The following is a 57,671-nucleotide window of genomic DNA, read 5'->3' on the forward strand; positions in this document are numbered from 1 at the left end:
GCCCTGCACTCCCTCTACACCCTGGGCCAGCGCGGGCACGCCATGGCCGACGCGGAGGCCGGGGTCCTCGGGCAGGCGCGGGCGCTGCTGTGCGGGGAGCACGGCAGGACCCTGAGCGTGGACCAGGCGACGCAGCTCGTCACCGACGCGGGGCTCACCCCGCACGACCCGGCGGGCGCGGCGGCCGCTCAGGCGCCCGCGCTGGCCGCCGCCCACGCCCTGCCGTCCTCCGGCGCGATGATCCTCGGCCACCTGCTGGCCGCGCTGGCCGCGGGCTGGCTGCTGCGCCGGGGCGAGGCCGCGCTGTGGCGGCTGATCAGGCTCTCCTCCCGCTGGTCGGCGCGCGGCGCCGCCTCGCTCGCGCCGTTGCGCAGCGCCCTGCGGCTGCTGCGGCTGCTCGGCGCCGGCGCGACCCCCTCCGGCGCGCCCACCGTGCGCCCCCCGCGCACCGGCCATCTCCCGCGCCGCGCCCTGCGCGCCGCGGCGCTCGCGCACGCCGTGATCCGGCGCGGCCCGCCCGTCTCGGCCCGGCCCGGCGTTCTTCTCGCGGCCTGACACACCTCCTCACAGCGCCAGGGGCGCACGAAAGGGGCGGGTGTGCCCTCGCCGCACGCCCGGCCCTCCCCTTTCGCACCCCCTTCACGACCGGTTCGCGAGCCGCTCGCGAGCCGTTCGCGATCCATCGGCGTTCCTTCACACCACATCGGAGTGTGTCCGCATGAACCGCATGCACCGCGCCCGCCTGGCCGCCTGCGCGACCGTGGCCGCCGCCACCGGCGCTCTCGTGCTCGCCACCGCCCCGACGGCCCTCGCGCACGTCACCATCGACCCGGACGAGGCCGAGCAGGGCGGCTACACCGTCATCAACGTCAAGGTCCCCAACGAGCGCGACAACGCCTCGACGATCAGCCTCGAACTGCACCTCGACCTCGACCACCCGCTGTCCTCCGTCATGCCGCAGCCGGTGCCCGGCTGGGACGTCGAGGTGGAGACCGCCCACCTCGACCAGCCCGTCGAGGTGCACGGCAGCGAGGTCTCCGAGGTGCCGAGCGTGATCACCTGGACCGGCGGCGAGATCTCCCCCGGCCAGTTCCAGCAGTTCCCGCTGTCCATCGGCCCGCTGCCCGAGGACGTCGACCACCTGGTGTTCAAGGCGATCCAGACCTACGACAACGACGAGGTCGTCCGCTGGATCGAGGAGCCGGCCGAGGGCGGCGAGGAGCCGGAGAACCCGGCGCCCGTGCTCCAGCTCGCCCCCGCGGCCGAGGAGTCGGAGGCCGCGAGCGGCGCCGGCGCGTCCGCGCCGGACTCCGCGGCCGCGGACGGCGAGGACACCGGGAGCGGCGAGGCGGCCGAGGCCGCGGACGACGAGGGTGGCAGCGACACCACCGCCCGCGTGCTCGGCGTGGCCGGAATCGTGGTCGGCGCCGCCGGCGTCGCCTTCGGCGTGCTGGCCGGGCGCCGCCGTTCCGGCGCCGGCGCGGCGGACGGCGGCGCCGCGAGCTGACCCGCACCCCCAGCACCGGAGACCGAACTGCCCGGCGGGGCGGGCGCGCACCTCGCCCGCCCGCCCCGCCTCCTCACCATCGGGAACACCTCATGCACTTGCGCAAGATCACCCTCACCGCCCTCGCCCTGGTCACCGCGGCCGCGCTCGCGGGCTGCGGCGGGGACGGCGAGGACACCGCGGACGCGGGCCAGTCCCCCGCCGCCCAGGTCGAGGGCGGCACGGCGCCCGACGAGGGGACGGTGCTCGACACCCCCTTCGACAAGCCGGACCTCGTGCTCACCGACACCAACGGCGAGTCCTACGACTTCGCCGAGCAGACCGCGGGGCACGCCACCCTGCTCTACTTCGGCTACACCAACTGCCCCGACGTCTGCCCGCTCACCATGAGCAACATCGCCACCGCCGCCCGGAGCCTCACCGCCGAGCAGCGCGCCGACCTGCGGGTCGTCTTCGTCACCACCGACCCGGAACGCGACACCCCGGAGTCCCTCGGCGCCTGGCTGCGCGCCCAGGGCCCCGACTTCACCGGCCTCACCGGGGACTTCGACACCATCCAGGCCGCCGCCCGTTCGCTCGGCGTCTACATCGAGCCCTCGTACACGGACGACAACGGCGACATCGTCTCCACCCACGGGACGCAGGTCCTCGCCTTCCTGCCCACCGACGACAAGGCACACGTCGTCTACACCGAGGGCGTCACCCAGGAGACCTTCGCCCGGGATCTGCCCAGGCTCCTGGAAGGAGAGCTCCCGTGACCCGGGCCAGGGCGGCGCTCGGCCTGGCCGCCGCGCTCCTGCTCGGCCCGGCCCTGGCCGGCTGCGCCTCCGACGCGGACGCCGCGGGCGGCGGCACCCCGGAGCTGACCGCCGAGGGGGCGTACATCCCGCGGCCGCCCACCGCCGAGCTGGCCGGGGGCTTCCTGACCATCGAGAACACGGGCGACGCCGACGACGCCCTCACCTCGGTCACCAGCGAGGCCGCGGACAGCGTCGAGATCCACACGACCGAGGGCGGCACCATGCACCAGGCCGACGCGCTGCTCGTGCCCGCGGGCGGCGAACTGCGCCTCGCACACGGCGGCAGCCACCTGATGATCATGGGCCTCGACAGCCGCCCGGCAGAGGGCGACACCGTGCCCATCCAGCTGCACTTCGAGAAGTCCCCCGCGATCAGCCTCGAGGTGCCCGTCCGACCCGCCACCTACACCGGGGAGTGACATCGCCATGACCACCCTTCGCCGTTCTCTGGCCGCGCTGCTCCTGGGGGCCGTGGCCGCGCTCGCCGCGCTGCTCGTGACGGCCGCCCCGGCCGCCGCCCACGCCACGCTCGCCGGCAGCACGCCAGGGGACGGCGAGGTGGTCGCCACCGCTCCGGAGCAGGTGACGCTCACCTTCTCCGAGCACGTCTCCGTGGCCGAGGGCGGCATACGCGTCCTCGGCCCCGAGGGCGAGGCCGCCGACACCGGGGAACTCGGCGGCGAGGGCGCCGAGCGCTCCGTGGCGCTGCGCCCCGGCCTGCCCGAGGGCACCTACACCGTCGCCTGGCAGGTGGTCTCCGCCGACAGCCACCCGATCTCGGGGGCGTTCACCTTCTCCATCGGCGCGCCCTCCGCCACCACGGTCGACGCCTCGTCCGTCGCGGCAAGCGGCGACGACGGGGCCGTCGGCCTCCTCTACGACATCGCCAGGTACGCCGCCTACGCCGGGTTCGTGCTGCTGGCCGGGCCCTGCGTCTTCGTCCTCTGCTGCTGGCCCGGGGCCGCCGGGCGGCAGGCGGTGCAGCGGGTGACCCTGACCGGCTGGACGGCGGCCACCGCCGCCACCCTGGCGCTGCTCCTGCTGCGCACGCCCTACACCGGCTCAGGCGACCTGGCGGACGCCTTCGACCTGGACGGGCTGCGGGACGTCGTCGGCACCAAGGAGGGCACCGCACTCGTCACGCGGCTGCTGATCCTGGCCGCCTCGGGGGCGTTCCTCGCGCTGCTGCACGGCAGCTGGGCCCGGCTGCGGACGCGGGTGGCGGCGCACGGGGCGGGGCGCGCGACCAGGGACCGCGCCGGGGCGGACGACGCACGGGACGAGGTACGGGACGAGGTACGGGGCGGGGAGCCGGACGACGCACGGGACGAGGAGCGGGGCGGGGAGCCGGGCACGGGATCGGACGACGCGCCGGACGACGTGCCGGCCGAGGCGGACGGCGAGGAGCCGGACGACGAGGCGGACGCCGACCGGCTGCGCGACTACACCTTCGGCCTCGCGCTCGGCGGCACCGTCCTGGCCGTGGGCATCGCCGCGACCTGGGCCATGGCGGAACACGCCTCCACCGGGCGGCAGACGGCGCTCGCCATCCCGGCCGACATCGTGCACCTGCTCTCCGTCGCCACCTGGCTCGGCGGGCTGGTCACCCTGCTCTCCCTGCTCCACGGCGCCCCGGCGACCCCGCCCGCCGCCGCGGTGCGCCGGTTCTCCGGGCTCGCCCTGGGCAGCGTCGCGGCCCTCGCGGCCACCGGGCTCTACCAGTCCTGGCGGCAGGTCGGCCTCTCCTGGTCGGCCCTCACCGGCACCTCCTACGGCAAGCTGCTGATCCTCAAGGTGGCACTGGTCGCCGGGGTGCTCGCCGTGGCCTTCTTCTCCCGCCGCCTGACCGCCCGCCTCGCCGACCCCGCGGCCACCACCGGGACCGGCGAGGCCGGCACGCCCGAGGCAGGCACGCCCGAGGCAGAACACGCGCCCGGGCGGCGGCCCGAGCCGGCCGCCGTCGCCGCGGCCGAGCGGGACCCGGGCGCGGGGCAGGGGCCGCGGCCGGTGGACGCGCAACGGGCCAGGCAGCTCGCCCGCCAGCGCGACGCCGCCCTGCGGGCCCGCCGCCAGAAGGCGCGGAACGCCGAGCCGGCCCGGGCCGCGCTGCGCCGTTCCGTCCTCGCCGAGGCGGCGGTGGCCGCGGTCGTCCTCGCCGTCACCACCGGCCTCACCAACACCACCCCCGCGCACACCGCGGCCGCGGCCGAGAACGCCGGCCCGTCCGGCTCGCACCGGGGAGCGCACGGCGAGGGGCACGAGGCGGGCCAGGAGCCTCCCACGCTGGAGATCCCGTACGACACCGGCGGCCCCGGCGGCCAGGGCACCGCGCACGTGGAGTTCTCCTCCGCGGGCACCGGGGAGAACACCCTCCACGTCTCGCTGACCGACCCCGCGGGACAGGTCACCGAGGTGGCCGAGATCCGGGTCGCCCTCTCCCTTCCCGCCGAGGACCTCGGCCCGCTGCGTTACCAGGCCCAGCGGGTGGACGCGGGCCACTGGGCCGTCACCGGCGTGCAGTTGCCGCGCCCCGGGGAGTGGGAGCTGGACCTGACCGTGCGGAGCTCGGACATCGACGAGGTGACCGAGACGGCGGAGTTCACGCTGGAGTGAACGCGCGCAGGCCAGGCCCACCCGACCCACCGACCCGCCCCACCGATCCCACGCACCGACCCGCCCCACCGATCCCACGCACCGACCCGCCCCACCGACCCGCCCCACCGATCCGACCACCGAACGAGCAAAGCGCGAAGTGATCCACGATGACTGAGCTCTCCCGCCGCCGCCTCCTCACCACCGCGGGCGCGACCGGCGCCGGCGGCCTCGCCCTCGGCACGACCGGCGGCGCCCTCGCCCACGCGGCCACCACCAGGGACCGTGGCCCCGGCCTGTCCACCGTCGGCTCCACCTCCGTGCCCTTCCACGGCACGCACCAGCCCGGCATCACCACCCCGATCCAGGCGCACGGGCACCTCGCCGCGTTCGACCTGGTGCCGGGGGCGGGACGGCGGCAGGCCGCCGGGCTGCTGCGCCGCTGGTCCACGCTCGCCGCCGACCTGATGGCGGGCGGCACCGCGGAGACCGACACCGGGGTGGCCAGGGACGCGGGACCCGCCTCCCTGACCGTCACCTTCGGCTTCGGCCGGGGCTTCTTCGACGCCACGGACCTCGCCCACGCCCGCCCGGCGGCGCTCGACCCGCTGCCGCAGTTCTCCAGCGACCACCTCGATCCCGAGCGTTCCGACGGCGATCTGTGGGTGCAGATCGGCGCCGACGACGGACTGGTCGCGTTCCAGGCGCTGCGCGTGCTCCAGCGTGCGGCCATCGAGTCGGGGGCGGCCCGGGTCCGCTGGCAGATGTCCGGCTTCAGTCGCAGCCCGGGCGCCACGGCCCGGCCGATGACCACCCGCAACCTGATGGGCCAGGTGGACGGCACCAACAACCCGCAGCCCTCGGACCCCGACTTCGACCGGCGGATCTTCGTGCCGGCCGGCGGCGAACCCGGCTGGATGGCGCACGGCTCCTACGCGGTGGTGCGCCGCATCCGGATGCTCCTCGACGACTGGGAGGCGCAGTCGCGCGCGGAGCAGGAGCGCGTGATAGGGCGCAGGAAGTCCGACGGAGCGCCGCTGACCGGGGAGGAGGAGACCAGCCCGGTGGACCTGGACGCGGTCGACGAGGCGGGGGACCCGGTGATTCCCGCCAACGCCCACATCCGGGTGACCTCGCCCGACACCAACGGCGGGGCGGCGATGCTGCGCAGGTCCTTCTCCTTCCACGACGGCTTCCGCGCGGACGGGGCGCCGGACGCCGGGCTGCTCTTCGTGTGCTGGCAGGCCGATCCGCTGAACGGCTTCGTGCCGGTGCAGCGGAAGCTGGACCGGGGCGACGCGCTGTCGGCGTACATCAGGCACGAGGCCAGCGCGCTGTTCGCGGTGCCGGGCGGCGCGGCCGAGGGCGAGTACGTGGGGCAGGCGCTGCTTGAGGGGTGAGGGGCGTGGGGCGGCGGCGCCGGGGGCGGGCCGCCCGGGGGCCGAGGCGAGAGGCGGCGGGGGCGCGCCGCGGGCTACCGTTGGCCGCATGACAGCTGCCAGCCGCTATGCGTACCTGGGCCCCGAGGGCACCTTCACCGAAGCCGCGCTCCGCTCCCTCCCGGAGGCGGCGACCCGCGAGCTGGTGCCGATGATCTCGGTGCCGGCCGCCCTCGACGCCGTCAGGTCGGGCTCGGCCGCGGGCGCGCTCGTGCCCATCGAGAACTCGGTCGAGGGCGGGGTCTCGGCCACCGTGGACGAGCTGGCCTCGGGCGAGCCGCTGATGATCTACCGCGAGGTGCTGCTGCCGATCGCCTTCGCGCTGCTGGTGCGTCCCGGCACGAAGATCGACGACGTGAAGACGGTGACGGGGCACCCGGTGGCGCAGCCGCAGGTGCGCGGCTGGCTGGAGCGTTTCCTGCCGGAGGCCCAGTGGGAGTCGGCGGCCTCGAACGCGGATGGGGCGCGGCTGGTGCAGGAGGGGCGGTACGACGCGGCCTTCGCGGGCGAGTTCGCCGCCCCGATCTACGGGCTTGAGCCGCTGGTCACCGACATCCACGACGCGCAGAACGCCACCACCCGCTTCGTGCTGACCGGGCGTCCGGCCAGGCCGGCGGCCCCGACCGGCGCGGACAAGACCTCGGTGGTGCTGTGGCTGCGGCTGGACCACCCGGGCGCGCTGCTCGAACTGCTGCAGGAGTTCGCGACCTGCGGCGTCAACCTCATGCGGATCGAGTCCCGGCCGACCGGCAAGGGCCTGGGGCAGTACTGCTTCTCCGTGGACTGCGAGGGCCACATCGCGGACCGGCGGGTGGGCGAGGCGCTGATGGGGCTGAAGCGGCTGTGCGCCGACGTGCGTTTCCTCGGCTCGTACCCGCGGGCGGACCAGGTGGCGCCCACGGTGCGGACTGGCACCGCGGACGAGGACTTCCTGACGGCCGCGGACTGGCTGACGCGGTGCCTGGACGGGCGGCTCGGGCCCAGCGAACGCTGAGGGCGGGGCCGGCCGAACGCCGAACGGGCCGGCCGCATGCTGAAGGGGGCCGCGGAACGCCGGGGGCCGGTCCCGGCGAACGCCGCGGGGCGGGGCCGCGGGGGCGTTGCGGAGGGGCCCGGACGCCTGCCGGGGGAGGGCGGCGCCCCGGCCTGTGGATTGTCCGCAGAGTTATCCACAGGCGGCCCTCCGTGCCTGGGGATAAGTCGACACGCCCGCCGGGGAATCTTCCGGGCAATGTCGACCTATCCCCAGGGTGGGCGCGAAGGGCCGCACAGCGGAGCGAATCGGAAGTCGTCACCCGAATCGCGGCCGATAACTCTCCGGAGTGAGGTAATTCTCTTCGGATTCGCTCATAAGAGAGTGTGAGCCGACGCCTGAGGGGGAACTGTACGGCCTTCACCGAACGGCCGGAATCTACCCCCGACGGATATCCACAGGCCGAGCGAAGCGCCTGTGGATAACCCGGTGGACAGTCCCGCTGACCTGTGGATTCCCTCCTCAGACCTATGTCGCAAAAGGGGCAAAAAGCCTCCCTTGCCCATGCGCTGCCTCCCGCCCCGAAGGCGCCGGTAGCCTGGTGCCGTGATTGACCTCCGGCTGCTTCGCGAAGACCCCGACCGAGTACGCGCCTCGCAGCGCGCCCGCGGAGAGGACGTCGGCCTCGTCGACGCGCTGCTCTCCGCGGACGAGCGGCGCCGGGCCTCCGGCCTCAGGTTCGACGAGCTGCGCGCCGAGCAGAAGCAGCTGGGCAAGCGCATCCCGCGGGCCGCGGGCGAGGAGAAGGCCGCCCTGCTGGCCCGCGCCGGGGAGCTCGCCACCGCGGTCAAGGCGGCGGACGCCGAGCGGGACGCGGCCGCCGCGCAGGCCCAGGAGCTGCTGCTGCGGCTGGGCAACCTGGTCCACCCCAAGGCGCCGGTCGGCGGCGAGGAGGACTTCGCCGTCCGGGAGACGCTCGGCACCCCCCGGGACTTCGCCGCCGAGGGCTTCGAGCCCAGGGACCACCTCGAACTCGGCCGGCTCCTGGGCGCGATCGACACCGAGCGCGGCGCCAAGGTCTCGGGATCGCGCTTCTACTACCTGACGGGCGTCGGCGCCCTCCTCGAACTCGCCCTGGTCAACGCGGCCGTCGCCCAGGCCACCGCGGCCGGGTTCACCCCGATGCTCACCCCGGCCCTGGTCAAGCCGCGCGCCATGGAGGGCACCGGCTTCCTCGGCCAGGCCGAGCAGGACGTCTACCACCTGGAGAAGGACGACTTCTACCTGGTGGGCACCTCCGAGGTGCCGCTCGCCGGCTACCACATGGACGAGATCCTGGACGCGGACCGGCTGCCGCTGCGGTACGCGGGCTTCTCGCCCTGCTTCCGGCGCGAGGCCGGCTCGTACGGGAAGGACACCAGGGGCATCTTCCGGGTCCACCAGTTCGACAAGGTGGAGATGTTCTCCTACGTCGCCCCCGAGGAGGCGGAGGCCGAGCACGAGCGGCTGCTCGCCTGGGAGAAGGAGTGGCTGACCTCGCTCGAACTGCCCTTCAGGGTCGTCGAGTTGGCCAGCGGCGACCTGGGGGCCTCGGCGGCGAGGAAGTTCGACTGCGAGGCGTGGATTCCCACCCAGGGCAAGTACCGCGAGCTGACCTCCACCTCGAACTGCACCGAGTTCCAGTCCAGGCGCCTGCAGATCAGGATGCGCGGCAAGGACGGCACCGTCCGCCCGGTGGCCACGCTGAACGGCACGCTGTGCGCCGTCACGCGCGCCATCGTCGCCCTGCTGGAGAACCACCAGCGGCCCGACGGCTCCGTGCACGTCCCCGAGGTGCTGCGCCCCTACCTGGGCGGGCGCGCGCTGCTGGAACCGGTGACGAAGTGACCCGGGGCGACGTGGCCGGGGGCGACGTGACCTGGGCCGACGTGGGCGGCGCCGCGGCGGCCCGGCGGTGAGCGGGCCCAGCCTCCCGCACCGCTTCCCCTACCGGCTGGTCGCCACCGATCTCGACGGCACGCTGCTGCGCAGCGACCACACCATCTCGCAGCGCACCAGGGACGCGCTCGCCGCCGCGCAGGCGGCGGGCGCCGAGCACATCGTGGTCACCGGCCGCAGCGTGGTGTGGACCCGGCACATCCTGGACCAGCTCGGCTACGTGGGCCTCGCGGTCTGCGCCCAGGGGGCGGAGCTGTACCACGCGGGCGAACACCGCCTGCTGACCTCGGTCACCCTGGACCGCGCGCTCGCCGGGTCGGCCGTCGCCACCCTGGAGTCGGCGATCGGCCCGCTGTACCTGGCCGTCAACCGCGACGGCCTCGACGGGGACGTCGTGATGGAGCCGGAGTTCCACGCGGTGGCCGGCGGCACCTACGGCGCCGGGGAGGCCGGCGCCCCGCGCCCGGTGCGGGCGCGGGGGCGTGCGGAGCTCTTCGCCGAGCCGATCAGCAAGGTGTACCTGCTCCACCCCGGCCTCACCACCGACGAACTCGCCACCGCCGCCAGGGCCAGGATCGGGGACCGCGTCGGCATCGTCGTCTCGGGCGAGCACCTGGTCGAGATGCTGCCCCTCGGCCTGACGAAGGCGACCGGCCTCTCGCTGGCCGCCCGGCGCCTCGGGGTGCGCGGCTCCCAGGCCGTCGCCTTCGGCGACATGCCCAACGACATCCCGATGCTGACCTGGGCGGCGCACGGCGTGGCGATGGCCGGCGCGCACCCCGAACTGCGCGCGGTGGCCGACGAGGTCACCACGAGCAACGACGCGGACGGCATCGCGGAGGTCCTGGAACGGCTGCTGCGCCCCGTCCTGGACTGAGCAGGACCGGGCCGGGCGCACCCCGGGGCGGCCCTGTCCGCAGGCGGTGCACATCCGCCCGCCCCGCGGCCGCCGCCCCGCAGCCGCCGCCCGGCGCGCGCCGCCAACCGGCCCCGCCGTGGCCACCTTTCCGGCACCCGCGGCCGGCCCGCTGCTCACCCGCCCGGCCCCCGGCCGTCGTTGCCCGGCCGTGCCCGCGTCACCGGCCTCCTCCAGGGTGCTCCCGAGCCGTGGACTACGTCTACGGCAGCAGCGCCCCGGGCACCGGCTGGTGCTACCTGCATCCGGGGCCCGCGGACTCCTGGGCCGGGCGGCGCGCCCACACCTTCACGCTGCGCTTCCTGCCGGACGAGGCGCCCGCGGCCGACCTGGGCTTCGCGCCGTGGCTGACCGACACGCACGCGCCCCTGCCCGGCACCGCCGACCTGGCGCTCAACGGCACCCTCGTGGAGACGCTCGCCTTCGCCGGGGGCGCGACCAAGGGCTCCCTGGCGGGGTACCCCACCGCGCCGGGCAGCCCGCTGAAGCCCTCCTTCCACGAACTCCCGCTGCCCGCCGCGGCGTTCATCGCGAGCGAGAACGTGCTGACGCCGGCCGAGACGCGGGGCTCCCGGCACGCCCACGACGCGATCGGGGTGTTCGCGCCGGCCGGGTAGGCTGCGCCGGGCACCGGGCCCGGCGGTTTCCCGAGGTGGGGAACCGCCGGGCCCTTTCGTGTAACGGAACGGGCGGCGCCGGACATTGCCAGGCATGGAAGCACAACAGGCCGAGGAGTTCGACCGGCTCTTCCGGTCGACCTTTCGCCGGGTGTTGGCCTACTGCCTGCGCCGGACCGGCGAGCCCGCCGCGCACGACGCGGCGGCCGAGGTGTACGCGGTGGCCTGGCGCCGCCGCAGGCACCTGCCGCGGGACGAGCACGACGCGGCCCTGTGGCTGCTGGGCGTCGCCAGGAAGGTGCTGGCCAACCAGGCCCGCGGCCAGCGGCGCTGGACGCGGCTCCTGCTGCGGGCCGCGGAGCGGGCCGAGGCGCCCGAGCCCGGCGGGGCCGCGCCCGGCGCGCCCGACCTGACCGCGGCGCTGGCCGGACTGTCCGCCACCGACCAGGAGTTGCTGCGGCTGGCCTACTGGGACGACCTGCCGAACGCCGACATCGCCACCGTGCTCGGCATTTCGGCCGGAGCCGTCGCCACCCGGCTGCACCGGGCCAGGGAACGCCTGCGCCCGCTGCTGACCACGCCCCGCCACGACACGAAGGATCTGGAACATGCCGAATGACGAGGGGAACGACCGGCTCGCCGCCCTGCTGCGGGCGCACGACCCGGTGCGGGAGGACGAACTGCCAAGCGCCGGGGACCCGGTGGGACTGCGAGTGCTGGACCGGGCCCGCAGGCGCTCGCGGCGGGCGCGGACCCGGCGCCTGGTGCTGGTGCCCGCGGCGACCCTGGCCATGACGGGCGCCACCGCCGGGGCCTACGCCTGGGTCTCGGCGCCCGGGCAGCCCACCAACTCGGCGCAGCTGACCTGCGTGACGCCGACCTCCCAGGTGGGCGTCGAGTTCTACGCCTCGGAGGGGACGCCGGCGGACCTGTGCCGCGACATGTGGCAGTACTACGCGGACGGGCCGGCGCCCGAGTCGCTGACCGCCTGCGTCGAGGCGGACAGGTGGAACTCGATCTACGTGTACGAGGGAGACGCGGCGGAGTGCGCAAGGCACGGCCAGGAGCCGTACACGGGTGTGTCCGACGAGCAGTACCGGTTCTCCGCGTTCCGCGCGGAGCTGGAGGAGGCCGACGCCGGTTGCGTGTCGGCCGAGGAACTGCGGGCGAAGGCCGAGGAGTTGCTGGCCGAACACGGCCTCGGCGGCTGGACGGTGGAGACGGAGCCCGTCGGCGCGTCGCCGCTCTCGGGGCCCTGCGAGATGGTCACCGGCTTCGACGAGGAGACACGGACCGTCTCCCTGGCCCCGTGGGGGGACCCTCTTTCGCCCGGCGACGAGGCGTCGGCCGACGTGACGGTGCCGGCCGAGAACGGCGCGCTGCGGCCGGCGAACTGAACTCCGGCAGGGTGGAGTTATCCACAGGTGTGGGGGAACGAGGGCGTCTCCGATAGCTGCCGGGGCGTCACAAGGGCGGCTCGGGCGGCCTTTTCCTCCCCGCCTGTGGATAACTCTGCCTCTGGCATGCGACTTTGACGGGGCATAAAGAAGCAGGTCAAGCGTCCCGAGTCCGCCCGCGGGACGCCGGAAGGGAACCTCCGCGGCGCCCAGCCGTCACCCGCTTCCGCCCCTGTGGACAACTCGCCTGTGGATAACCGCATTCCTGTGGATAACCAGGCCCGCACCTGGAACGGCCGCAGCGGGCGGTGCGGTCCGGCCGACGCGCGGGACACCCGGCCCGGCCCGGCTCGGCTCGGCTCGGTGACAACCTGGGGCGGGGAACGGCGCTCCCCGGTGCCGCGGCGAGCCATCGCCCTGGGGCGCGACTCCTCGCCTGGGGCCCGGGTTTACTGGGGGGAACCGAGCGAAGCGAGGGCACATGGACATCGAGGCACTGCGACGGGACACTCCGGGCTGCGCGCACCGGGTACACCTCAACAACGCCGGCGCCGGACTCCTCTCTGGGCAGACGCTGCGGGCGATGACCGCGCACCTGGAACTGGAGGCGGCCATCGGCGGCTACGAGGCGGCCGAGCAGGAACGGGGCCGCATCGAGGCGGCCTACGAGGCCGTCGCCGAACTCGTGGGCGGGCGCCGCCGCGACATCGCCCTCTTCGACAACTCGACGCACGCCTGGAACGCCGCCTTCTACTCCCTTCCGTTCCGGCCGGGCGACCGCATCCTGACCGGCCGCGCCGAGTACGGCAGCAGCGTCCTCGCCTACCTCCAGATCGCCAGGCGCACCGGCGCCGAGGTGGCGGTGGTCCCCAACGACGAGTCGGGGCAGCTGGACACCGCCGCGCTGGCCGAGATGATCGACGAACGCACCCGGCTCGTCGGCATCGCGCACGTGCCCACCGGCGGCGGCCTGGTCAACCCGGCCACCGAGATCGGCCGCATCACGCGGGCCGCGGGGGTGCCCTTCCTGCTGGACGCCACGCAGTCGGTCGGGCAGTTCCCCGTGAACGTCGCCGAACTCGGCTGCGACCTGCTGACCGGCACCGGCCGCAAGTTCCTCCGGGGGCCGCGCGGCATCGGCTTCCTGTGGGTGAACCCGGAGATCCTCGGCTTCCTCGACCCGGCCGTTGCCGAGATCGAGGCCGCGGTCTGGGACGGGGGCAGCGGGTACGTCTGGCGGGAGGGCGCGCGGCGCTTCGAGACCTGGGAGAAGAACTACGCCACGGTCCTCGGCCTGGGGGCCGCGGTCCGGCAGGCGCTCGACCTGGGTCTCGACGCCATCGGCGCACGCGCCCTGGCGCTCGGCGCGCGGCTGCGGGAGCGGCTGTCCGAACTCCCCGGCGTGACCACCCACGACCTCGGCCGGGAACGCTGCGCCATCGTCACCGCGGCGGTGGCCGGGCTGCCGGCGGAGGAGGTCGCGGCCGCGCTGCGCCGCCAGGGCATCAACGTGACGACCACGACCCCCGAGTACAACCAGTTCGACCAGGCCGACCGCGGCGTCCACCCGCTGGTCCGCCTCTCCCCGCACTACTACACGACGGAGGAGGAGCTGGACCGGGCCGTCGCGGCCGTGGCCGCCCTCGCCACCGCCGCGCGCTGACCCGCCGGCCGGCCCTGCCGGACCCGGGCCGCCCGCCCGGCCCCGGCTGGGCCGGCCGGCCTCGGCCGCCCCGGCCCGCCGCTCAGTCGTCGTGGGCGACGGTGAGCACCGTGAGGCGGCGTATCGCGTACCAGGTGCCGAGTCCCGTCGCGGCCACCAGGAGGATCACCGCGGCGGGCAGGGCCACGTCGGAGGTGATGTCCGCCCCGGAGCCCGCCGTGCTCTCCGCCAGGGCGAGCGCCCACTGCTGGATGCTGAGGGTGCGCGCCCCCGGGACGAGGTTGCCGAACAGGGACTCCCAGATCAGGGCGTAGACCAGGCCGAAGACCACCGCGTTCCGCGAGACCGTTCCCAGCAGCAGGAAGACGGCGCTGTAGGCGATGGAGGCGACGGCCGCGGCCACCGTGAAGGCGCCCGCTATGCCCTGGCTGTTCCCGTTGAGGATGTAGCCGGCCACCAGCATGGGAATGGTGGTGAACACGATGGTGACCGAGATGGCCACCAGCAGCTTGGTGGTGATGATCGTCCGCCGGGGCAGCGGCTTGGAGAGGAGGTAGACGATCGAGCCGTCGTCTATCTCCGGCGCGATCGCGCCCGTTCCCGCGATGACGCCGATGAGGGGCACCATCGAGGCGAGCGCGAAGGAACCGAGCACGTCGGTGGCGGCCCGGTCGTCTGCGCCGCTGAACGAGCGGACGGCGACCGCGATGATGAGCAGCAGCACCGGCAGCGTGAGCAGGATCAGCACGCGGCGGCGGCCAAGCAGGGCCCGGTAGGTGAGCCGGGCGACGGTGTCGTTGTACATCGCGAAGGGCTCCTTGACGCTACGCGCTGACCAGGTAGGAGAAGACGCTCTCCAGGGACTCGTCCGAGGGCGAGACCGTGAGGAGCCGGACGCCCACGTCCCGGGCGAGCCGCGGCAGTTGGGCGGTGAAGCGGGGGAAGTCGACCGCCTGGACGAGCAGGGCGCCCTCCGCCGCGTCGAACTCGATGCCGCTGGTGCTGGGATCGACGATGAGGGCTCCCGCCAGCGCCCTGTCGTCCGTGGAGCGGATGAGGTACCGGTGGGGCCGGTCGGTCATCAGGCGGCGAATCCGGCGGTAGTCGCCCGAGGCGGCGTGCCGCCCGGCCACGATCACCTCGATGTGGGTGGCCAGCTGCTCCACCTCCTCCAGGATGTGCGAGGAGAAGAGCACGGTGCGGCCCTCGTCCCCCATCCTGCGCAGCAGGCCCATCAGGTGCATGCGCTGGCGCGGGTCCATCCCGTTGAACGGCTCGTCCAGCAGCAGCACGGAGGGCTGGTGCACCAGGGCGGAGGCCATCTTGACCCGCTGCCGCATGCCCTTGCTGTAGGTCGAGATCCGCCGGTCCGCGGCCGCGGTCATCTCGACCGTCTCCAGCGCGGTCCTGGCGGCGGCGCCGGGGTCGGGCAGGCCGTGCAACTCGGCGTTGGCCAGCACGAACTCCCCGCCGGTCAGGTAGTCGTACATGCCCTCGCGCTCGGGGACCAGGCCGATCTCCCGGTACGACTCGGCGTGGCGCCAGATCGGGCGGTCGTCCAGGGTGACGGAGCCGGCCGAGGGGGCGAGGAATCCGCTCATCATGTGGATGAGGGTGGACTTGCCCGCGCCGTTGGGCCCGAGCAGGCCGGTGACGCCGGGGCCGATGTCCATGGTGATGTCGTTGACCGCCACGACGTTGCCGAACCAGCGGGAGGCCTTGGTGATGTGCAGGGTGGTCATGGTCGTCACAGACCCGCTTTCCGGTATCGGCGCATCAGCAACAGGTAGCTCCCCACGATCAGGGCCGCGGTGACCAGCAGGTAGCCCAGGCCGGCCGCGTCGGAGGGCACCAGCTCCTCGGGGAACCCGCTGGTGCCGCCGAGGAACTTCGACTGCAGCCCGTCCAGCAGCGAGCCGGGCGAGAACAGGCCGAGCCAGCCGACGGCACCGGCGCTGCCCTGCTCCTCGGCGACGGCCTGCACGGCGGTCACCGCGAAGTAGGGGATGGTCAGCGCGCCGATGACGGCCGCGACGCCGAAGCCGCGGCGCGGGGTGAACGAGGCGATCAGCAGGCCGAGCACGGCGTGCAGCGCCGCGAACACGGCGGTGGCCACCAGGCCGCGCCCGAAGGCAGTGGTCTGGTCGACGAAGCCGAGCTTCGCGAGCAGCCCGCCCGCATAGGCGATGGTCAGCGGGACGCCGGCGAAGAGGAACAGCGCGGCCGCCAGCGCGGCGCACTTGGCCGCCACGTAGTCGAAGCGGTCGATGGGACGCGAGAAGTACAGGGGGATGGTCTTGAACCGCAGGTCGAGGGAGACCATCTGCGGCGCCGCGAGCGCCAGGTAGAGGCCGACGATCGGCTGCATGAACAGGGCGTAGCTCGTGTACTCGACGGGCAGCTCGTCCAGGCCCGTGGTGGAGGCGACCGCCACCATGATCACCGCCGGGACGGCCATGATCGCGAACAGCCCGAAGGGCAGCACCTTCGAGCGCGCGGTCCTGCCGATGCCGAAGGAGCCGCGCAGGGAGTGCACGAACAGCGAGCGCCTGGCGTAGGAGGCGCCCAGCCGGGCTCCCTCGTAGCGGCGGTAGCCGATGTTGTGGATCCGGGCATCGGGGCGGCCGGCCGCTCCTGGCTGCCCTGACGGCGCGGACTGCGCGGGGATGCTCACCTGACCTCCTCGATCGCCTCGCGGCCCCCTGCGGGACGGCCGGGGGCGCGGCCCCATGGGGCACTGCCGGAACGTGCGCTGGACATGGCCGGCACCGCGCCGAAGGCGGCGCCGGGGAAAACCGGGGTCACGGGGCTGCCGCTCACGGCCTTGCCTCCTCGAAGACCTCGGCGATCCGGTGGCGGCGCTGCTCCATGCGGACCAGGCCGAGGCCGAGGTCGGCTATGGCGTCGCGGACGGTGTCGTAGAGCGAGTCGTCCGCCAGGTCGAGCAGCAGGACGTGGCCGCCGCCCGGCGCGACGCTCACCCCGGCCCCGGTCAGCGCCGCGCGCAGCGCCTCGGCCCCGTGCGGGTGCGCCTCCGTGTCCGTCACCTCGACGGCGAGCGAGGCGGTGGCCTCGGTGAAGCTCGCGGTCGCCTGCGAGCGCAGCAGCTTGCCGCCGTCGATGACCACGATGTGGTCGCTGGTCCGCTCCAGCTCGCCCAGCAGGTGCGAGGTGACCAGGACGGAGATGCCGAAGTCGGTGTGGATGCGGCGGATCAGCCCGAGCATCTCGTCGCGGCCCGCGGGGTCGAGGCCGTTGGTCGGCTCGTCGAGCAGGACGAGGCGCGGATCGTGGACGAGGGCCTGGGCCAGCTTGACGCGCTGCTTCATGCCCGTCGAGTAGCCGCCGATCGGGCGGTACCGCTCCTCGTAGAGCCCGACGTGCCGGAGGGTGTCCGCGGTGCGCTCGCGGGCCGCGGTGCTCGGGAGTCCCGACATGCGGCCCATGTGCACGACGAACTCGGTCGCCGAGACGTCCGGCGGCAGGCAGTCGTGCTCCGGCATGTACCCGACCTGCTCCCGGATCGCCCGGCCCTCGGCCGCCGCGTCCTTCCCCAGGACGCGCGCGCTGCCCGCGCTGGCGGGGGCCAGGCCCAGCAGGATCTTGATCAGGGTGGACTTGCCCGCCCCGTTGGCTCCCACGAGGCCGGTCACGCCGGGTCCTATGTCCACGGTCAGGCCGTCGAGCGCGGTCACCCTCGGGTACCGCTTGGTCAGGCTCTCCGTCTGAATGACGCTCGTGCTTCCGCTCACCCTCCGGAGGCTAGTGCGCCGCCCCGGCCGCCCGCGTCACTCTTCGGTACCGAATGCCCCGGTACCAAAGTCGCGGGTTTCCCTTAGGGGAATGCGACCGCAGGGCGAGGCGCCCGGATACCACGGTCGGAGCGCAGGGGCCTGCGGAGCCCGCGCGGGGGCCCGGGCGGCCCTGGTGCCCTCCCGGGGGGCCGCCCCGGTGCCAGGCCGGGTACCGCCAGGAGCATGCGGGACGCAGGTGCGGGATGCAGGCGGGATGCACGGGATGCAGATGTGATGCGGGCCGGCCGGGGCCCGGTCGCCGGCGCGGCTCAGCCGGCCAGCTGCCGCAGTCCCTCGGTGGCGATCCGCTCGAAGACGGCCCGGTCGGTGTCGAACACCGAGTCCGGGATCGGCCAGTGCACCACGAGTTCGCGGAAGCCGAGCTCGGCCGCCCGGCCCGCGTAGTCGGCGAAGGCCGAGAGGGAGGACAGCGGGGCCAGGCCGGCCGGGGCGAGGCTGGAGTGGAGAAGTATGCGCTCCAGCGTCTCCGGCTCCCGGCCGGCGTCCTCGCAGACCGCGTCCAGCCGCTCGACCTGCCTGGCCAGCCCCGCGTAGAAGTCCGCAGCCGTGCCCTCGAAGGTCTTGGCGTCGCCCGTGGTCACCCATGCCTGTCCGTGCCGCGCGGCCAGCCGCATGCCGCGCGCCCCCGTGGCGGCCACGGCGAAGGGCAGCCGCGGGCGCTGCACGCAGCCCGGGATGTTCCGCGCGCCGCGGGCCGAGTAGAACTCGCCCTGGTAGGAGACCCCGACGCCGGGCGCCGCGCCCTCGCTCAGCAGGCGGTCGAGGAGCCGGACGAACTCGGCGAAGCGGTCGGCGCGCTCCCGCGGGGACCAGGCGTCCCCGCCCAGCACGGTGGCGTCGAAACCGGTGCCGCCGGCGCCGATGCCCAGCGTGCAGCGGCCCTCGGAGACGTCGTCGAGCGTGATCAGCTCCTTGGCGAGCGTCACCGGGTGCCGGAAGTTGAGCGAGGCGACCATGGTGCCGAGCCTGATCCGCTCGGTCGCCGCGGCGGCCGCGGTCAGCGTGGGCAGCGCCCCGAACCACGGGCGGTCCCTGAAGGTCCGCCAGGAGAGGTGGTCGTAGGTGTAGGCGGTGTGGAAGCCGAGTTCCTCCGCGCGCTGCCACGTTCTCCGGCCGCCCTGCGCCCAGCGGTGCACGGGCAGGATGACGGTGGAGAGTCGCGGCGGAAACACCCGTGAGTCGGCCATGGCACGACAGCGTAGGCCCTTTCCGGTCAGGCTTGGGGCCGCTTCCCGACAAGGCACATAAGAGTGCTCTCCCGCACGGATGTGCACGCATATGCTGACTGCTTGTGCCCGAACGACTGCCACGCCTGATCGCAACCGACCTCGACGGAACGCTTCTCCGCGACGACAAGACCGTGTCCCCCCGGACGGTCGCCGCCCTGGCCGCGGCCGAGGCGGCGGGCATCGCGGTCATCTTCGTGACCGGCCGCCCGGCCCGCTGGATGGGCGTGGTGAGCGAGCACGTGCACGGCCACGGGCTGGCCATCTGCGGGAACGGCGCCGCCGTCGTCGACCTGCACCGCGGCAGCGCGCTGATCCAGGTGCGCCCGCTGCCGCAGGACAACGCCCTGGCGGTCGTGCGCGCGCTGCGCGCCGCCGCCCCCGGCGTGACCTTCGCGGTGGAGCGCACCGTCGGCTTCCACCACGAGCCCGCCTACCCGCCGTTGGCCGCGGACCCGGCCGCCGTGGTGGCCCCGGTGGAGAAGCTGCTCGCGGCCGGACCGGACCCGGCGGCCCAGCCGGTGCTGAAACTGCTCGCCTACCACGAGCGGCTCGGGCCCGACGAGTTCCTCGCGCTCGCCCGGGAGGTCGCCGCGGACCAGGCGCAGTTCACCCGTTCCAGCCCCTCGGCCCTGCTGGAGATCAGCGCGCTTGGCGTCAGCAAGGCGACCACGCTCGCCGACCGCTGCCGCCGCCGCGGCATCCCGCCCTCCGCCGTGCTCGCCTTCGGCGACATGCCCAACGACCTGGAGATGCTGGCCTGGGCCGGGACCTCCTACGCGATGGCCAACGCGCACCCCGCCGTGCTCGCGGCGACCGACCGGCACACCGCCTCCAACGAGGAGGACGGCGTGGCGGTCGTGATCGAGGAATTGCTCGCCGGCCGCTGAACCCCAGGGGGAGGAACCGGGCCGGTGCGAACGCGGGCGCCCGCCGGGGGAGTTCGCGGCAGCACCCGTGGCAGCCGGCGCCGGGAAACGGGTGCGGGGGCACCCCGGCAACGACCGGCTCCCCCCGAAACGCCCGGGCGAACGCCCCGGAGGCGGGTGCGGAAGGGGCCCAGGAAGGGGACCTGGCAGCGGTCCGCGAACGCCCGGAAGCGGTCCGTGACCGTGCGCGTGAATTCCCCCTCGTTCAGTCCCGATCCTGGCCGCCCTCGGCGGGACTGGTGAAGTCCGGGCCGGAGAAATCCGGTTGCCCGAAACGCGGCCGCGTCGCCGGATCGGCCTCGTCCACCGCGGGGCTGGTGAACTCGGGACTCGTGAAGCGGGGGCCGGAGAATTCCGGGCCCGGGAAATCTCCGCGCCCCAACTCCCCAGGCTGCTCGGTGCTTTCGCCGGCGAGCTCCTCGGCCGGGCTGGTGAAATCCGGGCGGCCGAACCGCGGCCTGGAGAATTGCGGTTGCCCGAAGCGCGGCCTGGCCGCGCGCCCCGCCGCCGGGCTTGAGAAGTCGGGGCTGGAGAAATGCGGGCTGGAGAACCGCAGCCTGGGCGTGCGCCCGCGCGGATGGTGCGGCAGCGCGGCGAGGGAGCGTTCGCGCAGGAAGGGGGTGATCCCCCGGTCGAGCAGCGCGCGCAGCCACTCGGCGCGGGCGCGCGCCAGCTCGCCCCCCGGCGCGGAGGCGCGTATGGCGGTGGACGAGCCGTTGCGCACGGCCGCGCCCACGAGCACCGCCGCGGCCACCAGCATGCCGCAGGCGGCCACCACGGCGAACACCCAGCCGACGCCGCGCATCGGGGCCGCAGGCGCGGGCTCCGGGTCCGCGAGCCCCAGCGCGTAACCGAGCAACAGGAAGACGACGGCCGCGACTCCGGCGAGCACCGGCACCAGCGCGCACACCACGACCGCGAGCCCGGAACCGAATCCGCGCGCCTCGTTCCGGCCCGGCGTACGCGGGGCGTCCGGGGACTCCGCGCGCCGCACCTGCTGCCGCATGCGGTCGTACCGCGCGTACTCCGCCCACGCCGTTGCGGCAATCTCCGGCAGCGCGTTCATCGCCAGCTCCCGCAGCCGCGCCACCTCTTCCGGATCGGCGCCGGTGCTGAGGCGGGCGGTGAGCAGCACTTCGTCGAGGACCCGCTCGAATTCGGCCTGATCCTCGGGTGGCAATCCATCAGCGCCGTTCATATGCGTCCCCAAGAGCCGGAAGGCAGCGAGCTGATGAGCAGATCCCCGATGGTAGAGGGCATCCGGCGTTCGGTGACAGGTGATTACCGGAAATCCCTGCATCCCACGGTGCGTCCGGGGTGCATCCGGGGACCGGCGCGGCAGCCCGCCGGACAGCCTTTGCCTGCCCGCCTCGGGTGCCCCACACACCGCCCGGCCTGGAACGACACGGGAACACCCGGGAAACGGCACGGCGAGTTCACCCCCCGCCGACTGCAAACGGCCCGCGGGGACCCGCACGGGCGTCCGTCAACCGCAGGCGAACGGCGAGAAGGACGCACCCGACGGGAAGAACGAGCAGAACGAGCAGAACGAGAAGGACAAGAACGGCGAGAACGGCGAGAAGGGGCAGACCCGCGAGAAGAACGACGCGTACGAGAAGGGTGAGCGAGGTGGGGAGGGCGTGGGAGGCGAGAAGTGCCGGGCGGGGAAGCCGGAAGGACGGGGCCGCCCCGGCGACCGCCGCGCCTCAGTCCGCCAGCGGCAGCCGCGCCACCAGCAGCTTCCCCGCCATGGTGACCCCGCCGTCCATCGCGATGGCCAGCGAGTCCGCGTAGACGTGCGGCCCGGTCACCCGGGGCGTTCCGTCCCCGCCCTCGGCGCCGCCCTCGGCCTCGCCGCCGGCTCCCTCGCCGGTGAGGTAGGGGATCGGGCTGTGCCCGTGCACGACGCGCTTCGCCCCGTAGGTGTCGAGCAGTTCGCGGACCGCCTGCGGGCCGCCCTCGTCCCGGAAGGCGAAGCGCTTGGTGAACTTGCGGAACAGGTCCCAGGTCTCCTCGACGTCGTTGCGCTGCAGCGCCTGCCAGATCGCGTCGTTCACGTCGTCCACGGTGCTGCCGTAGTCGAGGTACGCGGTGGTGTCCGAGTGCAGCAGCAGGTGGCCGTCGGCCAGCGCCATCGAGTCGAGCCGCGACATCCACTGCACGTGGTGGTCCTGGAGCCGCTCCATGTCGGTGCGCTGCCCGCCGTTGAGCAGCCAGGCGGCCTGGAAGGACGCGGTGCCCGCGGCCGACTCGACCGGGGTGTCCCCGAAGCGGCTCGCGCCGATCAGCAGCAGCTCGTGGTTGCCGAGGAGGGCCTTGCAGTAGCCGCCCGCGGCGGCGGCCTCGGCGGAGAGCCGCATCACGGTGTCGATGACGCCGACCCCGTCCGGGCCGCGGTCGGTGAAGTCGCCGAGGAACCACAGCCGCGCGTTGCCCGCGGCCCAGTGGTCCTCCTCGTCGGTGAGCCCGGCCCCACGCAGCGCCTCCAGCAGCTCGGTGTGGTATCCGTGCACGTCACCGACCACGTAGAGCGGTCCTGGGCCGTCGGCCACCGGCAGGTCACGCACCGTCGGAGAGTAGAGATCAGCCGGCCCGTCCGCGCCGCGCTGCCAGACATCCGGTCCCTCGCCGGCCCCCTGAGTCATCGACCCCTCCACCACTACGCGCCGCCTCCACCTGCGGGGCCTGTCCGGTCGGTCAGGTCCCGGTGCCGTTCGCCCATCATAGGAATCCCGGTGCTCAGATGTGACACACCTGTCTACCGGAATCTACTGGTCGATGGCAGGGGGAGTGCGCGGGGCCGTCACCGTGGCCCGCGCGGAGGCGGCCGGCCGCCGCGGCGGCTGCGAGGAGGTGCGCACGATCAGTTCGGTCGGCATCACCTGGTGTGCGGCCTCCGCCGCGGGGGCGGGAGCGGGCGGACGGCCCCCGCTCGCCCCCTCGATGGCGTCGATGAGCAGCTGAATCACGCTGGTGCCGATGCGTCCCGGCTTCAGCGAGAGCGTGGTGATCGGGGGTTCTGTGGTGGCGTAGACGCTGGACTCGCTGCAGCAGACGACGAGCAGGTCGTCGGGCACCCGCAGGCCGTACCGGCGGGCGGCGGCGAGCAGGTCGGTGCCGTTGGGGTCGAACAGGCCGTAGACGGCGTCCGGCCGGTCGGGCCTGGCGAGCAGGCGGTCGGCGGCGACGGCGCCGGCGCAGGGGTCGTGCGCCGGGTACGCCTCGTAGACGGGGTTCTGCCCGGCGCGCTCGCACCAGTTGAGGTAGGCCGTGGTGGACAGCCGGGTGTAGGTGTCCGTGCTGGTGCCGGTCAGCAGGCCGATGCGGCGGGCCCCGGCGGCGGCGAGGTGGTCGAGCAGGCCGGTGACGGCCGCCTCGTGGTCGTTGTCGACCCAGGCGGTGACCGGCAGGCTGCCGCCCGGGCGGCCGTCGGAGACGACGGGGATGCCCTGTCTGACCAACTCGGTGACGACGGGGTCGTGGTCGGAGGGGTCGATGACGACGGTGCCGTCGAGCGCGACGTTGGACCAGACGTCGAACTCCCGGTGCTGGGAGGCGGCGGGCAGGATGACCAGCGCGTAGCCGCGGGCGAGCGCCGCGGAGGTGGCGGCCCGGGCCATTTCGGCGAAGTAGGCGAACTCGGTGAAGGTGAACGGCTCCTCGCCGTAGGTGGTGACCGTGAGCCCGATGAGCCCCGACTTCCCGGTGCGCAGGGTGCGGGCGGCGGCCGAGGGGCGGTAGCCGAGGCGCTCGGCGACGGAGCGGACGTGCCTGCGGGTCGCGTCGGGGAGGCGGCCCTTGCCGTTCAGCGCGTCGGAGACAGTGGTGATCGAGACACCGGCGGCGGCCGCGACCTCGCGGATGCCCGCACGTCCGCCCGTCCTGCGTCCGGTTTTCCGCGTCACCTGATGCTTCGCTGCTGTCATGGCGACCTGATGGTAGGCCCGGGGGCGCGGCCCTCCGACGGGCGGCGAAGGCGGCCCGGCTGTGACGTTTTTGCATGATCAATAAGCGCTTCCGGCCTGCGAAGTCCAGGCCAGGCGAGGCCGCTGTGACCCACTGGGCCGCCGACTCCGGGCCCGGTGGTTGCCGGAGGCGTTCATTCAACATGCGCGGACTCACTCTCACGAGTAGAGCGCGCCACGGCGCCCGCCAGGGCGCGCTTCAGGCCCCGCGCGCCTGTCAGAACCGGGGATACGCCTCCCGGCCATTTCCTCTTAGGGTGTGGAGGATGACGACCGCATCTTCTCAGGAACCCGCCCCCCGGCCGGGCAAGGGCCCGCGGCTGCGCGCCGCGCTCGAGGGCATCCCCTCCTACGTGCCGGGCCGGCCGGCCGGCGAGGGTCCGGTGACGTACAAGCTGTCCTCGAACGAGAACCCGTACCCGCCGCTGCCCGGGGTGCTCCAGACGGCGATCTCGGCGGCCGACTCGCTCAACCGCTACCCCGACCTGTCCTGCTCCGCGCTGGTGGCCGAGCTCGCGGAGCGGTTCGCGGTGCCGGTGAGCCACGTGGCGACCGGGACGGGCTCGGTGGGGGTGGCGCAGCAGCTGGTGCAGGCGACGGCCGGGCCGGGCGACGAGGTGATCTACGCCTGGCGCTCCTTCGAGGCGTACCCGATCATCACCCAGATCTCCGGGGCCACCTCGGTGCGGGTGCCGCTGACCGCCGCGGAGGAGCACGACCTGCCGGCCATGGCGGACGCGGTCACCGACCGGACCCGGTTGATCTTCGTGTGCACGCCGAACAACCCGACCGGCACGGTGACCAGGCGCGCGGAACTCGAGCGTTTCCTGGACCGGGTGCCGCAGGACGTGCTGGTCGTCATCGACGAGGCCTACCGCGAGTTCGTCCGCGACCCGCAGGCCCCCGACGGCATCGCGCTCTACCGGGAGCGGCCGAACGTCTGCGTGCTGCGGACCTTCTCCAAGGCGTACGGCCTGGCCGGCCTGCGGGTCGGGTTCGCGGTGGCGCACGAGCCGGTGGCCGAGGCGCTGCGCAAGACGGCGGTGCCCTTCGGGGTGTCGCAGATCGCGCAGAACGCGGCGATCGCCTCGCTGCGCGCGGAGTCGGCGCTGCTGGAGCGGGTGGCGGAGCTGGTGGCGGAGCGGCAGCGGGTGTCCGCCGCCCTCGCGGCGCAGGGCTGGTCGGTGCCGGCCTCGCAGGCGAACTTCGTGTGGTTCCGGCTGGGCGAGGACACCATGGCCTTCGCCGCAGCCTGCGAGGCGGCGGGCGTCACCGTGCGGCCCTTCGCGGGCGAGGGGGTGCGGGCCACGGTGGGCGAGCCGGCCGCGAACGACATACTCCTGCGCACCGCGGAGGCGTTCCTCGCCGAGCGGAGCGACGCGGGCGCGGGGGCGCGTACGCGCTGAGCGCTGGCGCGCACGCCGGCCGCGCCGGGGCGCGCCGCCGGAGGGGGCGGTCTCGCGCGGGAGCCGGGAGCCGATCCCCCAGCGAGCGGAGAGAGGGCGAAACGACCCCCCGTGTCCGGACGCGGGGGGCTATGGTTCATAATGGCTTGTGAATGTGAATACGTTCACAAGATCATGCTGGTCCGACCGCTCACCAGCGGAAGGGGAGAACCGTGGACCTCGCTCTCGCACCGGAGACCCTGGCGCGGTGGCAATTCGGCATCACGACCGTCTACCACTTCCTGTTCGTGCCCCTGACGATCTCCCTGGCCGTGCTGACCGCCGGCCTGGAGACCGCCTGGGTGCGGAAGAAGGACGAGAAGTACCTCAGGGCCACCAAGTTCTGGGGCAAGCTCTTCCTGATCAACCTCGCCATGGGCGTGGTCACCGGCATCGTCCAGGAGTTCCAGTTCGGGATGAACTGGTCGGACTACTCCCGGTTCGTCGGCGACGTCTTCGGCGCCCCGCTCGCCTTCGAGGCGCTGATCGCCTTCTTCTTCGAGTCCACCTTCATCGGCCTGTGGATCTTCGGCTGGGACAAGCTGCCGCCGAAGCTCCACGTGGCGACGATCTGGACGGTGGCCGTGGGCTCGATCCTCTCCGCCTACTTCATCCTCGCGGCCAACTCCTGGATGCAGCACCCGGTCGGCTACCGGCTCAACGAGGACACCGGACGCGCCGAGCTCACCGACTTCTGGCGGGTGCTCACGCAGAACACGGCGCTCGCCCAGTTCGGCCACACCCTCACCGCGGCCTTCCTGACCGGCGGCGCCTTCGTGGCCGGGATCGCCGCCTACCACCTGGCGCGCCGCAGGCACGTGCCCGTCATGCGGGCCTCGCTGCGCATCGGGCTGGTCACCATGGTCGTGGCCGGGCTGCTCACCGCGCTGACCGGCGACCGGCTCGGCAAGATCATGTACGAGCAGCAGCCGATGAAGATGGCCGCCGCCGAGGCCCTGTGGGACACCGAGGCCCCCGCGCCGTTCTCGCTCTTCGCCGTCGGGGACGTGGAGCGCGGGCACAACACGGTGGCGATCGAGGTGCCGGGCCTGCTGTCCTTCCTCGCCCACGACAACTTCTCCGACGAGGTCCCGGGCATCAACGACACCAACCACGCCCTGCAGGAGCGGTTCGGGCCCGGCGACTACCGGCCCAACGTGCCGCTCGCCTACTGGAGCTTCCGCTGGATGATCGGCTTCGGCATGTCCTCCGCGGCGCTCGGCGCCGCGGGGCTCTGGCTGACCAGGCGACGCCTCTTGCTGGCCCCCGAGCTGCGCACCGGGCCCGAGGAGGTGCCGCGGCCCGCCCTGACCCGCCGCCGCGAGCTGACCGGCCTGCCCGCCCGCTGGTTCTGGCGGCTGGTCCCGCTGACCATGCTCTTCCCGCTGGCCGCCAACGCCTGGGGCTGGATCTTCACCGAGACCGGGCGCCAGCCCTGGGTCGTCTACGGCCTGCTGCAGACCAGGTCGGCCGTCTCGCCCGGCGTCTCCCAGGCCGAACAGCTCGTCTCGCTGAGCGTGTTCACGCTGCTGTACGCGGTGCTCGCGGTGATCGAGGTGCGGCTGATGATCACCTACGTCAAGGCGGGCCCGCCCGAACTGACCGAGGCGGACCGCAACCCGCCCACCCGCATCGGCGGCGACCGCGGCGATCCCGCGGACGCCGACCGCCCGATGGCGTTCTCGTACTGAGGAGGCGGAGAGATGCAGCTGACCGACGTCTGGTTCCTCGTCATCGCGGTCCTGTGGACCGGCTACTTCTTCCTTGAGGGCTTCGACTTCGGCGTCGGCGTGCTCAGCGGCACGCTGGCCAGGGACCGCGCGGAGCGCCGGGTCCTGATCAACACCATCGGGCCGGTCTGGGACGGCAACGAGGTGTGGCTGATCGCCGCGGGCGGCGCCACCTTCGCCGCCTTCCCCGAGTGGTACGCCAGCCTCTTCTCGGGGTTCTACCTGCCGCTGGTGGCCGTCCTGGTCTGCCTGATCGTGCGCGGCCTCGCCTTCGAGTACCGCGCCAAGCGGCCGGGCGAGAGGTGGCAGCGCAACTGGGAGCGGGCGGTCTTCTGGTGCTCGCTCGCGGTCGCCTTCCTGTGGGGCGTCACCTTCGCCAATCTGGTGCGCGGCGTGCCGCTCGACTCGGCGCACGAGTTCACCGGCGGCCTCGGCGACCTGCTGAGCCCCTACGCGCTGCTCGGCGGCGTGGTGGCCGTGGTGACGTTCACCTTCCACGGCGCGACGTTCACGGCGCTGAAGACCGTGGGCGACATCAGGACCAGGGCCAGGCGCGCCGCCGGGTGGCTCGGCCTCGCGGCGGGCGGGCTCGGCGGCGGCTTCCTGCTGTGGACGCAGGCCGACGGCGGCAACGCCCGCAGCCTGGCCGCCCTCGCCCTGGCCGGAGTCGCGCTGCTCGCCGCCCTGGCCGCCACCGCGCGCGGCCGGGAGGGCTACGCCTTCGCCTTCTCCGGGCTGCTGGTGGTGGCGGGGGCCGCGACGCTGTTCCTGGCGCTGTACCCCGACGTGATGCCCTCCTCGCCGGCCCCCGAGTGGAGCCTGACCGTCGACAACGCGGCCTCCGCGCCGTACACGCTGCGGATCATGACCTGGTGCGCGGCGCTGGCCACCCCGCTGGTGCTGGTCTACCAGGGCTGGACCTACTGGGTCTTCCGCCAGCGGATCGGCACCCGGCACCTGGCCCCGCCCGCCCACGCGGCCCACCCGGCGCACGGGGCAGAGGAGGCAGACGGGGCCGGCACGGGAACCGGCCACGGGGAAACGGCCCACGGGCGGCGGGCGCCCGCGGCCGTCGAGGGCGGCGAGCCCCGCGAGGAGGGGCCGGCCGGGAGCGCGACCGCGCGCGGGCCGAGGGTGCCCTCGTGAGGCCCGTCGACCCCAGGCTGCTGCGCTACGCCCGGGCCACCCGCGGCTTCCTGGCCGCCTCGGCCGGCCTCGGCCTGGCGGGCGCCGGCCTGGTCGTCGCGCAGGCCGTGCTGATCGCCCGGATCGTCACCGACGCCTTCACCGCAGGCCGGGACCTGGGCGACCTCGGCACGCCCGTGCTGCTGCTCGCCGCGACGGCGGCCGGGCGCGGCCTGGTGGGCTACCTGACGGAGCTGGCCGCGCACCGGGCCGGCGCCGCGGTGAAGTCGGAGCTGCGGCTGCGGCTGCTGGACCACGCCGTCCGGCTGCCGGACGGCGGCCGGCCGACCGGCGAGCTCACCGCGCTGGCCACCCGCGGCATCGACGCGCTCGACGGCTACTTCACCCGCTACCTGCCGCAGCTGTGCCTCGCCGCGGTGGTGCCGGCCGTCGTGCTGGCCAGGATCGTCACCGAGGACTGGGTCTCGGCGGCCCTGATCGCCGGAACCCTCCCGCTGATCCCGCTGTTCATGGCGCTGATCGGCTGGGCCACCCAGGCCCACATGGACCGGCAGTGGCGGCAGCTGGCCCGGCTCTCCGGCCACTTCCTCGACGTGGTGGCGGGCCTGGGCACGCTGAAGGTCTTCGGGCGGGCGAAGGCCCAGGCGGCCACCATCCGTGCCATCACCGACGACTACCGGCGCGGCACCCTGCGGACCCTGCGGATCGCCTTCCTCTCCTCCTTCGCCCTGGAACTCCTCTCCACCCTCTCGGTGGCGCTGGTCGCCGTGGGCGTCGGCATGCGGCTGGTCCACGGCGAGCTCGACCTCTTCACCGGCCTTGTGGTCCTGATCCTGGCGCCCGAGGCGTACCTGCCGCTGCGGCAGGTGGGCGTTCAGTTCCACGCCGCGCAGGAGGGCCTGTCCGCGGCCGGCGAGGTCTTCGAGCTGCTGGAGCGCCCCCTGCCCGCCACCGGCCGCTCGCCGGTCCCCACCGCCCCCGGGATCGTCCTCGACCGGGTTCGGGTCCGCTTCCCCGGCCGGAGCAACGACGCGCTGGCGGAAACCAGCCTCCGCCTCTCCCCCGGCGAGACGGTCGCCGTGACGGGCCCCTCGGGCGGCGGCAAGTCCACGCTGGTCGCCGCGGTGCTCGGCCTGGTGCGCCCGGTGAGCGGGCGGGTCCTGGTGGGCGGCCAGGACCTGGCCACGCTCGACGCGGCCGACTGGCACCGGCACGTCGCCTGGCTGCCGCAGCGCCCGCTGCTCTTCGCGGGAACCATCGCCGAGAACGTCAGGCTGGCCAGGCCGGAGGCGGACGACGCCGCCGTCGCCGCGGCCCTGCGCGCCGCGGCCGCCCCGGACCTGGACCCGGCCCGGGTCCTGGGCGAGGGCGGGGCGGGCCTGTCCGCCGGGCAGGCCCGGCGCGTCGCCCTCGCCCGCGCCTTCCTGGCCGACCGGCCGGTGGTGCTGCTGGACGAGCCGACGGCGGCGCTCGACGGCGCGGCCGAGGCCACGGTGGTGGCCGCCATCCGGCGCCTGGCCGCCGGCCGTACCGTGCTCCTGATCACCCACCGGCCCGCCCTGCTGGCGGCGGCCGATCGAGTGTTTCACGTGGAACCACCGTCCGTGACGGCCACCACGCCCCCCGTCGCCGCCCCCGTTCCTGCCCCCGTCGCCCCCGTCTCGGCGGCCGCCGGCCCGGAACTTCCCGGGCCGCGCGCCCACGCCACGCCCGCGCCGGACGCCGAGGTGCCGCCCGCCGATCCGCGGTACGCCGACGTGCCGCCCTCCGCGGCCCCGGCTCCCACGGCCCCGGCTGCCCCGGCTGCCCCGGCCCAGGCCGCCGCGCCCGGCGAGCCCGGCGAACCCGGCGCGGCCCCCGCGGAGCATCCGCTGCGCTGGGTCAGGGCCGCCGGGCGCGCCCGCGCCTGGCGACTCGCCCTGGCCACGGCGCTCGGCGCCCTGGCCGCGGGCAGCGCGGTGGGCCTGATGGCCACCTCCGGCTGGCTCATCTCACGCGCCTGGCAGCAGCCGCCGGTGCTGTACCTGATGGTCGCCGTCACCGCCACCAGGGCGTTCGGCATCGGCCGGGCCGCCTTCCGCTACGCCGAGCGGCTGGTCGGCCACGACGCCGTGCTGCGCCTCCTGGCCGGGCTGCGGGTGAGCGTCTACCGGCGCCTGGAGCGGCTGGCGCCCGCCGGGCTCGGCCGCGCCAGGCGCGGCGACCTGCTCTCCCGCCTGGTCGCGGACGTGGACGCACTCCAGGACTACTTCCTGCGCTGGCTGCTCCCGGCGGCCGTCGCCCTCACCGTGTCCGGGGCGGCCGTGCTGTTCACCGCGGCGCTGCTGCCCACCGCCGCCCTGGCGCTCGCGGCGGGGCTGCTGGCCGCGGGCGCCGGCGTCCCGCTGCTGACCGGGGCCGTCGCCCGGCGCACCGAGGCGAGGCTGGCCCCGGCCCGGGGGGAACTCGCCACCAGGACCGTGGAACTGCTCACCGGCACCGCGGAACTGACGGTCGCCGGCGCCCTGCCCGCCCGCCGCGCCGCCGTGCGCGCCGCCGACCGGGAGCTGACCGCCCTGTCCGCGCGGTCCGCCGCGGTCACCGCGCTGGGCGGCGGGCTGAGCAGCCTGATCGCCGGGCTCACGGTGACCGCCGTGGCGCTGCTCGCCGTGCCCGCCGTCGCCGGCGGCCGCCTCGACGGCGTCTGGCTGGCCACGGTCCTGCTGGTCCCGCTCGCCGCCTTCGAGGCGGTGGCGGGGCTGCCGCAGGCCGTGCAGCAACGGCAGCGCGCGGCCAGGGCCGCCGCCCGCGTGCGGGAGGTGGTGGCGGCGCCGCTGCCGGTGCGCGAGCCGGCCCGCCCGGCGGCGCCGCCCGCCGCCCCCTTCCCGCTGTCCGTGCGGCACCTCTCGGCCCGGCACCCGGGGCAGCCCCGCCCGGCGCTGCGCGACCTCGCCCTCGCCCTGACGCCCGGGCGCCGGATCGCGGTCGTCGGCCCCTCCGGCTCGGGCAAGACCACCCTCGCCCACTGCCTGCTGCGCTTCCTCGACCCCGAGGGCCCCGGCGCCTCCTACACGCTCGGCGGCGTGGACGCGACCTCGCTCGCCGGGGAGGACGTGCGGCGGCTGGTCGGGCTCTGCGCCCAGGACGCACACCTCTTCGACAGCACCCTGCGGGAGAACCTCAGGCTCGCCCGCCCGGACGCCGGCGAGGAGGAGCTGCGCGGCGCGCTGGCCGCCGCCCGGCTGCTCGACTGGGTGGACCGGGAGCTCCCCGAGGGCCTCGACACGCTGGTCGGCGAGCACGGGGCCCGCCTCTCGGGCGGGCAGCGGCAGCGGCTCGCGCTGGCCAGGGCGCTGCTGGCGGACTTCCCCGTGCTGGTCCTCGACGAGCCGGCCGAGCATCTGGACCTGCCCACCGCCGATGCCCTCACCGCCGACCTGCTGGCCGCGACCCGGGGCCGCACCACCCTGCTGATCACCCACCGGCTGGCCGGTCTCGACGCAGTGGACGAGGTGCTCGTGCTCGACGCGGGCCGTATCGTGCAGCGCGGCCCCTACCCGGAACTCGCCGCGGAATCCGGCCCGTTCCGCGAGATGCTGGCCCGCGAGCGGAGCCGGGCGGAGGCCCTCACCGCGGCCTGAGAGCCCCGGCGCGGCGGCGCAGGAACGGCGGGTGGCCCCGGCTGCGCCTACCCTCGGGACATGCGGCGAGAGGCGCTGACGCGGCTGTTGCGGGCCGTGGAGACGGTCGGCGGGGACGCCACGCCGCGGGCCGTGCCCGACCTGGTCGTCAGGGCCGCGGCCGAACTGGCCGGCGCCCGCTACGCCGCCCTCGCGCTCCTCGACGAGGACGGCACCGGCATCGGCCGCCTGATCAGCCACGGCCCGGCCGCGCCGGGACGCACCGGCCGCGCCCCCGACCGGCTCGCCCGCTGGCTGCTCGGCGGCCCGGAGCCGGAGGAGCCCGGCTCGCTGGCGGTGCCGCTGTTCGTGCACGGCGCGAAGTGCGGCGCCCTCCAGGTCGCCGGGCGGCGCGGCGGCTTCGCCCCCGAGGACCGGCTCCTGCTGCGGGTCCTGGCCGCCCAGGCAGGCGCCGCCCTCGGCAACGCGCGGCTGCGCGAGGCGGTCAGGCGGCAGGCCCGCTGGATGGACGGCAGCCTGGAGCTGTCCACCTCCCTCCTCGCCGAGGGGGCGGAGGACCCGGCGGGGCCGGGCGAGGAGGGGAACGCCCTCGCGGTGGTCGCCGAGCAGGCCGGCCGGCTGACCGACGCCGCGGTGAGCGCGGTGCTCGAACCGGCGCGCCCCCTCGCCCACGGCCGGAACGGCGCCCGGGCGGGCGCGGCGGACCTCGAGGTGGTCGCCGCCCACGGCCGCGGCGCCGGGCGCCTGCTGGGCACCACCGTCCCGGCCGGCAGCCCCGCGCTCGGGCAGGCGCTGTCCGGCGAGCCGGTGCTCGTCGACGACCCCCTCACCGACCCCCGGCTGGTCACCGGCCTGATCCGCGACCGCGGCCCCGCCATGCTGCTGCCCCTGGGCACCGGCGGCACCCTGCTCGGCGTCCTCGCCCTGGCCAGGGACCGCGGCGCCCCGCCGTACTCCGTCCCGGAACGCGCCCTCGCCACCCAGTTCGCCCAGCAGGCCGCCCTCGCCCTGCTGCTGGGCAGGGCCCGCCGCGACCGCGCGCGGATCGCCGTTCTGGAGGACCGCGACCGCATCGCCCGCGACCTGCACGACCTGGTGATCCAGCGGCTCTTCGCCGTCGGCATGACCCTGGAGGGCGCCCGCAGGGCCGGCCTGCCCGAGGAGGCGTCCTGGCGGCTGGAGAGCGCCACCCGTGAACTCGACGCCACCGTCGAGGAGATCCGCACCACGATCTACGCCCTCAGGCAGCCGCCGCAGGAGGCGCCGCCCGGGTTGCGCGCCCGGGTGCTGCGCGAGGCCGGGGCGGCGGCGGGCCCCCTCGGCTTCACCCCTTCGGTCTCCTTCACCGGGCCGGTCGACGCCCTGGTCGCCGAGGAGCCGGCCGCGCACCTGATCGCCGCCCTGCGCGAGGGCCTGTCCAACGCCGCCCGGCACGCCGCCGCGAGCCGCGTCGAGGTCTCGGTCGACGCCACGGCCCGCCTGCCCGACGGCCGTCCGGCCGTGCGGCTGCGGGTCACCGACGACGGCTCGGGCCCGCCGGCCGGCGGGGCCCGCCGCAGCGGCCTGCGCAACCTCGCCGAACGGGCCGCCTCCCTCGGCGGCTCGGCCGGCCTCGGTCCCGGCCCGGACGGCAGGGGCTCCGCCCTCACCTGGCAGGTGCCGCGCTGAACGCGCCGCAGGGCCTGGGAGGAGTTAGTGTCCGGGCATGGCAGGCAGGACAGTGATCATCACAGGCGGCGGCACCGGCATCGGCCTGGCCACCGCGAAGACCTTCGCCAGGGACGGGGACACCCCCGTGCTGATCGGCCGCCGCTCCGACGTGCTCGCCCGTGCGGCCGACTCCGTGCCCGGCGCCGTCACCTACCAGGCCGACGTCGCCGACCCGGACGAGGCGGCGGGCGCCGCGGAGTTCGTCGGCGAGGAGTTCGGCACCGTGGACGTGCTGGTGCTCGCCGCGGGGGGCATCGGCCTGCTGGAGCCGGGACCGGCCGTGGATGCCGCGCCCCTCACCGCCCTGGCCCACGAGTGGACGGCGAGCTTCCGCAGCAACGTGCTCACCGCGGTGCTGCTGACCGAGGCGCTGCGGGACCGGCTGGCCTCCCCGGGCGGCCGGGTGCTGTTCGTCAGCTCGATCGCCGCCTACCGCGGCTCGGGCAACGGCGCCTACGGCGCGAGCAAGGCCGCGCTGCACCCCTACGCCTTCGACCTGGCCCGCGCCCTGGGCCCCCGCGGCATCACGGTGAACGTGGTGGCGCCCGGGCTCGTCGTCGACACCGAGTTCTTCGGCGGGAGGCAGACGCCCGAGCGCCGCCAGGCCCTCATCGACGAGACGCTCGACAAGCGGGCGGGCACCCCGGGGGACGTGGCCGAGACCCTGTACTGGCTGGCCTCGCATGCCGCGAGCCACGTCACCGCGCAGATCCTCCAGGTGAACGGCGGGGCGGAACGCGGCCGTTGAGGGCCCCGCCCACCGCCCCTGCCGCCGGCCCCGCACGCCCCTCCCGCACGCCCCACCCGCACGCCGCGGGCGGCCCGGCGCACCGGCCCGGCGCGCGGCCCCGGCGCACCGCCAGGCGCACGCCCTCAGCGCACCGTCTCGGAGACGCCGGGCGCCGTGCCCTTGTCCACCTGGGCGGGCAGCGGCGCGCGCCGGCGCCCCGTCCCGGCCCCGCCCGCCCGGACCAGCAGCGCCAGGCAGCCCGTCACCGCCCCGGCGCTGCCGCCGACCGCGAGGGAGAGCCCGGGCGCGGGCGAGATGGCCCGGGAGGGCGGAGCGGCCTCGGCGAACCGGCTGAGCGTGGCGTCCGTCCGCCCCCGCGCCTCGTTGCCGTACGCGATCAGCGCCTGCGCCACCGCGTTGGCCGCCCGGGCCGCGGCCTGGGGGGAGCCCGCGCGGCCGGTGATCTCGATCATCGGCGCGTCGGGCGAGGTGCTCGCCGTGACCCGGCCGCGCAGGTCCCCGGCCGCGGCCCCCGCGTCGGTGCGGGCCATGCGCAGCACCGCGTCGCTCGTCGCCACCCGGCCGTAGGACTGGGCCAGCCCCACGGCCGCGGACTGGTCGGCCTCCGGCCGCGTCACCAGCACGTAGCCCCGGGCCGCGTACGCGCGGTCGGTCAGCAGGGCGTGGCCCCCGCCGAGCAGCGCGCCCAGCAGGGTGCACAGGGCCAGGGGCCACCAGCCCGGGAGCCTCACGGGAGCCCCACCTCCTCGGGCAGGGCCACGTGCGCGGCCTCGTACACGGCCATCAGCCGCTCCGCGGTCCGGTCGACGTCGTAGCGCCGCACGGCGTCGGGCACCGGCAGCCTGCGCGCGCCGAGCGACAGCTCCGCCCGCACCGCACGGGCCAGGTCCGCCGCCTCGCGGCCCACGCGGCGGGCGCCCGGCGCCTCCCGGCGCGGCAGCTCGTCGACGGCCGGGCAGGTGACGTGCAGCACCGGCAGGCCGGCGGCGAGGGCCTCCAGCACGGCGAGCCCGAAGGTCTCCTCGGTGGAGGGGGAGACGAAGAGGTCGAACGCGGCCAGCAGCCCCGGCACGTCGGGCCACTCGCCGGTCAGCACCACCCGGTCCGCGGCCCCGAGCCTGGCGGCCAGCCGGGTCAGCGCGGCCCGCTGCGGCCCCTCGCCCGCGAGCACCAGCCGGACGCCCTCGGGCAGCGTCCCCACGGCGCGCACCAGGGCGTCGAAACCCTTGCCGGGCACCAGCCGCCCGACGCCGCCCACCACGAACGCGCCGGGCGGCAGCCCGAGCCGGTCCCGCACCGCGCGCCGCGCCTGGGGGTCGAAGCGGAAGGCGGCCGGCTCGATGCCGTTGGGCACCACGTGGATGCGCCCGGCGGGCACGCCCCAGGTGATCAGCCGCTCGGCGACGGTGGCCGAGACGGCGACGGTCGCGGCGCCGAGCCGTTCCGTGGCCAGGTACAGGGCGCGGGTGGCCTGGGTCAGCGGGCGGCCCTCGATGCGGCGGGCCCCGAGCGAGTGCTCGGTGGCCACCACGGCCCGCACCCCGGCGAGGCGCGCGGCGATCCGGCCGTAGACGCAGGCCCGGTAGAGGTGGGTGTGCACCAGGTCGTAGCCGCCGGCGCGGATCAGCCCCGCCAGCCGGGGCAGCACCGACAGGTCACGGCTGCCCGCCATCCCGAGGTCCGTGACCCGCACCCCCTGGGCACGCAGGTCGCGTGCCACGGCCCCGGGGTTGGTGAGGGTCACGACATCGCAGGCCAGCGGCAGCCGCCGGAGCAGCGCGGGCAGCTGGCGTTCGGCGCCGCCGACGCCGAGCCCGGTGATGATGTGCAGGCCGCGCTTCACGAGGTCACCGCGGGTTCGAGGGCGACCTGGCGGCGGCGGAAGCGGTGCAGCAGCTGCTTGGTGCGCAGCCGCCGCCCGGTGTCCGACTCCCCGACGTGGATTCTGGGCAGGGCGTAACGGCCGGTCAGCGAGCGGGGGTTGACGGCGCAGGCGTAGGAGTAGCCGGCCGCGCGCACGGCCTCGGCGACCCGCCGGTCCACCGCGCCGTAGGGGTAGCAGAAGCCCGCGATCCCGCCGCCGGTGATCTCGCGCAGCAGGGCGCGGCTGTGGGCGACCTCGTGCCGGAGCGCCGCATCCTCGAGCCCCGGCAGGGACAGGTGCATCAGGCCGTGGGAGCCGATCTCCATCCCGGCCGCGGCGGCCGCCCTGATGCCCTCGGCGTTCAGCAGCCGCCGCCGCGGCCCCTCCGCGTCCCAGGCGTTGCTGCCGTGCAGCCGCCCCGGCAGGACGAACACGGTGGCGGTGCAGCCGTGGCCGCGCAGCAGCGGGACGGCGTAGTCGAGGAAGTCCCGGTAGCCGTCGTCGAAGGTGAGGCCGACGAGGCGGGCGGAGCGGCCCTGCTCCCTGGCGCGCAGCAGTTCGCCCACGGAGACCCCGCGCAGCCCGCGGCGGCGCAGCCAGGCGAGCTGCTCGCGCAGCCGGTCGGGGGTGACGGTGACGCGGTACGGGTCCGGCGTCGCGTAGCTGACCGAGTGGTACATGAGGACCCACATCGGCGCCGCGGTCCGCTCCTGGCCGGCCCCCGCCGCCGGGGGCCGCGAGGTGCCGGGGGCCGCGGGGGCCGGGGCCTGCGGCCCCTCGGGGGCGCGGGGGGCGTGGGGGGCGGCGGACGCGCCGAAGGCGCGCGGGGCCGCGTCCCGCGGGGCGTCCCGCGGGGCGGAACGGGCGGCCGGCGTGGCCGCTGCCCCCTCCCGCCGCGGTCCTGCCGACCTCCCGCGTGACCTCTCCGCGGGCTGCTCCGCGGGCGTGCAAAGGGGCTTGTCCAGGGACGTCTCCATGGGCGGTTCCACGGGCTTCTCCATGGGCTTCTCAATCGGCTTCTCAACGGGCATGGCGTGGCCTTTGCTTGAGGAGGTACCTGAGGAGGGGCGTGCGCAGGAATCCGGGCAGGGCCTTTCCGAGGGCCCGGGTGAGGGCCCGTGGCAGGGCCTTGAGCGGCTCGGCCTCCGGCACCCGCAGGGCCAGGGCCGTGGTGGCGAAGGCGGCCGGGACCAGGAGGGCGCCGAGCGCGGCGGTGCCGAGCGGCCCCGCGTCCAGGGCGGCGGCCGGGCCCCAGCCGGCGGCGGTGGCCGCCAGCGCGGCGCAGGCCGGCCGGGCGAGCCGGGCCACCACCTCGCCGATGTGCAGCGGGATCGACCGGGTGGCCAGGCCGCGCAGCAGCAGGAAGGCGGAGAGGGTGATCCCGGCGGCGTTGGCCGCCGCGATGCCCGGTGCCCCCCAGCGGGGCACCGCGGCCAGGCCGCAGAGCAGCGTCGCGAGCAGCCCCAGGGCCATGGCGCCCAGCGGGTACCAGGTGGGCCTGGCCGCCGAGAAGAAGGGCCTGGCCAGCGTGCCGACCAGGGTCTGGCCGAGCAGCCCGAGGGCGTACACCCGCATCACGCGCGCCGTCGCGGCCGTCGCCTCGGCGTCGAACGCGCCGCGCTGGAAGAGGAGTTCGATGATCTGCGGGGCGCAGGCGATCACGTAGGCCGCCCCGGGGAGCACCACGGCGCAGGCCACCACCAGGTCGCGCTCCACGCGCCGCCTGGCGCCCTCCGTGTCGCCCTCCGCCAGGGCCCTGGCGACCACCGGGAGGGTCACGGTGCAGACCATCATCGAGAGCACCATGGGCAGCTGGGCCACCTTCTGGGCGTAGTTGAGGCAGGAGATCGCCCCGGCCGGCAGCGAGGAGCCGAGGAAGCGCTCGACCAGCACCTGGGACTGCCTGCCGAGGGCGAAGAGCGCGACGGGCGCGACGACGGAGATTCCCGCCCACCCGGCCGCGCGCCCGGCCCCGCCCCCCACCCCGGGCCCGGGCACGGCGGCGGCGCGCGGGGCGGCCGGCGCGCCGGCGCGCCCCCGGCTCCCCACCCGTCTGAGGAAGGAGGGGAGTTGCACCAGTGCCATCAGCGCCCCGCCCAGCGCCACCCCGGCCGCCGCCGCGCGCACCCCCCACCTGGCGTGCAGGGCGACGGCGGTGGCGATGATGCCCGCGTTGTAGGCGACGTAGATCGCCGCGGGCGGCAGGAAGCTGTGGTGGGCGCGCAGGGCGGCGCTGAAGTAGCCGGCCAGGCCGAAGGTCAGCACGCAGACGGCCGTCAGCCGCGTGCAGTCCACCGCGAGCGAGGGATCGGACAGGCCGGGCGCCAGGGCGCGCACCAGCAGCGGGGCGCCCGCCGCCAGCGCCCCGGCGGCCAGCGAGAGCGCGAGCAGCAGCCGGGGGAGGGTGGTCCTCAGCAGTGCGCGCACCGGGCCCGCGCCGCCGCGCGCCAGCGCCAGGCTGAAGGCGGGCACGAGGACCAGCGCCATCGCCTCCTCGATCAGCAGCGTGGCGGCGAACTCGGGGACGGTCCAGGAGACGAGGAAGGCGTCGGTCGTGCCGTCGGCGCCGAAGAGCCGGGCGATGAGCTGGTCGCGCAACAGCCCGCCCAGCGCGCCCGCCGCCGTGAGCGCCGCGGTCAGCAGGACGGCGCGGGCGAGGAACCGCTCCCCGCGGGCGCCGGAGGCGACGGCGGTCACCTGGCGCCCTCCGGCTCCGCGGCGGGCGCGAGGGCCCACCAGGCGGTCAGGCCGAACGCGACCGCGGTCAGCACCGTGGTGGGCCCGCCGACGTCGGCGTAGAGGAAGTCCACGGCGTGCCACAGGAGCAGGCCGGTGGCCAGCAGCCCGAGGTCCCGGCCGCGGCGGCAGGCGCGCAGCCTGAGCAGGCAGCACACGAGCAGCGCGGCCCAGCAGCCGATCAGCGTGGCCGCGCCGGCGAGCCCCTGCTCGCCGAGCACCAGCAGGTACATGTTGTGCGGGGACAGCAGCTCCTGCCGCCTGAACTCCAGGCCCGCGCCCGCCACATCGCCGCCCGAGGACAGCGCGAGGGAGGCGTGGCTGTCGCGGAGGGCGGCGAAGCCGCGCGGCCCGGCGCCGGTCCAGGGCCGCTCGCGCCAGATGGCGAGCGCGGCGTCCCACATCGCGTACCTGTCGATCACCGACTGGTCGGGGGCGTCCGCGACCTCGCCGATGCTGCTCAGCCGGTCCCCGACGAGCCCCGCGCCGGGCAGCCCGGGACCCACCGCGCCCGCGCCGAGCACCACCGCGCCCGTCAGGGCGAGGCAGGCGCCGCCGAGCGCGAGCCTCGCCCGCCCGAGGAACGAGAGGCGCAGCAGGAGGAGGGCGAGCACGGCGACGGCCGCCGCGAGCCAGGCCCCGCGGCTGAACGAGAAGGTCAGCGGCACCGCCAGGAAGGCCACGCTCGCCAGGGCGGCCGCCCGCCACGCCCGCCGCGCCCCCGGGGGCGGGGCCAGGGCGAGGGAGAGGGCGGCGATCAGGCCGAGGGAGACCGCGGTGGCCATGCCCATGACGTGCTGGGGACCGAAGGTGCCGACGGCCCTGACGTTCTGCCCCATGTAGGAGGCGCCGGTGCCGGTGAGGTACTGCACGGTCCCCACGAGGCCCTGGCCCAGCGCGAGCACGACCAGCCCGCCCGCGACCAGGCGGACGTCGCGCGCGTCGCGCAGCAGCAGCACGAGGGCCGCGGGCACCAGCACGAAGGTCTGCAGGAACCGCAGGTAGCCGGGCAGGGCGGCCCAGGGGTCGGCGGCGGCGACGGTCGCGGCGGCGAGGACGACGGCGGGCGCGCCGAGCACCGCGGCCGCCGGCCAGGTCAGCGGCGGGCGGTGGCCGCGGGCCAGGCGCACCGCGCAGGCCGCGGCCAGCGCGAGGGAGGCCAGGTCGGCCGCCACGATCCTGCCGCCCGCCACGCTCACGCGCCCGGCGGGCAGCAGGAGCAGCAGCACGGTGCCGAGGGTGGCCGCCGCGGGCCATCGCGGGGTCCACGGCAGGCGCGCGCGGGCCGGGGCGAGGGCCATCAGCTGCCCCCGCGCCGGAAGCAGGTGGCGGTGGTGCGCACCACGATGCACACGTCGCGCCACAGCGACCAGGTCTCGATGTAGAGGTTGTCGAAGCGGATGCGGTCCTCGATGGAGGTGTCCCCGCGCAGCCCGCTGACCTGGGCCAGGCCGGTCAGCCCCGCGGGCATCCGGTGCCGGTCGGCGTAGCCGGGGTGCAGCCGGCTGAACCGCTCGACGAAGTGCGGGCGTTCCGGCCTGGGGCCGACCAGGCTCATGTCGCCGCGCAGGACGTTCCACAGCTGCGGGAGCTCGTCCAGGGAGGTGCGCCGCAGCAGGCGGCCGACGGTCGTGAGGCGCCGGTCGTCCGCGATGCTCCAGCGGGTCGCGGCCTCCCCCTCGTCCGCGGGCGTGAGCGTGCGGAACTTGAGCATGACGAACCGCCTGCCGTCCTCGCCGACGCGCACCTGCCGGAAGAGGACGCCCGGGCCCTGCGCCAGCCGCACGGCGAGCGCGCACAGCAGCAGCAGCGGCGCCGCGGCGAGCAGCGCGGCGAGCGCGACCACGACGTCGAGGGCGCGTTTCGCCCGCCTGCCGAGCCGCCTCGGGGGCGGGGGCGCGAGGAGTTCGCAGGCGAAGCCCCACAGGTGGCCGGCCCGCGGCCCGGCGAGGGCCGGGTCCGCGCCCACCCGCCACATCGTGCAGCCGCGCGCGCGAAACAGCCGCAGCTGCGACTCGCGCGGGGCCCGGGTGAACAGGACGTGGCCGACGTCCTCGCGCAGCAGGACGCCGGAGACCTGCCCGGCCGCGCTGAGCACGGGCAGCGCCGCGGCGTCCGGCAGCCGTCGCGGCACCGGCCCGACCAGGCCGACGGGACGCAGCCCGTACTCGGGGTGCCGGGCGAGCGCGGCGGCGAGCCGCTGGGCCGAGGGACCGGTGCCGACGACCAGGGCGGCGCGCGGGCGGCGGCGCGCGGCGCGGCGCGCGACCGCGTACACGGCGCCCCTGGCGGCGCCCGCGGCCAGGGTCTGCGCCAGGGCGAGGGCGGGCAGCCAGCGCCAGGCCGCGGCGCCGTCCCCCGCGAACAGCGCGTCCGCCACGCACCAGGCGACGGCGGCGTGGACGAAGAGCCGGGGCAGTTCCTCCAGCGCGGTGGCCATGGGCGAGGGGCGGTAGAGGCCACGGGAGGCGTGCAGGGCGAGGAGCGTGGCGAAGGCTGCGAGCGCCGCGCAGGCGGGCGGGAACGCCGGCGGCCGCAGCAGGGCCGCGGCGCCCGAGAGCGCCAGCGCGTCCGCGGCGAGCAGCCGGCCCGTCGGCCAGGGGCGGCGGCGCCCGCGCTGGTCGGCCCGCCTCGGCGGCGGCGCGGGCCGTGGCCCCCGGGGCGGGATGACGGCGGCGGCCCGTGCCGCGGCGCGCGGGCGTGGCCCCGCCGTTCCTTCCATGGTCATCGCGGGCTGAACTCCCTTGCCTGAGGTGCCTGCGCGGGCGGTGAGGCGGCGCGCTCGGCCAGCAGTTCGCGGTAGAGGCGGGCGCAGCCGGCGGCGGTGCGCCGCACGTCGTGCACGCTCCTGGCGTGCGCGGCGGCCTGCCGTCCGAGGCGGCGCAGCGTGGCCGGGTCGCCGAGCAGCGCGACGAGCGCCCCGGCGAGCGCGACCGGGTCCAGGGCGGGCACCAGACAGTGCCGCTCCTGCCCCGGGGGCAGGCTCTCCAGGGCACCGGCCACGTCGGTGAGGAGGACGGGGCGCCCGGCCGCCATGGCCTCCAGGGGCGCCAGGGCCATGCCCTCCCAGCGGGAGGGCAGGACGACGAGGTCGGCGGCGGCGTACCAGGGGTAGGGGTCGTCGACGTGCCCGGCGAAGAGCACTTCCGGTCCTGCGGCCCGGCGCAGCGCGGCCCGCTCCCCGCCGTCGCCGACCAGCGCGAGGCGGGCCCCGGGCACCCGGGCCGCGACCGAGGGCCAGGCCCGCAGCAGCAGGTCCTGCCCCTTCTGCGGGCACAGCCGCCCGACGCACACCACGAGCGGGGCGTGCCCGGGGAGCGCGTACGTGGCGGCGAGCGCCTCCCGTGCGCGGGCGCGCGCGTCCCGGCCGGCGAGGGGGAACCGGGTGAGGTCCACGCCGTTGGGCAGCACGGCCCAGCGTCCCGGCACCCGGGCGCGTTCGCCCTCCTGCCGCTCGCGCTCGCTGACGCACAGCAGGCGGTGGGCCCAGCGGGCGCCGAGCCGCTCCCAGCGCAGGGCGAGCGCGGCGGACGGCCCGCCTGCGGCGTGGAAGGACCAGGCGTGCGGCTGGAAGACGGTGGGCAGCGAGCCGCGCAGCGCGAGCCGCCCGGCGAGCCCGGCCTTGGCGCTGTGCAGGTGGACGACGTCGGGGCGGGCGCGGCGGATGGCCCGTCCCGCGGCCGCGGCCTCCCAGGGCAGGTGGGGCCCTGGCGCCCGTTCGGCCAGCCAGAGCCCCACCTCGGCCCCGGCCGCGGCCGCGCCCCTGGCGAGTTCGCCGCCGGGCGGGCACAGGACGAGGGTGCGCAGCCCGGCCGCGGCCTGGGCGCGCACCAGATCGGTGACGACCTGCGCGACGCCGCCGTCCACCGGCTGCGCCAGGTGCGCGACGGTCAGCACGCCGGCGCGTTTCGTCCCATGGCTCAACCTCCAAGCCACTCACCGGAAGAGCAGGAAAAGCCGCACGGCACACGCCGCGAGACGCCGCGGGACCCCGCCGGGCACCGCAGGACGCGCATCGCGCATATGCCATGAACTCCACGAACCACAAGAACCGCATAAATCACATGAACTGCATGAATGCGCACACGAAGGAGCGAAACGCTGAAAACAATGACAGAAGCCGGTGCGGAAATCACGTAAAACGCGCGGCACCGGACAGACAACGTCATTCTGTGATGGACAGATGAGCTGTGTCGGAGATCACGGGAGCGTTCCGGCCATCGCGCCCCGCGGCCCGGGCGCCCCCGAAGACACACGCAGACGCCCGCAGGAGCGCACAGACGCCCGCAGACGCAAAGAAGCGGGCCTCCTCGGGAGACCCGCTTCGTCGACTACTCGTGGTGCGCGAGGGGGGAGTTGAACCCCCACGCCCTTTCGGGCACTGGAACCTGAATCCAGCGCGTCTGCCTATTCCGCCACCCGCGCCTGGGCACCGTCGAGAGCCTCGCCCCGATCCCGTGAGGGCCGGAGCGGCGCCGACATGCAGAAGGCTAACACGCGACGGAGGTCGCTCTCACCCGCGTTCGGGCGCCCCCTGTCCCGTCCCCGTCCATCCCCTGCACGTTCCCTCCCCACATGCGCGACACTGTTCCATGGCCCCCTTACCATCCGGAGGGCACGCGGAGCCCCCGGGCGAAGCGCCGAAGGGAACCACTCGATCGTCCCGCGCGTGGATACGATCAGTAAGCACTACCACGTCAGACGCGCCGGGACGTCGGGGAAGGCCGTAGGAGGAGGTGCACTCATGGGAGTACTGAAGCGTTTCGAGCAGCGTCTGGAGGGCCTCGTCAACGGCACCTTCGCAAAGGTCTTCAAGTCCGAGGTGCAGCCCGTCGAGATCGCGGGCGCCCTGCAGCGTGAGTGCGACAACAACGCGACCATCTGGAATCGCGAACGCACCGTCGTCCCCAACGACTTCATCGTGGAGCTGAGCGCCGGCGACTACCAGCGGCTCGCCCCCTACGCCGGGCAGCTCGGCGACGAACTCGCCGGAATGGTCCGCGAGTACGCCAAGCAGCAGCGGTACACGTTCATGGGCGAGATCAAGGTCCACCTGGAGAAGTCCGACTCGCTCGACACCGGCCTCTACCGCGTGCGCAGCCGCACCCTGGCCGCCTCCACCTCCGCCTCGGCCGCCCCGTCGGCCCCGGCCGCCCCGCCCTCCTACGGCTCCCCGGGCGCCGCCCCGGCCGGCCCCGGGTACGGCGCGAGGCCCCCGCAGCCCTACGCCGCGCCCCCGGCCCCCGGCCGCCCGCCCGCGATGCCGCCCGCCCCCGCGGCCGCGCCCCCGCGCTCGCCCGCCGCGCCCTACGGGCAGCCGGCCCGCGGCCGGGTCCGCCGCTGGATCGAGATCAACGGCACCCGCCACCAGATCTCCCGTCCGACCCTGGTCATCGGCCGCAGCACGGAGGCCGACGTGCGCGTCGACGATCCCGGCGTCTCCCGCAGGCACTGCGAGATCCAGGCCACCGACCCCGCCACCGTCAGGGACCTGGGCTCGACGAACGGCATCGTGGTGGACGGGCAGCACACCAAACGCGCTACGCTCCGCGACGGCTCACGGATCGTCGTGGGCAGCACCACAGTCATCTACCGGCAAGCCGAAGGGTAAGCGGGGGGCAATGTCAGAGCTGACCCTGACGGTCATGAGGCTGGGCTTCCTGGCCGTCCTGTGGCTTTTCGTGATCGTCGCCGTCCAGGTGATCCGCAGCGACCTGTTCGGCACCCGGGTCACCCAGCGCCCCGTCGCCCGGCGCACCGAACAGCAGCCCCCCGCCCAGGCCCGCCGGGCCGCACAGCCCCCGCCGCGGGCCCGCCAGCGGCGGGGCGCCCCCAGCAAACTCGTGATCACGGAAGGCTCTCTCGCCGGAACCACTGTCGCGCTCCAGGGGCAGACCATTACGCTCGGCCGGGCACACGACTCGACCATCGTGCTGGACGACGACTACGCCTCGGGACGTCACGCCCGGATCTACCCCGATCGGGACGGCCAGTGGATCGTCGAGGACCTCGGGTCCACCAACGGCACCTACCTGGACCGGGGCCGGCTGACCACTCCGGTCCCCATCCCGCCCGGCACGCCGATCCGCATCGGCAAGACGGTCATCGAGCTGCGGAAGTAGGGCGACACATGACGACCGGAGGGTGGGAGAGGCACGCATGAGCCTGTCACTGAGATTCGCCGCCGGGTCCCACACCGGCATGATCCGCGATCACAACGAGGACTCCGGCTACGCGGGCCCCCGCCTGCTCGCCATCGCGGACGGCATGGGGGGCCAGGCCGCGGGCGAGGTCGCCAGCTCCGAGGTGATCTCCACCCTCGTCCAGCTCGACGACGACGTGCCCGGCTCCGACATCCTCACCTCCCTCGACACCTCCGTGCAGCGGGCCAACAACCAGCTGCGCTCGATGGTCGCCCAGGACCCGCGTCTCGACGGCATGGGCACCACCCTCACCGCCCTGCTGTGGACCGGCCAGCGCCTCGGCCTCGTGCACGTCGGCGACTCGCGCGCCTACCTGCTGCGCGACGGGGAGCTGACCCAGATCACCCAGGACCACACCTGGGTGCAGCGGCTGGTCGACGAGGGCCGCATCACCGAGGAGGAGGCGACCACCCACCCGCAGCGCTCCCTGCTGATGCGCGCGCTCGGCAGCGCCGACCACATCGACGCGGACCTCTCCATCCGCGAGGTGCGCGCCGGCGACCGCTACCTGCTGTGCTCCGACGGCCTGTCCAGCGTGGTCAGCCAGGAGACGCTCCGGGAGGCGATGAACGCCTTCCACCCCCCGCAGGACACGGTCCGCGAGCTGATCGAGCTGGCCCTGCGCGGCGGCGGCCCGGACAACGTCACCTGCATCGTCGCCGACGTCCTCGACATCGACACCCAGGAGGGCGACACCCTCGCCAGGCAGCTGTACGACGCCCCGCAGATCGTCGGCGCCGTCGCCGAGGCGCAGGCCCAGCGCCCCGGGGACACCCCGCAGACCCCGGCCTCGCGCGCCGCCGAACTCGGCCGCCCGCCCGCGCCGCCCGCCGACGCCACCGGCGTCTTCGGCGCCTTCCCCGACGACGAGTACGTGCCGCAGCGCCCCCGGGGCCGCCGCGCCCTGCGCAGGACGGCGCTGATCGTCCTCGCCCTCGCCCTCGTCGGCGGCGGCCTGTACGCCGGCTACCGCTGGACCCAGGGCCAGTACTACGTGGCGGTCAACGGCGACCACGTCGCGCTCTACCGGGGCGTCAGCCAGGAACTCGGCCCGCTCAGCCTGAGCAGCGTCGAGCAGGACCACCCCGAGATCCGCCTCGACCTGCTGCCCGCCTACCAGCGCAACCAGGTGGAGGACGCGATCGACGCCAGCGGCCTCGCCGACGCGCGGGAGACGATCAGCGAGCTCGCCGAGCAGGCCGAGGCCTGCCGGCTGCTCGCCGAGCAGGGCGACGCGAACGGCGGCAAGTCCGACCGGGGCGCCCCCCAGGCGCCCGCGATGACCGAGCGCCAGCAGGACCTGGCCCGCAACTGCACGACGTGACCGACACCCCCTCGCGGAACCGCCCGCACCCCGACCCGGAGACCGCAGGATGAGCAGCGCCAGTAACACCACCGTCTCCACCGGGGGCCTACCGAGCCGCCGGAACACCGAGCTCGCCATGCTCGTGTTCGCCGTGGTCATCCCCGTCTTCGCCTACGCCAACGTCGGCCTGGCCAAGGACGAGACGCTGCCCGCGGGCATGCTCGGCTACGGCCTCGGCCTCGGACTGCTCGCCGGCGTCGCCCACCTCGTCGTCCGCAGGTACGCGCCCTACGCCGACCCGCTGCTGCTCCCGATCGCCACCCTGCTCAACGGCCTGGGCCTGGTCCTCATCTGGCGGCTCGACCAGGAGCCCACCATCACCGACCCCGACTTCGGCGGCGACGGCCCGATGGCGGCCAACCAGCTGCTGTGGTCCACGGTCGGCGTGGCGCTGTTCCTCGGGACCCTGATGCTCCTGAAGGACCACCGCATCCTCCAGCGGTACACGTACATCTCGATGGTGGTGGCCCTGGCGCTGCTGGTCGCGCCGATGGTTCCCGGCCTCGGCCGCCAGGTGCACGGCGCGCGGATCTGGGTCGCCCTGCCCGGCGTCGGCTCCCTCCAGCCGGGGGAGTTCGCCAAGATCGTCATCGCGGTGTTCTTCGCCGGCTACCTCATGGTCAAACGCGACGCCCTGGCCCTGGCGAGCCGCCGCTTCATGGGGCTCTACCTGCCGCGCGGGCGGGACATGGGGCCGATCCTGGTCGTCTGGGCGGTCAGCCTGATGATCCTGATCTTCGAGACGGACCTGGGCACCTCGCTGCTGTTCTTCGGCGTCTTCATCGTGATGCTGTACGTCGCCACCGAGCGCACCAGCTGGATCGTCTTCGGCCTGCTGCTCTCGGCCACCGGCGCGGTCCTGGTGGCCCAGACCAGCCCGCACGTCGGCGAGCGCGTGGACAACTGGCTGCACCCCCTCGCCCTGGAGAACGACAACGTCACCGAGACCGCCCAGGTCATGTACAGCTTCGGCTCGGGCGGCCTGTTCGGCTCCGGGCTCGGCCAGGGGTACTCCCGGCTGATCGGCGGCATCGCCCCCAAGAGCGACTACATCCTCGCCACCGTCGGCGAGGAGCTGGGGCTCGCGGGGCTGATGGCCGTGATCATCCTCTACGGCCTGCTGATCGAGCGCGGCATGCGCACCGCCCTGGCCGCCCGCGACCCCTTCGGCAAGCTGCTGTGCGTCGGCCTCACCGGCTGCTTCGCGCTCCAGATCTTCGTCGTCACCGGCGGCGTGACCGGCCTGATCCCGCTGACGGGCATGACCATGCCCTTCCTCGCCCAGGGCGGCAGTTCCGTCATCGCGAACTGGGCGCTTATCGCGCTCCTACTGCGCATCAGCGACACTGCCCGCAGGCCCGCTCCCGCCCCGGCGCCCTCACTCGACGCGGAACAGACACAGGTGGTCCGAGCATGAACAAACCGATGCGGCGCGTCGCGGTCTTCTGCGGCCTGCTCATCCTCGCACTGCTGGCGCGGGTCAACTGGGTCCAGTTCGTTCAGGCCGACGAATTGCAGAACGACACCCACAACCGGCGGGTGGCGATCGAGATGTTCGCGCACCCGCGCGGCGACATCATCGTCGACGGCGAGCCCATCACCGGCTCCGTCGAGACCGAGGGCAGCGACTTCAGGTACAAGCGCACCTACACCGACGGCGCGATGTGGGCCCCGGTCACCGGCTACGCCTCCCAGGCCTTCGGCAGCAACCTGCTGGAGAACGTCGAGGACCCGATCCTGACCGGCGACGACGACCGGCTGTTCTTCAACAACACGATCGACATGCTCACCGGCGAGGAGCCCTCCGGCGGCAACGTCGTCACCACCCTGAACGCCGACGCCCAGCGGGCCGCCTACGAGGGCCTGACCAACGCGGGCAACGGCGAGGCGGTCCGGGGCGCGGTGGCGGCGATGGACCCGCGCACGGGCGCGGTGCTCGCGCTGGCCTCGACCCCCTCCTACGACCCCTCGGACTTCGCCGGGAACAGCGAGGAGGACGGGGAGGCCTGGGCCGCCGTCCAGGAGGAGAACGACCCGAACAACCCGATGCTCAACCGCGCCCTGCGCGAGACCTACCCGCCCGGCTCCACCTTCAAGGTCGTCACCGCCGCCGCCGCGCTGGAGAACGGCCTGGTGGACGACGTGGACGAGCACACCGACACCCCGGTGCCCTACTACCTGCCGGACACCGACCACCAGGAGCTGAGCAACGAGACGGAGGGCCGCTGCGAGAACGCCTCCCTGCGGATCGCGCTGATCGACTCCTGCAACTCCGTCTTCGGCAACCTGAGCGCCACGCTGGGCAACGACACGATGCAGGAGATGGCCGAGGAGTTCGGCTACAACCAGGGCGACGACCTGCAGATCCCGGTCCGGGTCGAGGAGAGCGTCTACCCCGACGACAACCGGCCGCAGAACGCGATGGCCGGCATCGGGCAGGCCTCCAACCGCGCCACCCCGCTCCAGATGGCGATGGTCGCCGCCGCCGTGGCGAACAACGGCACGCTGATGGAGCCGTACATGGTGGACCAGCTCGTCGCACCGAACCTCAACGTGATCGAGCAGCACGAGCCGCGTGAGATGAGTCACCCGATCTCCGCGGAGACCGCGCACGAGCTGCAGTCCGCGATGGAGAGCGTGGTCAACGACGGGCCGCCCCAGTCGGCGCAGATCGACGGCGTCCGGGTGGGCGGCAAGACCGGCACCGCCCAGCGCGGCGAGAACAACTCCGAGCCGCCCTACGCCTGGTTCATCTCCTACGCGATGACGGACGAGGGCTCGCCGGTCGCGGTGGCGGTCGTCGTCGAGGACGCGGGCGTGGACCGGGACACGATCTCCGGCAGCGGTCTTGCGGCCCCGATCGCCCACGATGTGATGCAGGCGGTGCTCGACAGCGACAACTGAGCCCCGGCGTCCTGGGGGAGAACGCCGGGTGAACGGAACCGAGGAAACCACGGGGCGCCGCTCACACGTCTTACACAGGACCGGCGTTTCCCGGCCGGTCACGGTGCGAGGCGATACCGGTTGGATATCGAGCGACCACCGCCGTCCGGTGGGCCCCCACCCGGCGGGTACCGTAAGCCAGGGCTTGGACCCTGCCCCACGGGCCGGCCAGGGGGTGCGACCCGGGACCAAACGGAGAGGGCTGGAATGATGGAAGAGCCGCGTCGCCTCGGCGGCCGGTACGAGCTGGACCGGGTACTCGGCCGCGGGGGGATGGCCGAGGTCTACCTCGCCCACGACACGCGTCTGGGCCGCACCGTGGCCGTCAAGACGCTCCGTGCCGACCTCGCCCGCGACCCCACGTTCCAGGCCCGCTTCCGCCGCGAGGCCCAGTCGGCCGCCTCGCTGAACCACCCGGCGATCGTCGCCGTCTACGACACCGGCGAGGACTACGTCGACGGCATCTCCATCCCGTACATCGTCATGGAGTACGTGGACGGCTCCACGCTGCGCGAGCTGCTGCACTCGGGGCGCAAGCTGCTGCCGGAGCGCGCGCTCGAGATGTGCATCGGCATCCTCCAGGCGCTGGAGTACTCGCACCGCAACGGCATCGTCCACCGGGACATCAAGCCGGCGAACGTGATGCTGACCCGCAGCGGCCAGGTCAAGGTGATGGACTTCGGCATCGCCAGGGCCATGGGCGACGCCGGCATGACCATGACGCAGACCGCGGCCGTCATCGGGACCGCGCAGTACCTCTCCCCCGAGCAGGCCAAGGGCGAGACCGTCGACGCCCGCTCCGACCTGTACTCCACCGGCTGCCTGCTGTACGAGCTGCTGACCGTGCGCCCGCCGTTCATCGGCGACTCGCCGGTCGCGGTCGCCTACCAGCACGTCAGGGAGGAGCCGCAGCCGCCGAGCGTCTTCGATCCCGAGATCACCCCCGACACCGACGCGATCGTCCTCAAGGCCCTGGTCAAGGACCCCGACTACCGCTACCAGTCGGCCGACGAGATGCGCGCCGACATCGAGGCGACCCTCGACGGCCGCCCGGTGGCCGCCGCGGCGGCGATGGCCGCGGCGCCCTACGGCTACGACGACCGGCCGACCACCGCCCTGCGCGCGGCCGACCCGGCGACCACGATGATGCCGCCGGCGAGCGACGCGGGCTACGGCGGCGGCGGTGGCGGCGGCTACGACGACTACGGCGGGCGGGCCGACCGGCGCCAGCGCCGCCGGAACACCTCGACGATCCTGCTGGTCATCGCGGGCGTCCTGGTGCTGATCGGCGCGATCTTCATCGGCCGCGCGCTCTTCGCCGGCGACCCGCCGGCGAGCAAGCCGCAGGTGCCCGACGTGGCCGGGCAGTCCGTCGAGGACGCGACCGAGGCGCTGCGGAACGCGGGCTTCGAGGCGAAGGAGGGCGACAGCAAGCCCTGTCCTGAGGACGAGGGCACGGTCTGCGAGACCGACCCGGCCGCCGGCACCCGCGCCGAGCGCGACTCCACGGTCACGCTGATCCTCTCCTCGGGGCCGGAGCAGGTCGAGGTGCCCGAGGTCACCGACATGTCCTACGACGAGGCCAAGTCCGCGCTGGAGGAGGCCGGGCTCAGGGTCGAGCGCGAGGAGGAGGAGACCTCGGACGAGGAAGCCGGCACCGTGCTCGAACAGGACCCGGAGGCCGGGGAGAAGGTCGACCCCGACACCACCGTCACCCTGACCGTCGCGGTGGAGCCCGAGGGCACCGAGGTGCCCGACGTGGTCGGCAAGCAGTTCGCGGACGCCCAGGCCGAGCTTGAGGCGGAGGGCTTCACCGTCACCCGGCAGAACCAGATAGACGACTCGCGGCCGGAGAACGAGGTCATCGCCCAGGACCCGAACGCCGGGGAGACCCTGCAGGAGAACGGCCTGGTCACGCTGACCGTCGCGATCCCCTCCGAGACGCAGCCGCAGAACGTCGAGGTGCCGGACGTCAGGAACAAGTCGCTGGCCGATGCCAGGGCTGCCCTCCAGGGGGCCGGGTTCAACGTCAGCGTGAGCGGCCCCGACACGGCGACCGCCATGGTGGCCGGCCAGTCGCCGAACCCCGGTGAGCAGGTGCCGCCCGGCACCACGGTCACCCTGCAGACCTACGACCTCGGCGCCATCGACGGCGGTGGCGGCGGGGCCAACGGGGGCGGCAACAACGGCGGCGGCGGCGACAACGGCGGCGGGGACGCCGGAACCATCTTCGGCCAGGGCTGAGCCCTCTGCTCCGCCGCCGCCGGCGGCCCGGGGCCCCTCGCGGGCCCCGGCCGCCGGTTCAGCCGCGGGCGCCCCGCCTGGCGCCCGCCTCGGCCTGGTCCTCCGGGGCGCTCTCGGCGGCGTTCCCCGGGGCGCCCTCGGAGGCGGACTCGGAGGCGGACTCGGGCCCCCGGTCGGGGGAGGGCCGGCTCTCCGTCGTCTCGGTGGCCGGGGAGGGCTCCATCAGCCAGTCGGGGTCGGACTGGCCGCTCCACCACTTCCACGCCACGAAGGCGCCGCCCGCGACCAGGCCGGCGAGGCCGACCCTGCGCACCAGCCGCCCGGTCCTCGCCCTGGCCCGCTTGCGCCGGGCCAGCTCCAGGATCTCCTGCGAGGTGACGTCCCCGCGCAGGGCGGCGAGCGCCGCCTGCGAGCGCACCGTGGCCTCCCGGCCCGCGGGTCCCGCGGCGGCCATCGCCCGGCCCATCCTGGGCACGACCTGCGTGGTCAACCCCGTTCGCGCCTGGCCGGCCGCCTGCCGGGCGCGCGGCCCGATGACGCCCCCGGCCCAGCGCGCGCACCGCACGGCACCCCGCCGTGCGGTCAGCGCGTACGGCGTCACCAGCTCCGCGGTGTGCCGCACCCTCGACTTCCCGTTCTGACTCACGTGTCCTCCCTCATACGACGTTCGATGCTTCGCGTGACCCTTGATGGCGTTTGTCCGCTCGTGCGCAAATCATTCCTGCTGTGAGGGCCTCCGGCACGCCAAACCGCCATCCGGGGGCGGGGCGTGTCGCGCGCGCATGGCAGGATCGGGGAACGTCACTGACGTAGACGGAAGGTTGATCGTGGCTGAGCAGCTCTACGCCACCCTGAAGACCAATCGCGGCGACATCGAGGTCCGGCTCTTCCCGAACCACGCGCCGAAGACGGTCAAGAACTTCGTCGAGCTCGCCCAGGGCTCCCGCGAGTGGGTCCACCCCGAGACCGGCGAAAAGTCCACCGAGAAGCTGTACGACGGCACCGTCTTCCACCGGGTGATCAGCGGCTTCATGATCCAGGGCGGGGACCCGCTGGGCAACGGCACCGGCGGCCCGGGGTACACGTTCCAGGACGAGATCCACCCGGACCTCGCCTTCACCCGCCCCTACCTGCTGGCGATGGCCAACGCGGGCCCGGGCACCAACGGCTCGCAGTTCTTCATCACCGTGGCCCCCACGGCCTGGCTCACCGGCAAGCACACCATCTTCGGCGAGGTCACCGGCGAGGCCGGCCGGCAGGTCGTGGACGCCATCGCCAACACGGCGACGGACAGCCGCACCGACCGGCCGGTGGAGGACGTGGTCATCCAGTCGGTCAGCGTCGAGACCCGCCCGGCCTGAGCCCGGCCCCTCCGCGCGGGAACATTTCCGGCCCCCGATCCGTAGGATCAGGGGGCCGGAATGCGTCCGGCCGACGCGAGGAGAGCGGCGACCGGGAGGGAGCGGCATGACGCAGCAGTACGGACAGCAGCCGCAGCCAGGGGTGGCGCGCTGCTACCGGCACCCGGACCGGGAGACCCGGATCGGCTGTGCGCGCTGCGGGCGGCCGATCTGCCCCTCCTGCATGATCGCCGCCGCGGTGGGACACCAGTGCCCGGAGTGCGTCCACGGCGCCCAGGCGGCGCGGGCCGCGCGCGCCACCCGGCCGAGGACGCTGGCCGGCGGCGCGGTGACGGCGAATCCGCGGCTGGTGACCTCCGTGCTCCTGGGGATCAACCTGGCGGTCTTCCTGGCCGTCCTGGCCGGCGGGGACCAGGTGGTCACCGACTACGGGATGGTCGGCTACGCGACGGACGGCTGGCCGCCCCACTGGATCGGGGTCGCGGACGGCGAGTGGTACCGGCTGCTGACCTCGGCGTTCCTGCACCAGGCCGTCTGGCACATAGCCTTCAACATGATGGGCCTGTGGTTCATCGGGCCCCCGCTCGAGGCGGCGCTCGGCCGGGCCAGATTCCTGGCGCTGTACCTGATCTCCGCCCTGGCCGGAAGCACCCTGTCCTACCTGCTCGCCGAGCAGAACCAGCTCTCCCTGGGGGCCTCGGGGGCGATCTTCGGCCTGTTCGGCGCGACGGCCGTCCTGACCAGGCGGCTGCGCTACGACATGCGGCCGATCGCGGTCCTGCTGGCGATCAACCTGCTGATCACCTTCACCTGGTCGCACATCGCCTGGCAGGCGCACATCGGCGGCCTCGTCGCCGGGGTGGTGGTGACCGCGGGCATGGTGCACGCGCCGCGGCGGCGGCAGGCCCTGGTCCAGGTGGCCACCTGCGTGGGGGTGCTCGCCGTGCTGGCCGTGGCCTGCGCGATACGCACCTCCCAGCTGGTGGGCGGCTAGTTCCGGCCGGTTATCCACAGGCCGTGCCCGATCTTGTGCACGATGTGGACAACGTCTTCACGAGCGGCACGTTCCGGCGTTTCCGCAGGCGGAAGGGCATGCGCTCGCCCCTCGGGCCCGCACGGGCGTTCCCGCCTTCGCTCAGTTATCCACAGATCTTGTGATGTTCGGTGGATAAGTCGGCGGGAAACCGCGGCCTCGCCCGCCGCCTCCTCCCACGCCGCCGGGAGCCGCTATTTCCACTGCGTGGAGACGACGAATCCCACCGCGATGAAGCCGAAGCCGACGACGATGTTCCAGTTCCCGAGGGATTCCACCGGAAGATCCGCCTGTGTGACGTAATAGACGACGATCCAGGCAAGGCCGATCACGAACATCGCCAGCATCAGCGGAGCGACCCAGCGACGTCCACCCATGTCGATCTTCGTCGCCTGCCGCCGCTCCGGCGGCGTGTAGGTGTCGTCCTTCTTCTTGCGGGTCCGTGACTTGGGCACGAGCGGCTCTCCTGTCGATCGCGCTCCTTCAGCGCGGAGCTCGGGGGTCGTCAGTTAGCGTAGTGCGTCAAGGGGCCGAAATGGAGACCAGGGGTGAGGTGAACAGCTTCCGCTTTCGCCCGGCGCGCCTGGGCACCCTCGCCGTCTTCGCGCTGGCCGGACTGCTCTTCTGGCTCAGCTTCCACGTCGCGCGCGGCGGCAATATCCGCACCGACGACTCCCTCCTGCGGCTTTCCGATCTCGTGCGCGAGCGCGCCGGGGACAACGAGGACCTGGAGGCGCAGGCCGCGGAGCTGCGGGCCGAGGTCGAGGAGCTGGCCAGGCGCCAGGCCGCGGCCGACCCGGACCGGGAGCGCGCGCTGGAGGAGGCCGCGGGTGCCGCCGGCCTCGCCGAGCTCACCGGGCCGGGACTGACCGTCACCCTCACCGACGCCCCGCCCGGCGCCACCGCCCTGCGGCCCGGCGTTCCCGAGCCCACGCCCAACGACCTCGTCATCCACCAGCAGGACCTCCAGGCGGTGGTGAACGCCCTGTGGGCGGGCGGCGCCGAGGGGGTCCAGGTCATGGACCAGCGGCTGATCTCCACCAGCGCCGTGCGCTGCGTCGGCAACACCCTGCTCCTCCAGGGCCGCCTGTACTCCCCGCCCTACACGGTCACGGCCGTCGGCGACCAGGACCGGCTGCGCGCCGCCCTCGACGCCTCGCCCGCGCTCCGGGACTACCAGCGGTACGTGGCGGACTACGGCCTCGGCTGGCGGGTCGAGGAGCGGTCGCCGGTGACTCTCCCCGGCTACCGCGGCGGGGTTTCGCTGCGCTACGCCGAGCCCGCCGAATGACCCCCTGAGCGCCATTCGATGACACCGATCCCCTCCGGCCCTCCAGGCACGCGTCGTACCCTTGGGGCAGCCGCGAAAGACGAAGGGGGAGCGAAGCCATGTACGCGTGGATCTGGCGGCACCTGCCAGGCAACATGCTGGTGCGCTCGCTGATCTCACTGGTCCTGGTGCTCGGGGTGGTCTTCCTCCTCTTCGAGTACGTGTTTCCCTGGGCCGAGCCGCTGCTGCCGTTCAACAACGTGACCGTCGAGTGACCGTCAAGCAGAAGCACGGAAGGGCTCACCCGCAGGCATGACCACCCGCATCCTCGTCGTGGACAACTACGACAGCTTCGTCTACAACCTCGTGCAGTACCTGGGTCAACTCGGCGCCGAGTGCGAGGTCCTGCGCAACGACGCGGTCAGCACCGGCCGCGTCGCCGAGGGCGGCTTCGACGGCGTGCTGCTCTCCCCGGGCCCCGGCACCCCGGAACAGGCCGGGGTCTGCATCGACATGGTGCGCCACTGCGCCGCCTCCCACACCCCCGTCCTCGGCGTCTGCCTGGGCATGCAGGCCATGGCCGTCGCCTACGGCGGCGTCGTCGGCCGCGCCCCCGAGCTGCTGCACGGCAAGACCTCCGACATCGGCCACAGCGGCGCCGGGGTCTTCGACGGCCTGCCGAGCCCCCTGACGGTCACCCGCTACCACTCGCTCGCCGTCGAGGTGGCGACGGTCCCGCCCGAGCTTGAGGTCACCGCGACCACCGCATCCGGCGTCGTCATGGGCCTGCGCCACCGCGATCTGCCGGTCGAGGGCGTGCAGTTCCACCCCGAGTCCGTGCTCACCACGGGCGGCCACCGGATGCTCGCCAACTGGCTTGTGGCCTGCGGCGATCCGGGGGCGGTCGAGCGCGCGCACGGACTCGCCCCGGTCGTGGGACGCGTGGGCCGGCAGGAGCCGGCGGCGTGACCGACCAGCGCCCGGGAGGCTCCGGGGAGTGGGGGTCGGAGGGCGACCCCTACGCCCCGCCGGGCGCCTACGACGCGGCGGCCCTCGGCGCCCTGCACGACCCCCTGACGGACCCCCTGCCCGCCCCCGACCCGCTGGGCGGCCCGCTGAGCGGCCCCTTCCCCGACCCGCTGGGCGACCCCCTGAGCGACCCGCTGACCGATCCCCGCGCCGATCCCTTCCCCGGGGGCGCGTACGGGGCCCCGGGCCCGTCCGGGGCCTTCCCGGCACAGCCCCAGGCGCCCTACGGCGGACCGTACCAGGGCAACGAGGGCGCGCCCGGGGGCGAGTACCCCTACGTCTCTGCCCAACCGCCCTACGACGCCTACGAGATGCCGGGGCAGCCGGCGCAGGCGGGTGGCGTGGGCGTCAACGACCCGGAGACGGTCGGCCTGCGCCGCCCCGAGGACCTCACCCGCGCCTCGCTCGCCGGGCAGGAGGCCCCGCCCACCGGCGGCAGGGCGGCCCGCCGCCGCGCCGCCCGGGCGGCCCTCGAAGCGGAGGGAAACGCCGCGGGAGAGGCGTCCCCGGCGCTCCCCGAGGACCGGGAGGGCCCGGACGGTGCCGCGGGCCCACAGGGCAGCCAGGAGCCGTCTGCCGCGCCCTCGCCCGGCGGCCGCGCGGCGCGGCGCAGGGCCGCGCAGGCGGGCCAGGCGGCCGCCGCCGAGCCGGCCGCGCCCGGCGGCAGGGCCGCCCGCAGGAAGGCGGCACAGGCGGGCCGCGGCGGCCAGGCAGGCCAGGCGGCGGCCGCGGCGGCGCTCGCCGAGGCGGAGGAGTCCGGGGGCAGGGCCGCGCGCCGCCGTGCCGCGAAGGCCGCGGCCAAGGCGGCCAAGCAGACCGGCACCGCGATCAGCAACGTCATAGGCGAGCTCTTCATCACCACGGGCGTGCTGCTGCTGCTCTTCGTCGTGTACCAGCTGTGGTGGACCAACGTCGAGGCCAAGGCGCACGCCAACAACGAGGCCAACCACCTGCAGGAGCAGTGGGACCAGCAGGGCTCAGCCGCCGGCTCCGACGAGAACCGCGACCCGGGCGAGTTCGCCCCGGGCGAGGGCTTCGCCATCCTCTACCTGCCCACCCTGGACGTGCGGGTTCCGATCGCCGAGACCACCGACAAGTCGAGCATCCTCGACAATGGCATGGTGGGCCACTACACGGAGGCGGACGGGCTGCCCACCGCCATGCCCTGGGACGAGGAGGGCAACTTCGGCCTCGCCGGGCACCGCAACACCCATGGCGAGCCGTTCCGTTACATCAACCGGCTGGAGCCGGGCGATCCGATCGTGGTGGAGACGGAGAACGCCTTCTACACCTACGAGGTGAGGAACACGCTGGACTCGACCCCGCCCTCCAACGTCGACGTGCTCGACCCGGTCCCCCCGGACAGCGGGTTCACCGAGCCCGGCCGCTACATCACCCTCACCACCTGCACGCCGGAGTTCACCTCCACGTACCGCCTGATCG

At 74.7% G+C, this 57,671-nt stretch carries 48 protein-coding genes, 1 tRNA gene and 1 pseudogene (2 of these 50 cut by a window edge); 32 read left to right on the forward strand and 18 right to left on the reverse strand.

The features are described from left to right. From D7294_RS25850 to D7294_RS25910, 13 genes are all read left to right on the forward strand, one after another. Positions 1–555 carry the 3' portion of a hypothetical protein gene (locus D7294_RS25850; protein ID WP_120683896.1) on the forward strand. Its footprint begins 222 nt before the window's first position, so the window shows 555 of its 777 coding nt (coding positions 223–777); the start codon falls outside the window, past its left edge; the stop codon is at positions 553–555. 172 nt (positions 556–727) lie between these two features. Continuing rightward, positions 728–1,507 carry a YcnI family copper-binding membrane protein gene (locus tag D7294_RS25855; protein ID WP_120683997.1) on the forward strand — a complete coding sequence of 260 codons (780 nt, stop codon included), beginning with the start codon at positions 728–730 and terminating at the stop codon, positions 1,505–1,507. A 92-nt stretch (positions 1,508–1,599) separates the two neighbouring features. Beyond that, positions 1,600–2,265, forward strand: coding sequence for an SCO family protein (locus D7294_RS25860; protein ID WP_120683900.1), 666 nt, complete (start codon positions 1,600–1,602; stop codon positions 2,263–2,265). Continuing rightward, complete coding sequence (locus D7294_RS25865; RefSeq protein ID WP_120683902.1) at positions 2,262–2,726, forward strand: copper chaperone PCu(A)C; 465 nt, start codon at positions 2,262–2,264, stop codon at positions 2,724–2,726. Before D7294_RS25860 ends, D7294_RS25865 begins: the two co-directional genes overlap by 4 nt. Positions 2,727–2,733: 7 nt before the next feature. Next, entirely contained in the window at positions 2,734–4,920 is a 2,187-nt protein-coding gene (locus D7294_RS25870; RefSeq protein WP_120683904.1) for a copper resistance CopC/CopD family protein, read from the forward strand. A gap of 149 nt (positions 4,921–5,069) precedes the next feature. Next, positions 5,070–6,299, forward strand: a complete 1,230-nt coding sequence (efeB, locus tag D7294_RS25875; RefSeq protein WP_120683906.1) for an iron uptake transporter deferrochelatase/peroxidase subunit — start codon at positions 5,070–5,072, stop codon at positions 6,297–6,299. An 88-nt stretch (positions 6,300–6,387) separates the two neighbouring features. Continuing rightward, a complete protein-coding gene (gene pheA / locus D7294_RS25880) occupies positions 6,388–7,332 on the forward strand; it encodes a prephenate dehydratase (RefSeq protein ID WP_120683908.1) in 945 nt (314 codons plus the stop codon). A 585-nt stretch (positions 7,333–7,917) separates the two neighbouring features. Further along, positions 7,918–9,198, forward strand: coding sequence for a serine--tRNA ligase (serS, locus tag D7294_RS25885; RefSeq protein ID WP_120683910.1), 1,281 nt, complete (start codon positions 7,918–7,920; stop codon positions 9,196–9,198). Between the two features lie 67 nt (positions 9,199–9,265). After that, positions 9,266–10,126: an HAD family hydrolase gene (locus D7294_RS25890; protein WP_120683912.1), complete on the forward strand. Its 861-nt coding sequence runs from the start codon at positions 9,266–9,268 to the stop codon at positions 10,124–10,126. Positions 10,127–10,356: 230 nt separating this feature from the next. After that, positions 10,357–10,782, forward strand: a complete 426-nt coding sequence (locus D7294_RS25895) for a hypothetical protein (RefSeq protein ID WP_120683914.1) — start codon at positions 10,357–10,359, stop codon at positions 10,780–10,782. A gap of 94 nt (positions 10,783–10,876) precedes the next feature. Next, on the forward strand, positions 10,877–11,401 hold the full coding sequence (locus D7294_RS25900; RefSeq protein ID WP_120683916.1) for an RNA polymerase sigma factor: 525 nt from the start codon (positions 10,877–10,879) through the stop codon (positions 11,399–11,401). Beyond that, the gene (locus D7294_RS25905; protein WP_120683918.1) at positions 11,391–12,179 is read left to right on the forward strand and encodes a hypothetical protein; all 789 of its coding nucleotides are present in this window, start codon (positions 11,391–11,393) and stop codon (positions 12,177–12,179) included. Before D7294_RS25900 ends, D7294_RS25905 begins: the two co-directional genes overlap by 11 nt. A gap of 481 nt (positions 12,180–12,660) precedes the next feature. Further along, entirely contained in the window at positions 12,661–13,842 is a 1,182-nt protein-coding gene (locus tag D7294_RS25910) for an aminotransferase class V-fold PLP-dependent enzyme (RefSeq protein WP_120683920.1), read from the forward strand. A gap of 82 nt (positions 13,843–13,924) precedes the next feature. On the opposite strand, the gene D7294_RS25915 is transcribed toward D7294_RS25910, so the two are convergent. From D7294_RS25915 to D7294_RS25935, 5 genes are all read right to left on the reverse strand, one after another. Then, positions 13,925–14,647 carry an ABC transporter permease gene (locus D7294_RS25915; protein WP_120683922.1) on the reverse strand — a complete coding sequence of 241 codons (723 nt, stop codon included), beginning with the start codon at positions 14,645–14,647 and terminating at the stop codon, positions 13,925–13,927. Between the two features lie 19 nt (positions 14,648–14,666). After that, the gene (locus D7294_RS25920) at positions 14,667–15,584 is read right to left on the reverse strand and encodes an ABC transporter ATP-binding protein (protein ID WP_120683999.1); all 918 of its coding nucleotides are present in this window, start codon (positions 15,582–15,584) and stop codon (positions 14,667–14,669) included. Between the two features lie 5 nt (positions 15,585–15,589). Then, positions 15,590–16,516, reverse strand: a complete 927-nt coding sequence (locus tag D7294_RS25925) for an ABC transporter permease subunit (RefSeq protein WP_422070742.1) — start codon at positions 16,514–16,516, stop codon at positions 15,590–15,592. Positions 16,517–16,658: 142 nt separating this feature from the next. Then, a complete protein-coding gene (locus D7294_RS25930; RefSeq protein ID WP_120683925.1) occupies positions 16,659–17,594 on the reverse strand; it encodes an ABC transporter ATP-binding protein in 936 nt (311 codons plus the stop codon). A 311-nt stretch (positions 17,595–17,905) separates the two neighbouring features. Next, entirely contained in the window at positions 17,906–18,844 is a 939-nt protein-coding gene (locus D7294_RS25935; protein ID WP_120683927.1) for an LLM class flavin-dependent oxidoreductase, read from the reverse strand. Positions 18,845–18,948: 104 nt separating this feature from the next. Here D7294_RS25935 and D7294_RS25940 point away from each other — a divergent pair, with 104 nt between their 5' ends. After that, on the forward strand, positions 18,949–19,773 hold the full coding sequence (locus D7294_RS25940) for an HAD hydrolase family protein (protein ID WP_120683929.1): 825 nt from the start codon (positions 18,949–18,951) through the stop codon (positions 19,771–19,773). Positions 19,774–20,017: 244 nt separating this feature from the next. On the opposite strand, the gene D7294_RS25945 is transcribed toward D7294_RS25940, so the two are convergent. From D7294_RS25945 to D7294_RS25955, 3 genes are all read right to left on the reverse strand, one after another. Continuing rightward, positions 20,018–20,992 (reverse strand): hypothetical protein, encoded by a 975-nt coding sequence (locus D7294_RS25945; RefSeq protein WP_194117770.1) that lies wholly within the window; start codon positions 20,990–20,992, stop codon positions 20,018–20,020. Positions 20,993–21,518: 526 nt separating this feature from the next. After that, complete coding sequence (locus tag D7294_RS25950; RefSeq protein ID WP_120683931.1) at positions 21,519–22,457, reverse strand: metallophosphoesterase; 939 nt, start codon at positions 22,455–22,457, stop codon at positions 21,519–21,521. Positions 22,458–22,580: 123 nt separating this feature from the next. Then, positions 22,581–23,738 carry a LacI family DNA-binding transcriptional regulator gene (locus D7294_RS25955; RefSeq protein WP_120683933.1) on the reverse strand — a complete coding sequence of 386 codons (1,158 nt, stop codon included), beginning with the start codon at positions 23,736–23,738 and terminating at the stop codon, positions 22,581–22,583. 305 nt (positions 23,739–24,043) lie between these two features. Between D7294_RS25955 and hisC the strand changes: the two genes are divergently transcribed. The 6 genes and pseudogenes from hisC (at position 24,044) to D7294_RS25985 (ending at position 34,176) form a co-directional block, all read left to right on the forward strand. Then, the gene (hisC, locus tag D7294_RS25960) at positions 24,044–25,183 is read left to right on the forward strand and encodes a histidinol-phosphate transaminase (RefSeq protein ID WP_120683935.1); all 1,140 of its coding nucleotides are present in this window, start codon (positions 24,044–24,046) and stop codon (positions 25,181–25,183) included. A gap of 212 nt (positions 25,184–25,395) precedes the next feature. Beyond that, positions 25,396–26,913, forward strand: a complete 1,518-nt coding sequence (locus D7294_RS25965) for a cytochrome ubiquinol oxidase subunit I (protein WP_120683937.1) — start codon at positions 25,396–25,398, stop codon at positions 26,911–26,913. Positions 26,914–26,925: 12 nt separating this feature from the next. Continuing rightward, positions 26,926–27,927: pseudogene (gene cydB, locus D7294_RS25970) on the forward strand (cytochrome d ubiquinol oxidase subunit II); the annotation flags it as partial. Between the two features lie 167 nt (positions 27,928–28,094). After that, positions 28,095–31,718 (forward strand): thiol reductant ABC exporter subunit CydD, encoded by a 3,624-nt coding sequence (cydD, locus tag D7294_RS25975; protein ID WP_120683941.1) that lies wholly within the window; start codon positions 28,095–28,097, stop codon positions 31,716–31,718. Positions 31,719–31,778: 60 nt separating this feature from the next. Then, the gene (locus D7294_RS25980; RefSeq protein ID WP_120683943.1) at positions 31,779–33,386 is read left to right on the forward strand and encodes a GAF domain-containing protein; all 1,608 of its coding nucleotides are present in this window, start codon (positions 31,779–31,781) and stop codon (positions 33,384–33,386) included. A 37-nt stretch (positions 33,387–33,423) separates the two neighbouring features. Further along, positions 33,424–34,176 (forward strand): SDR family NAD(P)-dependent oxidoreductase, encoded by a 753-nt coding sequence (locus D7294_RS25985; RefSeq protein ID WP_120683945.1) that lies wholly within the window; start codon positions 33,424–33,426, stop codon positions 34,174–34,176. A 125-nt stretch (positions 34,177–34,301) separates the two neighbouring features. On the opposite strand, the gene D7294_RS25990 is transcribed toward D7294_RS25985, so the two are convergent. The 8 genes from D7294_RS25990 to D7294_RS26020 all read right to left on the reverse strand — a co-directional run bounded on the left by D7294_RS25990 (position 34,302) and on the right by D7294_RS26020 (position 43,204). Then, positions 34,302–34,910 carry a YveK family protein gene (locus D7294_RS25990; RefSeq protein WP_120683947.1) on the reverse strand — a complete coding sequence of 203 codons (609 nt, stop codon included), beginning with the start codon at positions 34,908–34,910 and terminating at the stop codon, positions 34,302–34,304. After that, positions 34,907–36,022: a glycosyltransferase gene (locus tag D7294_RS25995; RefSeq protein WP_120683949.1), complete on the reverse strand. Its 1,116-nt coding sequence runs from the start codon at positions 36,020–36,022 to the stop codon at positions 34,907–34,909. The genes D7294_RS25990 and D7294_RS25995 overlap by 4 nt, the downstream gene beginning before the upstream one ends. Continuing rightward, a complete protein-coding gene (locus D7294_RS26000) occupies positions 36,019–36,735 on the reverse strand; it encodes a polysaccharide deacetylase family protein (RefSeq protein WP_241562622.1) in 717 nt (238 codons plus the stop codon). Before D7294_RS26000 ends, D7294_RS25995 begins: the two co-directional genes overlap by 4 nt. A gap of 328 nt (positions 36,736–37,063) precedes the next feature. Next, the gene (locus tag D7294_RS33445) at positions 37,064–38,740 is read right to left on the reverse strand and encodes a lipid II flippase MurJ (RefSeq protein ID WP_241562623.1); all 1,677 of its coding nucleotides are present in this window, start codon (positions 38,738–38,740) and stop codon (positions 37,064–37,066) included. Further along, complete coding sequence (locus tag D7294_RS33450) at positions 38,737–40,080, reverse strand: O-antigen ligase family protein (RefSeq protein WP_241562624.1); 1,344 nt, start codon at positions 40,078–40,080, stop codon at positions 38,737–38,739. The genes D7294_RS33445 and D7294_RS33450 overlap by 4 nt, the downstream gene beginning before the upstream one ends. Further along, complete coding sequence (locus D7294_RS26010) at positions 40,080–41,507, reverse strand: exopolysaccharide biosynthesis polyprenyl glycosylphosphotransferase (protein ID WP_120683951.1); 1,428 nt, start codon at positions 41,505–41,507, stop codon at positions 40,080–40,082. The genes D7294_RS33450 and D7294_RS26010 overlap by 1 nt, the downstream gene beginning before the upstream one ends. Further along, on the reverse strand, positions 41,504–42,676 hold the full coding sequence (locus D7294_RS26015; RefSeq protein WP_241562625.1) for a glycosyltransferase: 1,173 nt from the start codon (positions 42,674–42,676) through the stop codon (positions 41,504–41,506). Before D7294_RS26015 ends, D7294_RS26010 begins: the two co-directional genes overlap by 4 nt. Positions 42,677–43,117: 441 nt before the next feature. Further along, positions 43,118–43,204 (reverse strand) — tRNA-Leu (locus tag D7294_RS26020). A gap of 319 nt (positions 43,205–43,523) precedes the next feature. Here D7294_RS26020 and D7294_RS26025 point away from each other — a divergent pair. From D7294_RS26025 to pknB, 6 genes are all read left to right on the forward strand, one after another. After that, a complete protein-coding gene (locus D7294_RS26025; protein ID WP_120683953.1) occupies positions 43,524–44,390 on the forward strand; it encodes an FhaA domain-containing protein in 867 nt (288 codons plus the stop codon). Positions 44,391–44,400: 10 nt separating this feature from the next. After that, positions 44,401–44,901 carry an FHA domain-containing protein FhaB/FipA gene (locus D7294_RS26030; RefSeq protein ID WP_120683955.1) on the forward strand — a complete coding sequence of 167 codons (501 nt, stop codon included), beginning with the start codon at positions 44,401–44,403 and terminating at the stop codon, positions 44,899–44,901. Between the two features lie 37 nt (positions 44,902–44,938). Then, on the forward strand, positions 44,939–46,306 hold the full coding sequence (locus D7294_RS26035; RefSeq protein ID WP_120683957.1) for a Stp1/IreP family PP2C-type Ser/Thr phosphatase: 1,368 nt from the start codon (positions 44,939–44,941) through the stop codon (positions 46,304–46,306). Positions 46,307–46,355: 49 nt separating this feature from the next. After that, a complete protein-coding gene (locus D7294_RS26040; protein ID WP_120683959.1) occupies positions 46,356–47,765 on the forward strand; it encodes an FtsW/RodA/SpoVE family cell cycle protein in 1,410 nt (469 codons plus the stop codon). Further along, on the forward strand, positions 47,762–49,252 hold the full coding sequence (locus D7294_RS26045) for a penicillin-binding transpeptidase domain-containing protein (RefSeq protein ID WP_120683961.1): 1,491 nt from the start codon (positions 47,762–47,764) through the stop codon (positions 49,250–49,252). The genes D7294_RS26040 and D7294_RS26045 overlap by 4 nt, the downstream gene beginning before the upstream one ends. A gap of 249 nt (positions 49,253–49,501) precedes the next feature. Further along, the gene (gene pknB / locus D7294_RS26050; protein ID WP_120684007.1) at positions 49,502–51,535 is read left to right on the forward strand and encodes a Stk1 family PASTA domain-containing Ser/Thr kinase; all 2,034 of its coding nucleotides are present in this window, start codon (positions 49,502–49,504) and stop codon (positions 51,533–51,535) included. Positions 51,536–51,593: 58 nt separating this feature from the next. Here the strand turns inward: pknB and D7294_RS26055 are convergent, their stop codons facing one another. Then, positions 51,594–52,181: a DUF5324 family protein gene (locus D7294_RS26055; protein WP_147450912.1), complete on the reverse strand. Its 588-nt coding sequence runs from the start codon at positions 52,179–52,181 to the stop codon at positions 51,594–51,596. A 181-nt stretch (positions 52,182–52,362) separates the two neighbouring features. On the opposite strand from D7294_RS26055, the gene D7294_RS26065 reads away from it, so the two are divergent. Together D7294_RS26065 and D7294_RS26070 are read left to right on the forward strand one after the other, a co-directional pair. Beyond that, complete coding sequence (locus D7294_RS26065) at positions 52,363–52,896, forward strand: peptidylprolyl isomerase (protein ID WP_120683967.1); 534 nt, start codon at positions 52,363–52,365, stop codon at positions 52,894–52,896. Positions 52,897–53,002: 106 nt separating this feature from the next. Beyond that, positions 53,003–53,890: a rhomboid family intramembrane serine protease gene (locus tag D7294_RS26070; protein ID WP_120683969.1), complete on the forward strand. Its 888-nt coding sequence runs from the start codon at positions 53,003–53,005 to the stop codon at positions 53,888–53,890. A gap of 233 nt (positions 53,891–54,123) precedes the next feature. Here the strand turns inward: D7294_RS26070 and crgA are convergent, their stop codons facing one another. Continuing rightward, positions 54,124–54,384 carry a cell division protein CrgA gene (crgA, locus tag D7294_RS26075; RefSeq protein ID WP_120683971.1) on the reverse strand — a complete coding sequence of 87 codons (261 nt, stop codon included), beginning with the start codon at positions 54,382–54,384 and terminating at the stop codon, positions 54,124–54,126. Between the two features lie 80 nt (positions 54,385–54,464). On the opposite strand from crgA, the gene D7294_RS26080 reads away from it, so the two are divergent. The 4 genes from D7294_RS26080 to D7294_RS26090 all read left to right on the forward strand — a co-directional run. Continuing rightward, complete coding sequence (locus D7294_RS26080) at positions 54,465–55,220, forward strand: DUF881 domain-containing protein (protein WP_120683973.1); 756 nt, start codon at positions 54,465–54,467, stop codon at positions 55,218–55,220. 98 nt (positions 55,221–55,318) lie between these two features. Continuing rightward, positions 55,319–55,474 (forward strand): hypothetical protein, encoded by a 156-nt coding sequence (locus D7294_RS32310; protein ID WP_174248444.1) that lies wholly within the window; start codon positions 55,319–55,321, stop codon positions 55,472–55,474. 37 nt (positions 55,475–55,511) lie between these two features. Then, positions 55,512–56,168, forward strand: coding sequence for an aminodeoxychorismate/anthranilate synthase component II (locus D7294_RS26085; protein WP_120683975.1), 657 nt, complete (start codon positions 55,512–55,514; stop codon positions 56,166–56,168). Further along, positions 56,165–57,671: the 5' portion of a class E sortase gene (locus D7294_RS26090; RefSeq protein WP_241562626.1), read on the forward strand. 65 nt of this gene lie beyond the right edge of the window; only the first 1,507 of its 1,572 coding nucleotides appear in the window; it begins with the start codon at positions 56,165–56,167; the stop codon falls past the right edge of the window. Before D7294_RS26085 ends, D7294_RS26090 begins: the two co-directional genes overlap by 4 nt.

The sequence above is a fragment of the Streptomyces hoynatensis genome (assembly GCF_003626535.1).
GTDB lineage: Bacteria > Actinomycetota > Actinomycetes > Streptomycetales > Streptomycetaceae > Streptomyces > Streptomyces hoynatensis.

What these genes read in the sequence shown, in the direction of transcription:
- efeB (WP_120683906.1), top strand. Translation starts at nt 5,070, where the DNA reads ATGACTGAGCTCTCCCGCCGCCGCCTCCTCACCACCGCGGGCGCGACC.
- D7294_RS26010 (WP_120683951.1), bottom strand. Translation starts at nt 41,507, where the DNA reads ATGACCATGGAAGGAACGGCGGGGCCACGCCCGCGCGCCGCGGCACGG.
- D7294_RS25955 (WP_120683933.1), bottom strand. Translation starts at nt 23,738, where the DNA reads ATGACAGCAGCGAAGCATCAGGTGACGCGGAAAACCGGACGCAGGACG.
- D7294_RS32310 (WP_174248444.1), top strand. Translation starts at nt 55,319, where the DNA reads ATGTACGCGTGGATCTGGCGGCACCTGCCAGGCAACATGCTGGTGCGC.
- D7294_RS33450 (WP_241562624.1), bottom strand. Translation starts at nt 40,080, where the DNA reads ATGGCCCTCGCCCCGGCCCGCGCGCGCCTGCCGTGGACCCCGCGATGG.
- D7294_RS26040 (WP_120683959.1), top strand. Translation starts at nt 46,356, where the DNA reads ATGAGCAGCGCCAGTAACACCACCGTCTCCACCGGGGGCCTACCGAGC.
- D7294_RS25855 (WP_120683997.1), top strand. Translation starts at nt 728, where the DNA reads ATGCACCGCGCCCGCCTGGCCGCCTGCGCGACCGTGGCCGCCGCCACC.
- pknB (WP_120684007.1), top strand. Translation starts at nt 49,502, where the DNA reads ATGGAAGAGCCGCGTCGCCTCGGCGGCCGGTACGAGCTGGACCGGGTA.
- D7294_RS26045 (WP_120683961.1), top strand. Translation starts at nt 47,762, where the DNA reads ATGAACAAACCGATGCGGCGCGTCGCGGTCTTCTGCGGCCTGCTCATC.
- D7294_RS25870 (WP_120683904.1), top strand. Translation starts at nt 2,734, where the DNA reads ATGACCACCCTTCGCCGTTCTCTGGCCGCGCTGCTCCTGGGGGCCGTG.
- D7294_RS26080 (WP_120683973.1), top strand. Translation starts at nt 54,465, where the DNA reads ATGGAGACCAGGGGTGAGGTGAACAGCTTCCGCTTTCGCCCGGCGCGC.
- D7294_RS25950 (WP_120683931.1), bottom strand. Translation starts at nt 22,457, where the DNA reads ATGACTCAGGGGGCCGGCGAGGGACCGGATGTCTGGCAGCGCGGCGCG.
- D7294_RS25935 (WP_120683927.1), bottom strand. Translation starts at nt 18,844, where the DNA reads ATGGCCGACTCACGGGTGTTTCCGCCGCGACTCTCCACCGTCATCCTG.
- D7294_RS26035 (WP_120683957.1), top strand. Translation starts at nt 44,939, where the DNA reads ATGAGCCTGTCACTGAGATTCGCCGCCGGGTCCCACACCGGCATGATC.
- D7294_RS25920 (WP_120683999.1), bottom strand. Translation starts at nt 15,584, where the DNA reads ATGACCACCCTGCACATCACCAAGGCCTCCCGCTGGTTCGGCAACGTC.
- D7294_RS25980 (WP_120683943.1), top strand. Translation starts at nt 31,779, where the DNA reads ATGCGGCGAGAGGCGCTGACGCGGCTGTTGCGGGCCGTGGAGACGGTC.
- pheA (WP_120683908.1), top strand. Translation starts at nt 6,388, where the DNA reads ATGACAGCTGCCAGCCGCTATGCGTACCTGGGCCCCGAGGGCACCTTC.
- D7294_RS25860 (WP_120683900.1), top strand. Translation starts at nt 1,600, where the DNA reads ATGCACTTGCGCAAGATCACCCTCACCGCCCTCGCCCTGGTCACCGCG.
- D7294_RS25985 (WP_120683945.1), top strand. Translation starts at nt 33,424, where the DNA reads ATGGCAGGCAGGACAGTGATCATCACAGGCGGCGGCACCGGCATCGGC.
- D7294_RS25915 (WP_120683922.1), bottom strand. Translation starts at nt 14,647, where the DNA reads ATGTACAACGACACCGTCGCCCGGCTCACCTACCGGGCCCTGCTTGGC.
- D7294_RS26030 (WP_120683955.1), top strand. Translation starts at nt 44,401, where the DNA reads ATGTCAGAGCTGACCCTGACGGTCATGAGGCTGGGCTTCCTGGCCGTC.
- D7294_RS26000 (WP_241562622.1), bottom strand. Translation starts at nt 36,735, where the DNA reads ATGTGGGTCCTCATGTACCACTCGGTCAGCTACGCGACGCCGGACCCG.
- D7294_RS25905 (WP_120683918.1), top strand. Translation starts at nt 11,391, where the DNA reads ATGCCGAATGACGAGGGGAACGACCGGCTCGCCGCCCTGCTGCGGGCG.
- D7294_RS25900 (WP_120683916.1), top strand. Translation starts at nt 10,877, where the DNA reads ATGGAAGCACAACAGGCCGAGGAGTTCGACCGGCTCTTCCGGTCGACC.
- D7294_RS26070 (WP_120683969.1), top strand. Translation starts at nt 53,003, where the DNA reads ATGACGCAGCAGTACGGACAGCAGCCGCAGCCAGGGGTGGCGCGCTGC.
- hisC (WP_120683935.1), top strand. Translation starts at nt 24,044, where the DNA reads ATGACGACCGCATCTTCTCAGGAACCCGCCCCCCGGCCGGGCAAGGGC.
- D7294_RS26025 (WP_120683953.1), top strand. Translation starts at nt 43,524, where the DNA reads ATGGGAGTACTGAAGCGTTTCGAGCAGCGTCTGGAGGGCCTCGTCAAC.
- D7294_RS25910 (WP_120683920.1), top strand. Translation starts at nt 12,661, where the DNA reads ATGGACATCGAGGCACTGCGACGGGACACTCCGGGCTGCGCGCACCGG.
- D7294_RS26085 (WP_120683975.1), top strand. Translation starts at nt 55,512, where the DNA reads ATGACCACCCGCATCCTCGTCGTGGACAACTACGACAGCTTCGTCTAC.